This window comes from Ruegeria sp. BH6, from assembly GCF_056538105.1.
The window spans coordinates 908,765-963,955 of the sequence record NZ_JBQFSR010000001.1 but is presented as its reverse complement, the minus strand read 5'-3'; the positions used below and the strand labels follow the sequence as shown (position 1 = coordinate 963,955).

Below are 55,191 nucleotides of genomic sequence, written 5' to 3'. Positions count from 1 at the left end.
CCGAAGGCTGGCACGCGGCAAGTGAATTGGTGCACCATCTGCGCTCGCCCCATTACTGGCGCGAAGGCGGTGATATGACCGAGGCCGAGTTCCTCGACGCGCTGATCGACGATCTGACGCAAAGCATTGAGCGTATTGGTGCCGAGAACATCTGTGCTTTCATCGCCGAACCGATCCAAGGCGCGGGTGGTGTCGTGACCGCGCCAGCTGGTTACCACAAGCGCGCGTGGCAGGTCTGTCAAGCCAACGACATCAAATACGTTGCTGATGAGGTCGTTACCGCCTTTGGGCGCCTTGGGCATTTCTTTGCATCAGAAGACGTGTTTGACATGGTGCCCGACGTCATCACCACGGCCAAAGGTCTGACCTCAGGCTATCAGCCGCTGTCTGCTACGATCGTTTCTGACGATATTCACGAGGTCATCTCAGGCCCCGACGGTATGTTCCTGCACGGCATGACCTATTCGGGCCATCCAGCTGCTGCGGCAGCGGGTCTGACCAATATCGCAATTATGGAGCGTGAAGAAATTCCTAAGCGCGTGCAGACAACCGGGAAGCAGTTTGAAAACAACCTGCGCGGCCTGACCGATATCGAAATGGTCGGCGAAGTGCGTGGCAGCCATTTCATGATGGGGGTCGAATTCGTCAAGGATCGCGACACAAAGGAAGGCCATCCGGCAGAGGCGCAAGTTGGTCTGAAAGTCGCACGCGCTTGTCAGAAACGCGGTCTGATTGCTCGTCAGCTCGGCAACGTTCTCATCTTGTCTCCGACGCTGATCATGGACGAGCCGATGATTGACCGTATCGAAACCATCCTGCGAGACGCCATCACCGAAGTCGCCGCTGGTCTGTAATCCCGCTTTTGGGGCGACACGGCCCCTTCATCATCTTAGCCATCCATAAGGAGCCAGCTATGCGCGATCCACGCTATGACATCCTGTTTGAACCGACGAAAATCGGTCCTCTAACAGCCAAGAACCGGTTCTATCAGGTGCCTCACTGCAACGGTGGTGGATATCGCGACCCATCGGCGGCGGCTGCGATGCGAGGCATCAAGGCTGAGGGTGGCTGGGGCGTGATCTTCACCGAACAGTGCGAAATGCACCATACATCTGAAATCACCCCATTTATCGAGCTGCGCCTTTGGGAAGACAAAGACATCCCCCAATTGCGCAAGATGTCCGAGCGCATGAAAACCCATGGTGCCCTGGCTGGCATTCAGCTTGCCTATTCAGGCATCAACGGTCCCAACCTTTATACCAAAGAGGTGCCACTGGCCCCTTCTGCCATGCCGATCCGGACCTTTACCAATGATCCGGTGCAGGCGCGCGCATTGGACAAGCAGGACATCAAGGATTTGCGCCGGTGGTTCGTGAATGCCGCAAAACGCTCGAAAGAAGCAGGTTTCGACCTGATCTGCCTGTATGGCGCGCATGGGTTTGGTATCTTCCAACACTTCCTCAGCAGGGCAACCAACCAGCGCAGCGACGAATATGGTGGCTCACTGGAAAACCGCGCCCGATTCAGCCAGGAGGTTATTGCCGATATGCGCGACGCCGTGGGCGATACGATGGCGATCACGCTTCGGGTGTCGTTGGACGAGACCATTGGCGATCTGGGTTTCTCGAATGCCGAGGTGCGTGACTACATCGAAATGAACAAAGACCTGCCCGACCTCTGGGATCTTGCGCAGGGTACTTGGGAGGATTGCTCTGGCCCTTCGCGGTTCAAAGAAGAGGCTGCCCAGGAACAACTGGTGCGTGGCATTCATGAATTGACCGAAAAACCGATCGTTGGGGTCGGACGGTTCACTTCGCCCGATGTTATGGCCAAGATGATCAAGTCTGGCACTCTGGATTTCATCGGCTGCGCCCGACCGTCGATCGCAGACCCGTTTCTACCGAAAAAGATCGAAGAGGGCCGGATCGAGGACATCCGAGAGTGTATCGGGTGTAACATCTGCATCACTGGCGATATGACTATGTCAATCAGCCGCTGCACCCAAAACCCGACCTTCATGGAAGAATGGCGCAAAGGCTGGCACCCGGAGAAGATGAACAACAAGGGGGATAGCTCGAACGTGCTTGTCGTAGGTTCTGGCCCCGCCGGGCTTGAGGCTGCATGGGCTCTTTGTCGCCGGGGGTATGACGTCGCCGTGGCCGAGGCACGTGATGTGATCGGCGGTCGCGTGGCCCGCGAACGTCTGCTTCCGGGGCTGGCGGCCTGGGGCCGTGTCGTGGACTATCGCGACTATCAACTTGGCCAACGTCCGAACGTGGAAATCTATCGCGAAAGCGAGTTGGGTGCCGAGAGCATTCTGGAGTTCGGTTTTGAAAATGTCTGCATTGCCACGGGATCCACATGGCGCAAGGACGGGGTCTCGCGTCAGCACGTCGTGCCAATGCCGATTGTCGAAGGCGCCAAGGTCTATACACCGGACGATCTGATGGATGGCACAATCCCATCGGGCCGCGTGGTGGTGTATGACGATGACCACTATTACATGGGCGGCGTTCTAGCCGAACTTCTGGCCAAAAACGGTGCGCAGGTGACACTGATCACTCCGTCGGCTTATGTCAGTGACTGGACGAACAACACGCTTGAGCAAATAGCAATCCACCCGCGGCTGGTGGATGCAGGTGTCGAAATCGTCCTCAACCAGGGTGTCACTGAAATCCACCCGGATCACGTGGTCTCGAACTGCGTCTACACCGACCGAATCTGGAAGATCGAGGCGGATGCGGTTGTGGTGGTGGCGTCACGTCTTGAAAACAACACCGTTTTCAATGACCTGAAAGCCCGCGAGGTCGAATGGGCGGACGCAGGTATCAAGTCGGTCAAGTTGATTGGGGATGCCAACGCACCGGGCCCAATCGCCTGGGCAACCTATGCCGGCCACCGCTATGCGCGTGAGCTTGACGGTAAAGATATTGGTGACGACTTGCCATTCCGCCGCGAAATCACAGAGCTTGCGTTGGACTGAGGTCGTGACCGCGTAACGGGCGGTAGAGTGCTTACTCCGTCGCCCGTCACATTTGAACGCCAACTGCCATCTGCGATGCTTCAACGGATACAACCGTATTCTGTGCGCCCCAATGTTCGCCTTCACCGGTCAGTGGCAAATTACTCGCTGTTTTCTCAAATTCGCAATAGCCTGTTTACCTGCTTTATCTATAAAATTGAGAGCCGTATGCAATGGCCGCGAATGACTGCCCTCAGCGCCGTGCTTGACTATTTTTGCCGTCACAAAGCCCTTGTTGTATTGATCCAAGGACTTCCGTTTGATGTCGAAATCGGAATAGCAAACTGTTGTGAGTGCAAGCCCACCCAGGGTTCGAATTCCTGTCTCTCCGGCATTATGTCCCTTGGCTACGATACTTTCGGACCAATGATGCGAAACGGCCCTCCCTGCGCCCGGCAGAGACTGGTTTTTAACCGGCTGACATCAAATCTCTTTTCCTTTGCGCATCCCTGATAAGAGCTGCAAGCCGATAGAAACCGTGCGCCATCTTGGTATACGGCATCAAAACAAAGAACGTCAGGACCGATCCAAGATGGATGGCAAGCAGCGCTGGCATCATGGCTGTTGAACCGAGGGCGTAAAGACCAAGTCCACTCAACCCAACAAATCCAAGCAAAAGGGTAAAGGCGATATCCCCTCCCCACGCCATAGGGTCACCGAGATCGCGGTCGGATTTTTGTTTGAGATACACCATAGCGCCACACCCCACTGTCAGCAAAACACCACCGGAAATCCCAAACAGTTTAGGCAATGACCAGAACCCATAGGGCGCATGCATGCCAAAGCCGTAGTGCATCACTGTTGCGATTGAAGTTGACGCAAAGCACAACAGGAAGCCGTACATTATAGCTTGGTGAAGGTGTCGCCGCGCTTGGCTGAAGCGGTCTTCGTCCTCAAAATTGCAGCCCTCTGCGTGCCCAGCAGCAAGATCCTGCATCTTTCCTGCGCGCTTGAAAGAAGCTGTCACGTCCGCAATTTGAACAGGTTTGCCGCCGACTTCGACCCAATAGCGCCTTAGGCTTATGGCTAAACTAAAGAGCGGCAGCAGGAAGGCAGGCGCAAAGATCGCGACCATCGCATTATGCGACAGGACGGCATAGAACCCCTCGCCTCCGCTCGATCCAATGGCGCGAATGGCCAAGAACAGCAGGGCAAATCCAATTACAAGCGCCAGGGCTATGGTGCCACCATGGGTGTGGAACCGACGCGCTAGAGGTTGCGGCCAGGCGAAGCATTCCCAGCTGTTCCGCCGCACTTCAGCCAAAGCTTTGGGCAGGTTCAGGTCGAACTCATGCGGAGCTGTGTACTGACAAGCGTAATAGCAACCCCGGCAGTTGTGGCACAGGTTAGCCAACTGCGTGATATCCCCATCGGAAAACGCGCGTTCGGCATGCAAAGAAGGAAAAACCGAGCAATAGCCTTCGCAATACCGGCAGGCGTTGCAAATTTCGGCCTGACGACGGGCCTCATGAATCAGTTCAGTTTGCATAAGCGGCGGCCTCACGTCCTGCGATGCGTCCAAAAACGGTGCCTATGGTCATGCCAAAGCCCGCCAGATAACCCTGTCCAAGGATCGACCCGGCCATGGTTTCTCCGGCGGCCCAAAGGTTTTTGATCTTTCCGTCAGGGGTCGAACACTGAGCGGTATCGTCTACCTTGAACCCCAGATAGGTGAAGGTCACGCCGGTGCGCAGCGAATAACCATAGAACGGTGGCTCGGTGATCGGGCGGGCCCAGTTGGTCTTGGGCGGTGTCAGGCCAGAGGTTGTAACACCGTCCAATTCAGTTGGGTGAAAGCCCGTTGTGTCACCACAAGCTGCGTTGAATTTGCTGACAGTCCCGGTCAGCTTGTCGGCTGGCAGGTCCATCATCCCGGCCAATTCTTCCAACGTATCCGCCTTATACGGCGGGAACACTGACGGCATAAACAAATTCAGCGATTTGGCATCGATAATCACATAGCCCACCTGATCCGGTTGGGCTGCTACAAGTCGTCCCCAGATCGCATAGCGCTTAGGCCAGACGTCCTCACCCTCGTCATAAAACCGTTCGGCATCTTTGTTCACAACGATGGAAAACGGAACGCAATCAAGACGAGTGACAATCCCGCCATCGAATTTCGGCGCGCGTCCGTCGATGGCAACGGCGTGACATTGAGTCGGATCTCCAACGCTCTCGACGCCTTGATCCAGAAGGTCTGCCAACACTACACCCCGGTTATAGGGCGTTCCCCGGATCAAAAAGTTCTTTGCTGGCTCTCCCCAGGCACGCGTAAGCCAATCGGTATCGGCCTGAAACCCGCCCGAGGCGACAATCACTGCTTTGGGTGTGATGCGATGCGACTGGCCTTCAAAGGTGTAATCGACCCACTCGATTTGGTCACCGCTCAGTTCCAGATGCGTAACCGCAGCCTCATAAAGCACATCAACGCCCAGACCAGCCGCCGTGCGGTAATAGGCATTCACCAACGACTTGCCACCCCCCATGAAGAATGCGTTGGTCCGTGCCAAAGACAGCGTTCCTGACAATGATGGCTGAAAGCGAACCCCATGTTCCTTCATCCACGTTAGGCACTCTTCTGAAGAACGGATTGCCAGCCGGGCCAGATGCTCATCGGTCTTTCCGCCGGTGACTTTCATCAAATCCGAGAGATATTCGTCTTCGCTGTATTCTTCTATAAGTGGACCAAGAGGAGATCTGTGCATGCAGCGGAAATTACGCGTGTGGCGAGAGTTTCCTCCTCGATACGGTTTTGGTGCCGTTTCAAGGATCAGAACTCGGGCGCCTGCCTCGGCAGCGGTCATCGCGGCACAGAGGGCAGCATTGCCGCCGCCAATCACAGCGATATCGTAAGCTTCATTTTGGGGAGGCATGTCCTGACTACCTACTGGCTTTCGTTAATTGTGCGGTCTCGTTCCTGCAACGCACGTATCCGCATCCGTTGCGCCGCCTGAATATGCGCACGCATTTCCGTCTCGGCCGCAGCACCATCACGGGCCTTCAACGCGATCATGATGCGTCGATGCTCGGCCACTGCCGCCTCAGCCCTGTCACCATCCAGCAGTTGCGATGGCCCAAGGATCAACAGCGCCTTTTGAAGCGACAGCATGGATTTCGTCAAAAACCGGTTCTTGGCCGCGTCAAGCAAAGTGGCGTGAAAAACTCTGTTAATCCGTGCCGTATCTGTACCGGTGCCCGCTTCGGCCAGCCGGTCTGTCAGCACGTCCAGCTCATCCAGCTCGACTTCTGACGCCGCGCGAGCTGCCAGCCGGGCTGCGGTACCTTCCAACACCGCGCGCATTTCATAAAGCTCCATGATCTCGGCGTAATCCAGACTTCGAACGGTCGCGCCCTGCCGGGGAACATGGGTAACAAGGCCGTCGGCCTCAAGCTGCCGTATCGCCTCACGCACGGGGGTACGGCTGACGCCTAACCGTTCGGACAACTCGACCTCGCGCAGGCGTTCGCCGGGCAAAAGCGTGCCTTCGCGAATTTCTTCCAGCAAACGCTTATACGCGGAATTTCCTTGCGGACCGGGCTGGAAAGGGTCGTCCTGAATTGTCATTGCTGGTTCTCTTGTCATTGTGTGTCCTGATGTATACAAATGGATACATTGTGAGTCAACAACGCCGGAATTCTTCCCTTGTCCGACCAGTTAAAGACATCTTCTCTGTTGTTAAGACGGGCCGTAACACTCGGCCTTGCAGTATTGGGAACGGGAGTATTCTGGGCATTGAGCTTGCCTTTGCCCTTTCTATTCGGCCCAATGAGCGCTTGTCTGATTGCTGCCTTGGCTCATGCCCCCATGGCGGGTTTCGGTCAGGTCTCAGTCGCGGCTCGCACAATATTGGGTGTGGCGGTTGGGGCGTCTATTACACCGGCCCTGTTTGTTGAATTGCCAAAGATGGCAGCATCGATCGCGCTGATCCCGTTCTTCATCCTTTTGATCGCGCTGGTTGGGGTGCCATTCTTTCGAAAAGTCTGGGGCTTTGACACCACAACCGCTTTCTACGCGGCTATGCCCGGTGGATTGCAGGACATGATCATCTTCGGTTCCGAAGCCGGGGCAAACCCGCGTACCCTATCCCTGATCCATGGTACGCGTGTGCTGATCATCGTGACGCTGGCCCCTTTGTTTTTAACCGTGTTTTACGACGCACAACTCACCAACCCAATCGGAGAGCCCGCCCGCGACCTGCCCTTGCGTGAACTGGCGCTTATGGTTCTGGCGGCCTTTGTCGGCTGGAAAGGCGGCGAACGGATCGGCCTGTTCGGCGCGTCCATACTGGGACCAATGATACTGACTGCGGCGCTGTCTCTGGGGGGCTTCATTCATACTCGCCCGCCGCGCGAGGCCATCCTTGCGGCGCAGTTCTTTATCGGCTGCGGGATCGGTGTAAAATTTGTTGGCGTCACATGGGTTGAATTGCGCAGGGTTGTGGCAGCAGGCTTTGCCTATGTCGTCGTGCTAGCCATACTTGCGGCCGCCTTTACTGCTGTCGTCACTACACTGGGCTTCGGTCAGCCGGTCGAGGCATTTCTTGCTTTCGCACCCGGCGGACAGGCTGAAATGACGGTTCTAGCCATCGTTTCCGGGGCAGATCTTGGCTTTGTGATCACCCACCACCTGACGCGGATCGTTCTGGTCATCATCGGCGCGCCCATCGCGGCCAATCTTATCTTGCGTTGGTCCAAATCTCGGGATTGATCATGTGAATCGGAGCTTTCTCGGCATAGGCGTTCACCTGATCGAAGATGTCGGCAAATTGCAGGTCGAACTCATCTTCGGTGACGAAACCGATATGCGGGGTTGCGATCAGGTTGGGATGCGACAGCAACGGATCATTCGGATCTGTAAGGGGCTCTGTATCAAAGACATCAATTGCGGCCTTGCCAGGACGACCCGCGTTTAACGCGTCAAGCAACGCACCGGGAACAATTAGCCCTGCACGGGATGTATTCACAAACAGCGCGTCTGCTTGCATCTGCGCGAAATCTGACGCCGTGACTATCCCATGCGTGTCTGGTTTCAGGCGCACATGGATCGAGACGACGTCACTGTTGGCAAAGAACGCGTCGCGGTCGGGCGCGACCTGTACTCCATCTGCTTGTGCCCGTGCCCGTCCTTCGTCCGAAGACCACCAGACGACGTTCATACCGAACGCCTCGGCATAACCAGCGACGGCGCGGGCAATACGGCCATAGCCATAAAGGCCCAGCTGCCGCCCCCTCAGTGTTTTGCCTACTCCGGCCTGCCAATGCCCCGCCTTGGCCGAGGCTATCTGTGCAGGTAAGTCGCGCATCCCGGCCATGATCAGCGCCCAGGTGAGTTCGGCAGCGGCATATGAGGGCGTCCCGCCATGCATGTTCGAACACAGCAGTACGCCGTGGTCCGAGCATGCCTGCACATCGACATGGGGGTACACGCTGCGCTGGCTGATAAGTTTCAGGTTGGGCAGTTTTTCAATCAAGGCGCGACTGATTTTGGTGCGTTCGCGAAACAGAACCAGCGCCTGAGCCTGATGCAAGCGCGCGGCCAGTTCGTCGGTGTCTTCGACATGATCGGTCCAGACCTTCACGTCATGTTTGGAAAGCTTCCCAAAACAGGGCAGACCCTGCAGCGTATCAAACCAATCATCCAGAATGTGAACCTTCATCGGCTTTCTATACTCTGCCCTGTTGTCAGCTTTCTTGGTGTCGGCACAAAATGCTGCGCGTCGAGTGCGGCAAGCGCATTTCGAACGCGTTCGCTTTGATCAAGTAAATGATTGAACTGCTCATCGCATCCGGCGATCGGTGTTGGGTATTCCGCCATGTCCCGTCTTAGGGCCGCCTGCGCCAACCTGAGTTCCTGACGCGCAATATCAAGGCATTCAGAATAGTCATCCATCGCGGCATCCTTATTATGTATACCGTAGTATACTTAATTAAGACCCCCATTTCAACTGCCGTTCCACACAGATTCCGGCACATAGACATGTCCATCCGCCAACTTCCGCGCGGTCCGCACCAGACCTGCTGAGTTGACTTTGAACTCCTGGTCATTTGAGAAGTCCACCAACACGTCGATCTTGCCCGAGGCATGTTCCAGCACAACATCAGCCGGGCTTGCCTTGGGTCGATCCAACAGACCGTCGGCGACTGTTCCGGGTGTCAAAGCGCAAGACGCCATACATTGCGCGCCGGTAACGGCCATGGTCGGATGCGTCTTCCACGGCATGAAATAACGAATTGCTAGGGTTCCACCTTCCTTGGCAGGCGCGACGAGGCCAAATTTGGGTGTCACTGATTTTGACACGTCCCCCATGCCCATCAATTTTCCGGCTTCGATCCGAACCGCCTCCATCCGGTCAAAGAAACCGCGGTTGGCATCCAACTCATCAGCGCGTTCATACCCTGTCAGGCCGAAATCTGAGGCCCGCGCGATGGCCATCGGCATGGCGACATCCATACAGGTCAACTCGATCCCCTGCACTGTATCGCGCAGGTTTCCGGTGGGCAAAAATGCACCAGTGGCTGATCCTACAACTCCCATGAAACTAAGTTGTATCGGCGCTGATTGCCCGGGTACCCCGGCGATTTCTGCATCGCCTTCATAGACCAGCTTTCCCCCCGGCGTCTGCACTTTGGCTACAACACGGGCACCCGTGTTGACTGCGCGAATGTAAACCTCCGTCACATCACCTTGTGGCTGGAACAAACCCATTTCGATCGCAGCCGGAGCGACGCCGGACAGGATGTTGCCGCAGGTGGGTTTGAAATCGACAAACTTCTCTTCAACCGAAACCTGCGCGAAGAAATAGTCGATATCGGCCCAGTCATCGTCGCTGACAGACAGCATTGCAACCTTTGTGGTCACCGCTGTGCCCCCACCGATCCCGTCGATGTTGATTGATTGCCCTGCCCCAAGGGCCGCGACCAGAACGTCGGCCAACCTGTCCCGATCTTCGGGCAGATCAGAGCGGCGGAAATAAGGCCCCCGCGAAGTGCCGCCACGCATGAAAATATACGGGATTGCTGTCTGGGTCATAGCGAACCGTCCTTTACAAACCGTGTGAGACTTTTTTTGAATTCAGCCCTGTCCGGCCTGCTGTTCATCAGACCGGGCATCATTGGACCGCTTACTTCAGTGGCCAAGGCAAGCTGACCATGTCTTGCAGTAGACCCGGCGGGAAATCCCGGTTCAGAGCACCTGCCATGAAGCACATGAAGCCAATGCCGCAGGCGGTCAGGATCAGAGTTAACCGCCAGTCCGCCCCGGAACGAATGCGAAAGAAGGCGATCAGGAACCCAAGCAAGGCGAGGATGAAACCCACAACCCACGTGGCCGCGATCAGACTGGCGAACCATGCCAACGTAGACCAGAGGCCGTGAGGCGCGCTCGCGTCCTCGCCGGCGATCTCTTTGTCTGCAAAGATTGGATCACCCTCGGGCCGCCGCATCATCTGGATCAGCAATACAACGCAACAGAACAAAGACACGCTGCCGATCACCAGCGGGATGATCTTGTCGGTCATGTTGTAGTCGGGGATCATATTGGCGTTCACCAAAGCGACGATCAGATAGGCCATGATCACCAGCAGGAAGATAAGCGGCGCACGTTTGGTGCCTGCTTGAACCTCACCCTCGGCCATGATCATCTTGGCTTGTCGAATACCTAGAATGATCGAAACAACCGTAACCACGATCAGCACGATGACGATTGGGCTGAACACGTACTCCATCCCCTCACCAAAGCTTTTGCGGAACCGGAAAGAGGCGATCTGGAACGCCTGATTGGTGAACTTCTCAACCGGGTTTGACAGGACAAAACCGATCAGGAAAGCCGGGCGCGACCAGTCGAAACGGCGCAGGAAGATGCCAATCAGACCGATGACAAACAAGGCCAGAAGATCTTCGAAATTCTGACCAGACTGAAAGGCCGCAAAGCTGATCAGCATGAACAGGAACGGCGCCAGATAGGTGAAGCGGATGGTTGTCAGTTTGGCGATACCGCCCGAAGCGGCGATACACAGAATGGTTCCAACGACGTTGGCCAACGCCAACAGCCAGACGATGGAATAGGTAATGTTGAGATTGTCCTTGAGCATGCTCGGGCCAACCTCAATGTCGCCAGACCCCAACAATGCAACTGCACCGATGAAAATCGCCATCGATCCCGAACCGGGAATACCAAACAGCAGAGTAGGAACAAGCCCACCACCCTCTTTCGCGTTGTTCGAGCTTTCCGGGCCAATGACCCCGCGCACTTCGCCCTTGCCAAAGTTGCTCTTGTCCTTGGTGGTTTGCACCGAGTGTCCATAGGCGATCCAGTCGACGACCGAACCTCCGAGGCCGGGGATGACACCGACAACCACACCGATGATCGAACACCGGACCGACAGCCAGATATTCGCAGCCCAATCCTTTACACCATCCAACCATCCAGCCCCCAGCGAGGCCCCCTTGGCGATAGATCGATCCTGTCGCAGTAAGGAGACTATTTCGGGGACGGCAAAAATACCCAAGCCCACGATGACCAGTTTCAGACCGTCTGTCAGATAAGGAATGTCGTAAGTCGCCATCCGCAGCGACCCGCCCGCATCGGCCTCACCGATGGTGCCGACCATCAGGCCCAAACCCGCAGCGGCGACGCCTTTCAGCGGAATGCGCCCCGCCAGAATAGCAACCATCGACAGGCCGAGAATGGTGATCATCAGCATCTCGGGCAGGCCAAAGGCCAGCACGATTGGTCGCGCGATCAGAATGAACATGGTCAGGAAGGTCGCGCCAACGAGCCCGCCAAACAACGAAGACGAAAAGGCTGCTGACAAGGCCCGCGCAGCCTCGCCCTTTTTCGCCATGGGGAACCCGTCCAGCACCGTGGCCTGCGAAGCAGAGCTGCCGGGAATACCCATCAAAACAGATGCGAACGTGTCCGAAGTGGGCACTACCGCGACCATTCCGATCATCAGCGCCAGCCCCAGGATCGGGTCCATGCCGAACATGAATGGCAGCAACAGGGAAAGACCGGCTATTCCACCGAGGCCAGGAAAAACCCCTACGGCCAGCCCCATGACAACACCCAATATTAGGTATCCCAGAACGATGGGTTGCAGGATCAGACCCCACGCCTCTCCAAGCGCAGGAAGAGCGGTGGCGAAAACCTCCATAGCGGCCGCCTTTCATAAATTGTCTTGTGTATGGAAAAGCGCGCGCCCTTCGTTACAGGCGCGCGCTGCGGCTTATCGGCTTAGTTCAGCTCGACGCCATAGGCCTCTTTCAGCCAATTCAGGACATATTCCTTGGCATTGTCGTCGACATTGGTTGCCGTCTGCAGCGCCGACTTAGAACCGTCACCCACGAAAACCGGATATTTCCCAACGCGCTTGGAGGAGATATCAGCAAAATCCCCGCGCTCGGTCACAGCCTGAAATGCGGCGGTATAAGCATCGACCACTTCCTGCGGTGTGTCGCCCGGCAGAAAGGCCAGTTTCTGTACCGGGAAACCAGCAACGAAGAAGGCTTTCCATGCGTCCCAGGCCTCGCCGCTGGTTTCACAACCATCAGTGGCCTCGCAAACCTCTTTAAAGGTCGGAATGTCCGGGAAGGTCGGGTCGCGTACGATGTTACCGTCAGCGTCCAGTGCGCCCCACGTCATCATTGGCACGGCCTGACCGGCCTCGACCAGCGGTGCCGAACCGCCCAGATACCCGGACGACGTCTGGTAGTCGATGTTGGCTTCACCGCGCTCAAACATCAGTCGGCCGTCGCCACGACCCTTGATGCCAAATACCGGCTCAACATTCATACCCAACATTTGCCATGCCAAAAGCGGCACGAGGTCCAGCCGGGTCGCGCCCTGCGAACCGTAAATGAAGTTGGTATCTTTCAGTGCATTTGCGGAACCATCAAACTTGGCGCCGTCCTCGGCGTTCAGATAAGCGACACCGCCGGTGCCGGACGCCATCACCGGAATCCAGTCATTGTATTCATATCGGACGCGCGGATCGCTCAGCAGATACGGGAACTGTGTCGAACCCGATGTGCCGAACAGCAAAGTTCCATCATCGTGCGCCTGTTCCTGGAACCAGTTGGCACCTTTGGTCGAACCTGCGCCTGGCATGAACTTAACAACCACGGTTGGCTGTCCTGGCAGAGCCTCGGACAGAAGTGGTGCAAAGAAATTGGCCCATTTGGCCGAACCGCCCGTTTCCGAGAACGGGATGACCCATTCGATAGTCTTGCCTGAGAAGTCGACCTCGGCTGCGGCGGGTGCCGTGAGACCGGCGGCGGCTATCAGCCCCACGACGGCGCGACGGGTGAATTTGGTAATGGCCATTGGTTCCTCCCTGTTGACCAGACAACCACGCCAGCGACTGTCGCGCCACCATGATCGTAAATAGAACTGTGGGGTTGATTCCCCCTCCCATCTGGCAATCATGGAGTGCCAACCTTGCGCGAAACTTGCAGGAGACCCGATGCGGATCGTCATCGTCGAGGATAATGAACCCCTTGCCAACGCAATTGCCTATCGTCTGCGAGACCGCGGACATGCAGCAGATGTACTGACCGACGGCGACGCAGCGGACCTGTATCTTGAACAGGAAAGCGCGGACTTGATCGTTCTGGACATCAACCTGCCAGGTCGGTCCGGGTTGGAAGTCCTGAAATCGCTGCGCAACCGTGGAGACAGTGCGCCAGTAATTCTGCTGACAGCACGCACTGAGACAAGCGACCGGGTGTCTGGTTTGGACATGGGGGCCGATGATTATCTGGTCAAACCCTTCGAAATGGACGAGTTGGAGGCACGCATCCGGGCGCTTTCACGCCGCAAACAGCTTGATTACGGAGCGCGGGAAAGCATCGGCAGCCTAGAGTTCGACCGCACTGCTCGTCAGGTCAGCGTTAAGGGTGAGGTGATGGATATTCCGCGACGGGAAATAGCGGTGCTGGAATGCCTGTTGGAGCGTCGGGGCAGGATCGTTCCCAAAAGCCAACTAACTGATTACGTCTATGGTGTAGGGGCGGATGTCGAGGTTTCGGCTGTTGAACCTCATGTGTCGCGACTACGAAAGCGCCTTCAAAACCTGGGTATAAAGATTAAGACAGCCCGCGGCCTGGGGTATCTGCTTGAGGTGCAGAAGTGATCAACCACGGCTCGCTCAGGCTAAGGCTGTTCATTCTTATCCTGACACCTTTGGTGCTGCTTGCAGTGCTGCTTGGGTTTTGGCGTTTTATGGTTGCCCAGAAGACCGCTCAGGAGCTTTTTGACGACAGTCTACTCTCAGCTGGCCTGGCAATTTCGCGGGATGTGGCGATTTCGGGCGGTGATGCGTTGTCGCCCACAACACGCAGTCTGATCCGCGACGCATCGGGCGGTGAGATCTTCTATCATGTGACTGGCCCCGGTGGCATTTACGTGACGGGTTATGCCTACCCTCCGGCATCCGCGAATTCGTCGGTGCAAGAGGCATACAAGCCACAGTTTTTCGAAGCGATCTACCGCGATGAACCGGTGCGCGTTTTAAAGATGACAGAACGTGTGACCTTGGAAAATCTTGTAGGTGATGCGACGGTCACGGTTTGGCAACGGATGGCGGATCGCAACGCATTTGCCAACGAACTGTCTATTCGCGCCGGAATTGTCATGGGCATCCTGCTGGCCACCTTGGCTGTTGTGGTATGGTTCGGCGTGGCGCGTGGCCTGAGACCATTGCTGGATTTGCAGGACGCAATCGACCTTCGTTCGCCAGATGACTTAAGTGAGATTAAGCGTCCTGTACCGGACGAAGTGCAAGGTGTTGTAAAGACCTTGAACCGGCTCTTTGGGCAGGTCGAACACAGCATCAACGCCCATCAAGTTTTCATATCCGAAGCAGCTCATCAGTTGCGGAATCCGGCGGCCGCAGTCCAGTCGATGGCCGAGGCGCTTCGGGATGCGAAAACGGATGAAGACCGAGAAAAACGCATCCACGAGCTTGTGTCAGCCGCAAAGAACTCGGCAACGGTGGCCGAACAACTGTTGTCACTTGAAAGGCTCAGGCAACCGACGCACCAGGATCAAATGGATGAGATTGATTTCCGCTTGGTTGTGGAAGAAGCATGTGCCGAGATGGGTGTTCACATCCTGACGAAGGGTATCGAGTTTGACGTTACGATGCCCGAGGCGGCGATCATGGTGTCCGGTGATCGGGTGTTTTTAACTGAGGCCCTGAAGAACCTTTTGGACAACGCTGTAAAGCACGGCGGCACCAAGTTGAGCCGAATTTCTGTTGTGCTGCAGCGTGACGAATGCGCGGTCAGTGTAACCGTAGCTGATGACGGAGCGGGCCTTTCGCCCGATCAAAGCGAAGCGGCCTTCAGCCGGTTTTCGCAGCTGGACTATTCCGAAGGCAGCGGGTTGGGGTTGTCAATCGTTTCAGCCGTGGCTCAACGGCATGGGGGATCGGTGTCGATCGACCAAGTCGAAAAAGGAGCAAGCATCACGCTTGAGCTTCCGATCGCCCTTTAAAACGGACGAATCCGTATGCTGAGCCGTGAAACCGCGCATCTAAATGTATGGCGGCGTGTTATTGCCGCTCGCTCTTCGCGGATAGGCATAGCATGGCTCAATCCACGGATTTGAAAAGAATTTCCGGGATTTCCCCTTTGAACTCGGGTAATTTTGACCCATCTCGGCGACACATTTTCCAAAGGAGAGACACATGTCGCGTACTATCATATTGGCCGTGGTCATCATTGCCGCTGGCGCAGGAATTTATTTTTACACTACCCAACCAGACCCCACACCCGCCGAACAATTGCAATCGGCGGCAGAGGACGCTTCTGAGGCTGTTAGCGAAGCGGCAAGCTCTGTGACCGAGCAAGCCAGTGAGGCCGCGTCTTCCATCTCGGAACAGGCCTCAGATGCGGCTGAACAAGCAGGGCAAACAGCCACGGATCTGGCTGATCAGGCCAGTGATCAAGTTGCCGCCTTGGCAACTCAGGGCCAGGATCTGCTAAATTCATGGATTGAAGACGGCGCACTGACCCTTGATAATTTTGACTATGACACATTGGTCGCCTCGGTTCAGGAAAGCGATCTGGCGCAGAACCTTAAAACAGAAGCCATCCAAATTCTGGACGATATCAAAGCATCGCCTGAAACGATCGCGACAAAAATCCAAGAACTCAGCAATCTGCTGTCAGGACAGTGAAACTCGGCGGGCTGCCATTCGGGGTAGCCCGTCCTCTTTTGGCGTATTCATTATTCCAATCACGTCATCTTGCGTGTCGATTGGTCTTCCACATTGCATTTGATTGGTTGCGATCCAGCGGAACGCACACCAAGTCCATTGCCGCTGTGCCGCTCAATCGGAAAGACCGACTATGACCACCCTGCCCCCGACCATGTTCGGAACCGATCTGACACAAGACGGACCTTCCGGTGAGGCCACCGGCACGAAAATCAGGCGCGGGTTGCGGTCAAGTTCCAAACCCGTTTCACCGATGGACGCCGGCAAACCGACATTCATAAAGGCTTGCTTTGAAAGATGTGGTCTCAAGCCTGACCAGTGCTTCGAAAAAGAGCGATGGAAAGGTGATCATCTCGCCTTAGCAAAAAGACGCTCTGGTTGAGGGGGTATGCTCGGCGCGTTTAGAGTGTTGTTCTCGCTGTGCCAGAGGGTTTGACCGGTCAGCGCGTTGCTGCTGATCGGCGGGCCGAAGCTCGTATTCCAGCTTCGCATACAAATATGTCAAATTACTGAAAATGATTACTTAACAACGTATTATGTAACCTATTTCAACTTCGGAAATTCACCCGATCACCTGTGTTTTTCCGGGGGATGTTCTGAGGCCCGACCTCGGCTTGCACCTTCACGAAACTGTTATAATTTGGCGGCATGGCAACCGCTCGAATCGAAAACTTGGTAAGGCTCAAAAACTCTGAGGTGATAGCTCAGGGTAATCGGCAGTTTGTTTACCAACACCCTGATGCGTCTGACGCGCTTCTAAAAGTCCCGCAACCGGACACGACGGATGGCCAGGACGGTCTTTTGGGTGACACTTGGTTCGATCGAACGTTTCGGCGATCTACTGTATTCAAAGGTTTCCTGCGCGAGTTTCACGAATCCTTTGACCTTATGGTGCGTTACCAGCACAGGGATGAGGCTATTCCTGTTTGTGAGGTCCGGGGTGTTGTGCAAACCGATATCGGCCTTGCCCTCGTCTATGAACGAATTTCCGAACCCGATGGGCAGTTGTCGCCCAGCCTGAAGGAGTTGGCGAAAAGCGGGGGCTTGACGCAAGAACATTTGGCTTCCCTGCACAAACACTTCGATATGTTGATCGAAGAACAGGTCCTTATCAGCAACAAGAATACCGGCAATATTGTCTATCAAACGTTTTCTGACGGGTCTGGCCGCTGGGTGTGGATAGACAGTTTTGGTAGCAAGCAGATCATCCCCGTTCGCCGCTGGTTTCGGTCTTTGAACCGGCGCAAGATCAATCAGATCAGAGAGAAATTTACGACGGTTGCCGAGAACGCTTTGCTCACCAAGTCAGAGCGTTAGTCAACAAACCTCTCTTTGGCCAAAGAAAATACTCACTGGGTATCGGTCAAATATTGATTGCCCAAAAGAAAACGGCCGCAATTTCTTGCGACCGTTTGAAATTTGTATTTTGCAGCGATTAACGCTTGGAGAACTGGAACGAACGACGCGCTTTGCGCTTACCGTATTTCTTACGTTCCACAACGCGGCTATCGCGGGTCAGGAAGCCAGCGGCTTTCAGTGCGCCACGCAGCGACGGATCGTACAGTTGCAGCGCTTTCGAGATGCCGTGCTTGACCGCACCGGCCTGACCTGTCAGGCCACCGCCTTTGACGGTTGCGACAACGTCGAACTCACCTTCTACACCAGCAACCTGGAACGGCTGGCGCAGGATCAGCTGCAGAACGGGACGAGCAAAGTACTTGTCCTGATCCTTGCCGTTTACGGTGACCTTGCCGGAACCCGGCTTGATCCAAACGCGGGCAACAGCGTCTTTACGCTTGCCGGTGGCGTAGGAACGGCCCAGCTCGTCACGCACGGGTTCACGCACGATGACTTCTTCGGCCACGGTTTCAACGCCTGCGACGGCGCTCAGCTCTTCGAGAGTATTGATCTGATCAGCCATCGGTCATTAGCTCCGGGTGTTTTTCTTGTTCATGGACTTAACGTCCAGAACTTCGGGCGCTTGCGCCTCGTGGGGATGCTCGGCACCGGCGTAAACGCGCAGGTTGGTCATAACCTGACGCGACAGGCGGTTGCCCGGCAGCATACGCTTGACCGCTTGGGTCACGACGCGCTCGGGGTGTGCACCCTCGAGGATCTGCTGCTTGGTGCGAGACTTGATGCCGCCCGGGTGGCCAGTGTGCCAGTAGAAGTTTTCTTCGCGCTTCTTGCCGGTCATCTGGATTTTGTCAGCGTTGATCACGATGACGTTGTCGCCCATGTCCATATTCGGGGTGAACGACGCTTTGTGCTTGCCACGCAGGCGCATGGCGACGATCGAGGCAAGACGGCCCAGAACAACGCCCTCGGCGTCGATCAGGATCCATTTCTTGTCGATGTCTGCAGGTGTTGCAGAAAAGGTTTTCATGGCAGGATAGTCCTGTTTGATGTGAAAGACCGCCCCAAATCAGAGCGGCCCGAATTCGATGGAGCGTATTTAGAGGCCCCCGCAGCGCAGGTCAACAACACTAATTTCTTTTAAATATAGTAATATCAATGGGTTATAAAATAGGTATTATTTTACCCCATAATTAAGCCCATTTACCCCCCGCCCCGCCTCGCCCGCTATACTGAATAAGCAAATCGATTCAAGGAGCGTGACTACTATGGAGTGGCAACAAACCATCGCTGACTATGGCGCATCCTGGCAAGAGACGGACCCGGATAAGCGCCTTGTGCTTTTGACAAAGTGCTTTGCTGAAAACGGCCGCTATGTCGACCCGACTGCCGAAGTGAACGGCCGCGTGAACCTGTGCGATCATATCGGGGAAGTTCTACAGAGTTCTGGTGGACGTGTTGAACTGACAAGCGAACCGTCCAACCATCACGATGTTGTCCATTTTACTTGGCACATGATCGGTCCGGATGGCGGTATCGTTGTGTCAGGCCACGATTTTGTTCGTTTGGATGCCGAGGGTAAAATATCCGATTTGGCGGGTTTCTTTGGTGATCCGGCCTCACTGAATTGAACGATCAAACACTGATCTGTTCCGGCGGATTGTCCAGCAGACGCCGCAACCTGTGCATCGCATCTTCAAACCGTTCCAGGGACACATGCCCGTTCATGGCGATACGAACCGCATTCGGGGCTCGTCCGTCCCGCAAAGCGAACTCATCGGCAGACCGGAGCTGTATCCCCTCTCGTTCAGCCGCACGGCTGAAGGCTGCGGCGCGCCAGCCCGAAGGCAGGTTCAGCCATACAAAAGGCACATCCGGCGCCCAGTTCAAATCGAACCCGCCCAAGGCGTTGACCGCAACGCGAACATATTCACCCATTCGAACCCGCACGTCCCTTGCAATCTGCAGCGTACGAGGATCAGACAGCAGCAACCTGGTCAATTCCGCCAACGGCTGCGCCAAACCAAAGTACCCGTATTCCGCCGAACGCCGCAGGTCGACGCTGCGCTCGCGCGGGGCAATGGCAAACCCAACACGCAGCGCAGGTGTCAGAGTTTTCGAGATTGAAGATACATGCCACCCCCGTTCCGGTGCCAAAGCACGAAAGCTGGGTTCACGAGCGTCGCCCATGCGATAACAATCATCCTCGATGATCTGAAGGTCAAAGCGCCGGGCCACATCGACAATTTCTTTCCGACGTTCAAGCGGTGTATGAGCGCCGGTCGGATTCTGTACCTCTGGTGAAACGCAGATGGCTTGTGCTGATGTCTGGCGCAGGACATGTTCCATCGCGGACGGATCGACGCCCCACTTATCCATTTTCACGCCAACCACATCAGCGCGCATCAATTCCCCGGCCCGGCGGAACCCGGCGTAGGAAAGGTCTTCGACCAAAACGACCGGTTTTGGCCCCCGCAGGATTGTTTGAAACACAAGGCACAGCCCATTTTGCCCCCCATGCGTCAGCACAATATCGTCATGCGACAATGCACCCAAAGGTAGGTCAGACAGCCACTCCACCACCGCCTGCCGCATGGGTTGATAGGCGTCGCGGGTCGGGTAGTTCAAAAACAGGCCCGGATCAGCCTGGGCCACTTTTTGCAGGCACTCCCGGATTAGCGAGACCTGTCCAACATCCGCCAATCGTGGGCTGAAAAGACTGACATTGGCATTGTACTTGTTGTCTTGCAAATGCAGCTGACGGGCCCAGACATCATCCAGGATTGGCGATTTGGGCGGGGCGACAAATGTACCACGTCCGACCTCGGCGTGTAACAATCCCTCATCCGTCAGAATCGTATAAGCCCGCGCAACTGTGCCCGGCGTGATTTGTAACCGATACGCCAATTCACGCACTGGGGGCAGCTTTGTCCCGACCTCCAGCAACTTGTTATCAATCGCTTTTCTGATTGTGTCAGCGACCAGAGTATATTTCGGCCCCTTGGATTTTGGCAGCGATTCCGGCCAAATTGTATCCATTACAATTCTTCCTTTGATTTTGGCACAATCCTGAATGTATCAAGCACATATACCGAACACTTTAACTTTGTGTCAATACAATTTGAAAGGATACCCTGATGACACGCTCGATGCACAACCCCGCCCTCTTGCTGCTGAACGACAGCCCCCGGCTGCCGCTGATCGCCGCGCTGGCCGTGCGGTTTGCGGCGACGGTCACGAAATGGGAACGTCAACGCCGTAGCCGGCTCAATCTGTCCAAGCTGGATGACAGGCTTCTTAAGGATGTCGGTCTGACAAGATATCAGGCTCGACAGGAATTCACCCGCCCATTCTGGCAGGGTTGAGTTTTCCCCAGTCCCTTGATGGGACCTCTTCCTGGCCGGGCTTCGCCCGGCCTTTTTTATCCGAAGGCCGCCGCGGCCGATCCTTCGGGAGGTAATGAATAGGTCATCGTGGCGCGCGCGACGGGTTTGTCCGACCCTTCTGAAAACATCAGCACATCCCCAACAGCCAGACTGCGGCCCAGCTTTAGCAGTCGACATCGGGCAATAATATCTTTGCCGCCCTCGGGTTTTCTTAGAAAATCCAAGGAGCTGTTCGTGGTAACGGCCAAAGATTGGCGTCCCTTGCGCGCCAGGATCATCGCATAGACACTAACATCCGCCAGCCCGAACATGGATGGCCCTGAAACTGTACCGCCAGGGCGCAGATGGCGATCTTCGACAACCAAACGCATCTCGATCGAGTCCTCATCCAACTTTTCCACGACGAAATCCCGATGTACCTGTGGGAAGATTTGCCGCAGGTATTCCATCAGGTCTTCCCGGCTCATGGCCAATGACATGCTTCCCCTCCTCGACTTGCCGACCTAGAGTTGGCCCAACATCGCTACGGAGGGCAAGATGGCAATTTTGGAACGTAACGACACAGGCGCAGTCGCCACACTGACAATGAACGCGCCCGATCGTCTGAACGCCCTGAGCGACGAAATGCTGGCTGCCCTGCAATCCGAGTTCGACAGCCTGCGCGACGACAGCGCGATTCGGGCGGTTATCCTGCGCGGTAAAGGCAAAGCGTTCTGTGCAGGTCATGATCTGAAACAGATGACAGCCGGACGTCAGGCCGAGGACGGCGGCAAAGCCTATTTCCAGGGCTTGTTCGCCAGATGCACCCAGATGATGCTGTCAATCCGGGCCCTGCCCCAACCGGTCATCGCACAGGTCCACGGTATCGCCACCGCTGCGGGATGCCAGTTGGTCGCCACCTGCGATCTGGCCGTCGCGGCTGAAGGTACGCGGTTTGGCGTGAACGGTGTGAATATCGGTTTGTTCTGCTCGACACCGATGGTTGCCCTCAGCCGGAACATCTCGCGCAAGCGCGCGTTCGAGATGCTGACGACTGGCGACTTTATCTCGGCCGAAACCGCAGCCGAGCTGGGTCTGATCAATCGCGTCGTGCCCGAAATGCTGTTGGAGCATGAAACCGTGTCGCTTGCCGATCAGCTTGCGGCCAAATTGGGTTCGGCTGTGAAAATCGGCAAACAGGCCTTCTACAAGCAGCTGGAAATGCCTCTGGAGCAGGCCTATGACTATACCGGAGACGTAATGGCGCAGAATATGCTGCATCGCGATACCGAAGAAGGCATATCTGCATTTATCGAAAAAAGGCCGCCGAACTGGCACCAATAAAGCGATTATTGTCAACAATTTTTACGATTGTTCGTAATTTTGCACTTCCCAAAAGGGCGACACTGTGGCAATGCTGGGACAGGGCTATGGCTCTAGATACACTTTTTGGGTCGCCGTGGGCGGAAGGTCCCTCCAAGCTGGTTTCTCTCACCGGCGTCGACATTCCCGCAGCGGCGACCCCAAAATTCCCTTAAATTCTTAAACTAAGCGGCCTGTGTTGCGTTGCACGGTTCACTGTCCTATGTGGCAGCGCATGACACAAAAACTGCATATCGTGGGCGGCGGCATGGCCGGGTCCGAGGCCGCCTGGCAGGCGGCGGAAATGGGCGTAGATGTGGTGATCCACGAAATGCGACCCAAAGTAGGCACCTTTGCGCACCAAACTGGCAATCTGGCCGAGATGGTGTGTTCGAACTCATTCCGCTCAGACGATGATGAACAGAACGCCGTTGGCTTGCTGCATTGGGAAATGCGCGCCGCGAACGGCCTGATCATGACAACAGCGGACGCGCACCGGCTGCCCGCGGGTGGTGCGCTTGCTGTAGACCGCGATCCTTTTGCCGAGGCGGTTACCGCCAAACTGCAGGCCCATCCGCGTATCGAGGTTACAGGGGAAGAAGTCACTGCCCTGCCCGATGACGGCCACTGGATCTTTGCCACTGGTCCTTTGACATCGGCAACATTGGGTGACTCCATCCGAACCGAAACGGGTGCAGAGTCCCTGGCATTTTTCGACGCCATTGCCCCGATTGTCTATGCCGACAGCATCGATATGAGCAAAGCCTGGATGCAATCGCGCTATGACAAAGGCGAGACCGAGGAAGAACGCACCGCCTATCTGAACTGCCCAATGGACCGCGATCAGTATGAGGCATTTATCGACGCTCTGCTGGCCGCTGACAAAACTGAGTTTCACGAAGGCGAAACGGCGGGGTATTTCGACGGCTGCCTTCCGATCGAGGTGATGTCAGAGCGTGGTCGCGAAACGCTGCGCCACGGCCCGATGAAGCCGGTCGGCCTTACTAATCCTCATCAGCCTGACGTCAAACCGCATGCGGTGGTGCAACTGCGCCGCGACAATGCCCTTGGCACGCTGTTCAATATCGTCGGCTTTCAAACCAAGATGAAATATGGCGCGCAGACCGAAGTGTTCCGTATGATCCCCGGTCTGGAAAACGCCAGCTTTGCGCGGTTGGGCGGTATTCACCGCAATACGTTTATCAACTCTCCGACGCTTTTGGATGCGCAGATGCGGTTGAAATCGAAACCAAATATCCGTTTTGCGGGGCAGATCACCGGGGTCGAAGGTTATGTCGAAAGCGCGGCGATGGGCCTGTTGGCCGGTCGTCTGGCCGCGGCCGAGATTCTGGGCCGGACCCTGCCCGAGGTTCCGCAGGACAGCGCCATGGGCGCCCTGATCCACCACATCACCGGCGGGGCCGAGGCCAAGACTTTTCAGCCCATGAACGTCAATTTCGGCTTATTCCGACCAGTCGACGGGCTAAAAGGCGGTCGGCGCGGTCGCAAGGACCGCTACAAAGCTTATACGGATCGCGCCAAGGCCGAGTGGACTAACTGGCTGGAGCAGTGTTGACTGGACGCTGTTGGCTCATGCAGCGTAGTATCCGTGTATGAGCGATAAGTACCTCAAAGACGTCTATAATCTGGACACCCCGCAAGAGACGCATGCGCACTATCAAAAATGGGCGTCCTCCTATGATGCCGAGGTTGGCGCGCATGGCTATGCGACCCCCGGGCGGGTGGCCGAGGCGTTATGGTCAAGACTGCCCGAGCCGCAAACACCGATCCTGGATTATGGCTGTGGCACCGGATTGTCCGGTGTAGCCTTGCGTGCGGCGGGTTTCGAAGTGATTGACGGCGTTGATCCAACTCCGAAGATGCTAGAAGGCGCTCTGGCCAAGGGGGTCTATAGAAGTCTTTCAACCTTTGAGATCACCAATCCCGATCCGTTGGATCAAGGAGCCTACAAGGCGATCACCGCAATCGGTGTCATTGGGGTTGGCGCAGCACCGCCCGAGGTTTTCGATATGCTGATGCGCGCGCTTCCCGAAGGTGGCCTGCTTGGCTTTTCCTTTAATGATCATGCGCTTGAGGACGTCTCTTACACTTCACGCTTGAATGATTGGCTTGATATGGGGGCAGCTCGTTTGCTGTTTCGGGAATACGGTCCTCACCTACCAGGAATGGACCTTAAGTCAGACGTATATATCGTTGAAAAAGCGTGATATTTAAAACCCGATTTGCGCCATCTCCCACAGGGCCGTTGCATCTGGGACATGCGTATTCAGCGATGCTCGCCCATGATCTAGCCGGGTCTGAAGACGGTCAATTCCTGCTGCGGATCGAGGATATCGACCAATCTCGATCGCGCGCCCACTGGGAAGAACAAATTTATGATGACCTGCGGTGGCTTGAGCTGTGTTGGCCTGAACCCATCATGCGTCAGTCCGACCGGTTGGCAGTATATGACAGAGCATTGGATGACTTGTGGTCGCGGGGCCTGCTTTATCCCTGCACCTGCAACCGCAAAGATATCGCCGCTGCGGCCAGTGCCCCACAAGAAGGTGTACCGCTGCACGGGCCTGATGGGATCATTTACCCTGGGACGTGCCATGGCAAACGTCGAGACACACAACGTCCCACGGACATTCCTTTGAGATTGGATATGGCCGCTGCAGGCCGCGTGCTTACGGGTTCGGCCCAACCCGGTGCAAAAGTCGGCGCATTTCACGAATCCGGCGCGGGACCAAATGGAGAGACGGGCACCATCCCGTTTTCTTTAGGCGATCTGACAGACACAATCGGCGACGTTATCCTGTCGCGACGCGATATGGGAACGTCTTATCACTTGTCAGTGGTCTTGGACGACGCCGCACAGGGTATTACCCACGTTGTACGCGGACAGGACCTGTTCGAATCGACCCGTATTCATGTTGTGCTGCAAGCCTTGCTGGGTTTACCGACACCGCAGTACCTTCATCACCGGTTGATCCGCGACGACGTAGGAAAACGTCTAGCCAAGCGTGACGATGCGCGGGCGATCTCGAAATACCGGGCCGAGGGGGCGTCGCCAGCAGATATCCGGGCGATGGTTGGACTGTGAACCGGTCACTCCATGGGTGACATCAGCTCGACCTCGTCGCCGTCTCGTACCGCGGTATAGAAACAGGTACGGCGATTTGTATGGCACGCAGCACCGGTTTGACGCACTAGAACCAGCAAACAATCGCGGTCGCAATCAAAGCGGAAATCCACCAATTCCTGCACATGGCCCGAGGTTTCGCCCTTGATCCAAAACGACTGACGCGACCGCGACCAATATGTGACGCGCCCGGTTTCCAACGTCTTCTCAATGGCTTGAATATTCATCCAAGCCATCATCAACACTTCGCCCGAGCTTGCATCCTGAGCGATGGCAGGGATCAGCCCGGCCTCATTAAACTTCAGCGAGGACGGATCAAACGCGACGGTGGCAGACATGAGAAAAACCTTTTGCATCCCGGTAGATGCTCACTATGTATGGGGAACAGACAACGAGGGAAAGCCATGTCCGGCGAGAACGACCTGATAAAGCTCTATTCCGGCCGCATTCTGGCGCTGGCTGCGGATATTCCGCATCTGGACCGGCTTGAGAATCCTGATGCTACGGTGAAAAAACGCTCACCCCTGTGCGGGTCGACGGTGACCGTGGATGTGAAGATACAGGACGGCAAGATCTCGGAGTTCGGGCAGGACGTCAAAGCCTGTGCCTTGGGCCAGGCTTCGGCCTCAGTCGTGGGCAGTGCCATCATCGGGGCGACTCGGGCGCAGGTGGAAACTGCGTGCGATCAATTGGCCGCCATGTTGAAGAAAGACGGGCCCGTACCTGATGCACCATTTGATGGGCTCGAAGTTCTGATCCCTGCGCGGGACTACAAGAACCGCCACGCATCGATACTGCTGGCCCTTGAGGCCACCGCCGAAGCGATGCGGCAAGCTGAACAGGCAAATTGCGCATAACATTGGAATTTTTGCGGGCAATCCGGTTTAATCACCCCGCATGATGTCGGGGGGATTGGATGGAAAAATTGCTTGAACACTTTGTTACACTCTGGGTCGTAATTGACCCGATTGGCACAATCCCTGTTTTCATAGCCGTCACAGCGGGCCTGACTGCAGCGGCCCGTCGCAAAACCGCCCTGCTCGCCGCGCTGGTCAGCGCTGGTGTCCTTCTGTTCTTTTTGATTTTCGGCCAATTGCTGATCGAGGCGTTGGATATCGGACTGAATTCGTTTCAGGTCGCTGGTGGTATCATCCTGTTCCTTTTTGCGCTGACAATGATCTTTGGCGAAAGCAAACAAGTCGTCGAACAGCATGAAGCTGAAGAGGAAATGGAGATTTCCGCCAACAAACCCAATCCGGCGATTTTCCCGTTGGCAGTACCGTCCTTGGCGTCACCCGGTGCAATGCTGGCGATTGTCATTCTCACCGACAATAACCGTTACAGCGCCGCGGATCAGGGTATTACGGCGCTGGTCATGCTGTCCGTTATTCTGATTTCGTTTATTCTGATGCTGCTGGCGGACCCGATAATCCGTGTAATCCGTTCTTCGGGTGCGGCGATTATCAGCCGGGTCATGGGAATGATCTTGGCTTCGGTCGCAGTGAATTCCGTTCTGTCCGCGCTTCTTGAGATCATGAAAACCGGGCAGTTATAAGAAAAAACCGCCGCACCTTCCGGGCGGAAAGGGCGGCGGCAGGTTGTGCGTGTCTCGCGTGGGGTCCGGATAGCCGCACGGGGCCGAGGCAGGCCCCTCAAGGGAATTGGGACAGGCAGGTCACCCTTGACTGAAATGGGGATGACAGCGCGGTATGATCGGCACGAGATCGCAGGCAGAAAGGCTTAGAACGCTCCGGGCAGGTGCAGGGCAACCATCAACATGACCACCAAAGACACGGCCCCCACAGCATCCTGCAAAATCGTCGATTGCGAGCGGCTCAGGGCAGTCTTGATCTGGGTCAGCATGGTCTCACCTCCGGTCGAGATTTAATCCTTTGTTGACCTTTTGTTCTCATATTTTGATGAGTCGGTAAAGAACTTTTTGAGAACATTTGTGAACTTAGTGGAACAAAGTTTCTAACCTACTGAAATCAAACGGATTGCCTGATCCTGTTTCATAAGCCACAGCAGAACACGTGCCGCCTGCCCACGGTCCGATTTCAAACGGGGATCAGCAGACAGTAACGCACGGGCATCAGTCTGCGCTGTTGCCATCAACCCAGCCTGACGTTCCAGGTCCGCAATCCGGAACTTCGGCAACCCGGATTGCGCTGTCCCGATCAAATCACCCGCACCACGCATCTGCAGATCAGTTTCTGAAATGCGAAACCCGTCTTCGGTTTCGCGCAGCACTTCTAATCGTTTGCGTCCTCCTTCACTGAGCGGAGGCTGATACATCAACAAACAGGTTGAATCCGCCTCGCCCCGCCCAACACGGCCGCGCAACTGGTGCAGTTGCGCAAGCCCAAAAATCTCAGCGCGCTCTATAACCATGATTGAGGCATTTGGCACGTTGACCCCAACCTCGATCACGGTCGTGGCGACCAGTACCTTGGTTTGCCCGTCCTGAAAGGCCTTCATGGCGGCATCTTTGTCGACCGATGGCATCTGGCCATGCACCAACCCGACCACTCCTTCGCCCAGAATGGCGCGCAAGCGCTTGAAACGCTCTTCGGCTGCCGTAAGGTCCGAAACTTCGGATTCGTCGACCAACGGACAGACCCAGTAACACTGTCGTCCTTCATCAATCGCTCGACGTAGGTGCGAAACGACATCGTCCATGCGATCTGTGCTGATGATGGCAGTCTTGATGGGTTTTCGTCCCGGCGGTTTTTCGTCTAGCACCGAAACATCCATATCGCCATATTGCGCCAAGGCCAGACTGCGAGGGATCGGAGTGGCGGTCATCACCAGCACATCCGCGCCCTGCCCTTTTTCCGACAACTCCATTCGTTGCCGAACACCGAACCGGTGCTGTTCATCAACAATCGCAAGCCGGAGCGCCCTGAATTCAACATCGCTTTGAAATACCGCGTGAGTTCCGACCAGGATTTGAATTTCGCCATTCTTCAGCGCCGCCAGCTTTGCACGTCGTTCCGCGCCCTTGTCCCGGCCAGTGAGGATTTCCAGCACGACCCCAGCCTCTTCGGCCAACGGGCGCAATCCCTCCAGATGTTGCCGGGCCAGAATTTCGGTAGGCGCCATCATGACGCCCTGGCCTTTGGCCTCGACCGCGATGAGCAAGGCCATGAAGGCCACCAGCGTCTTGCCCGCACCCACGTCTCCCTGCAATAACCGGTTCATACGCGCGTCCGAGGCCATATCGCCACCTATGTCGTCAAGGGCCCGCAGCTGCGCTTTGGTAGGTTGATATGGCAGGCTGGTAAGAACCTTGGCCTGCAAAGCCCCCGTTCCGACACTGACCAGACCCCGCGCTTTCCGCTCTCGCTGACGGGCCAAGGCCAACGTCAATTGATGCGCAAACAACTCATCATAGGCCAGACGTTCCCGTGCCGGAGCATGAGGCGCCACATCATCTGCCCCCTGCGGGTTATGCGCAGCTGCAATTGCAGTGGCCCAGGCTGACCACCCTTGCTTAGCCACCAGGGCGGGATCGATCCATTCAGCCAATTCCGGGGCCCGCGCCAACGCGCTGCGGGCAGCTTTATAGGCCGTTTTCTGCGTGATCCCCTGAGTCAGATGATACACCGGTTCAAAATCCGGAATTTCCTGCGCCTCTTCCACAGGCACCATATGATCCGGGTGGACCATCTGCGCCATGCCATCGAACAGTTCGAGCTTGCCCGAAATCACCCGCCGTGAACCTTCCGGCAAAATACGCTTCAGGTAGTCACCACGCGCGTGAAAGAACACCAACTGGAAATCTGCCTGGCTATCCTCGACATGCACCCGGTAAGCGCCGCCCTTACTGCGGGCGGGCCGGTGCGTACCAACAGTCACTTCAACTGTCAGAGTGGTCGGCAGGTCAACACCCTGAATCGTATCGCGCCGACGGCGGTCAATGACGGCATATGGCAGGCTGAACAGCACATCGCGCGGCGACTCCGTCCCCGCTTGGGTCAAGACCTGAGCTGTCTTCGGCCCAACTCCATCCAATGTTTCCAACCCCGCGAACAGCGGAAACAGGCTTTCTGGGCGCCCGCTCATGCGGTTCCGATCAGCTGCAACCAGCCATCCTCATCCAATGTTTCAATACCCAGTTCGGCGGCTTTTCTGGCTTTGGAGCCAGCACCAGGGCCGGCAACCAGAATGTCGGTTTTCTTGCTGACCGAACCCGAGACTTTAGCCCCTAATGCCTCGGCGCGGGCCTTGGCCTCGGCGCGAGTCATCTTTTCCAGCGTGCCCGTGAAGACGACCGTTTTGCCTGCGACCGGACTGCCGGCTGTGTCGGGGCGTTTCGCCTCTTGTATGTCCAGCTGGGCGACCAGCGCATCAATGCTGGCGCGCTCGGCCTTTTGCGCGAAGGCTGATATGAGAGCGCGGGCCATAACCTCGCCGACGCCATCCACGTCCAACAAGTCGTCCCATTCGGGGCCTTCGAACCCCGCCGCAGAGGTAATGGCCCGTTCAAAGTCACCCCAGTTTCCATAATGTGTCGCGATCAGGTTCGACGCGGCCTCACCCAAATGGCGGATGCCAAGTGCAAACAGTAGCCGACCAAAGGGAATTTTGCGTTTCTCGTCGATGGCCTCCCACAGGTTACCCGCACTTTGCGCCCCCCAGCCTTTGCGATTGGCCAGTTTGTTCAGGTTTGCCGCGTCGCGTGTCTGCAGGGTGAAAATATCGACCGGCGTTCTGACTGGCAGATCCGGGTCATCGTAAAACATCTCGATCTGCTTGGCGCCCAAACCTTCGATGTCGAAGGCCTTGCGAGAAACGAAGTGCTTCAGCTTTTCAACCGCCTGTGCCGGACAAATTACACCCCCGGTACAGCGGCGCACTGCGTCGCCCTCTTCGCGGACCGCGTCGCTGTTGCATTGGGGGCAGGTCTTGGGGAACTGAAACGGCTCTGCCCCTTCAGGTCGTTTCGAGATATCGACATCGGCAAGTTTCGGGATCACATCACCGGCTCGGTATACCTGCACCCAATCACCGACCCGAATATCCTTGCCGTCGCGGATAGTACCACCTTTGGCGTCACGACCCGCAATATAATCTTCGTTGTGCAAGGTGGCATTCGACACGACCACACCACCCACCGTGACCGGGTGCAAGCGGGCAACCGGGCTGAGCGCCCCAGTGCGGCCAACCTGAATGTCGATCGCTTCAAGTCGGGTCCAGGCCAGTTCTGCAGGAAACTTGTGCGCAATCGCCCAGCGGGGGGTTGTGGAGCGGAATCCCAGACGACCCTGCAAGGACAGATCGTTCACTTTGTAGACGACGCCGTCAATATCATAACCCAAGGTGGATCGTTGGGCCTCGATTTCGCGGTAATGCGCCAGCATCTGATCCGTCGTTTCACACAGCTGGGTCAGGGAATTGGTGGCGAAACCAAGACCGCGCAACCGGTCGATTGCCTTCATTTGGGTTTCTGCCAACGGTTCGGACAGCTCACCCCAGGCATAGGCAAAGAACCGCAATGGACGGGATCGCGTGACGGACGAATCCAATTGCCGCAAGGAACCCGCTGCTGCGTTTCGTGGATTGGCGAAAGGCTTTTCACCTGCCTCTTCCTGCCGCGCATTTAGCTTTTCGAAGTCTTCATGAGACATGTAGACCTCGCCCCGAACTTCCAAAATGTCCGGCGCATTTTCCAAGGTTTGGGGAATATCTGAAATCGTCCGGGCATTTGCCGTGACATTTTCACCAACTTCGCCGTCTCCGCGGGTGGCCGCCTGAACCAATTTGCCCTTCTCATACCGCAAGGAAAGCGACAGACCGTCAATTTTAGGTTCAGCCGTGTAAGACAAAGGTTTAGATGCTTCTAACCCGAGGTACTTTCGGATTGAGCGGTCAAAATCCTGCACGTCTTCGTCGTCGAACGCATTGCCCAGCGACATCATGCGAACAGCATGGGTAACTTTCGAAAAACCATCAGACGGGCGAGCGCCGACTTGATCCGAGGGGCTGTCGGCGCGCTTTAGTTGCGGAAACCGCGTTTCGATTTCAGCATTTCGACGCTTGAGCGCATCATATTCGGCGTCCGAAATCTCGGGGGCGTCTTCGCCGTAATACAGCGTGTTTGCCCGCGCCAACTGTTCGGCCAATTGCGCCAACTCAGCGCGCGCGGACTGTTCAGTCAGGTCAGATACCGGAATCAATTTGCTCATGGCCTCGCCCTGTCACTTAGTCTTGGACCTCAGTGATAGGGCGAGGTCATGTTCAGGTCCAGACGTGCTGTTCAGTGAGTGAAAGCGGTCGCCCCGGACCACGGGCGACCATGTTCAAATCAGGCCCCAACCGCCATCCGCGTTTCGTCAACACTGTTGCTTTGCGGATCACGCAGGACATAGCCCCTGCCCCAAACTGTCTCGATGTAATTTTCACCACTGGTGGCGTTGCTGAGTTTCTTACGCAGCTTGCAGATGAAAACGTCGATGATTTTCAACTCGGGCTCGTCCATGCCGCCATAAAGGTGGTTCAGGAACATCTCTTTAGTCAACGTGGTGCCCTTGCGTAGGCTGAGCAGCTCAAGCATCTGATATTCCTTACCGGTCAGATGAACCGCCTTGCCTTCCACTTCGACCGTTTTGGCATCGAGGTTAACCGCAACGCGACCGGTCTGGATGATGGATTGCGAATGCCCTTTTGAGCGGCGGATGATGGCATGGATTCGGGCCACCAACTCCTCTCGATGGAAGGGCTTGGTCATATAATCGTCGGCACCGAACCCAAAACCTTTGATTTTGCTTTCCGTGTCGTCTGCGCCTGACAGGATCAGGATCGGTGTTTCCACCCGAGCGATGCGCAGTTGCCGCAGGACTTCATGCCCATTCATGTCCGGCAAATTCAAGTCCAGCAGGATCAGATCGTAGTCATAAAGCTTTGCAAGATCGATACCTTCCTCACCCAAATCCGTTGCATAGACGTTGAGGTTTGCGTGTGTCAGCATCAATTCAATGCTTTTGGACGTAGTCGGATCATCCTCGACAAGAAGTATACGCATTTACTGCTCCAATTCGGGTCAATTTACCAATTCAAATTGAGCCTGCTCAAAAATGGTTAATCTGACGTTACCGTTGAATCATTTATTCCCTTTCACCCTTAGGTTGTCGATATTTTTTTATCGCGGTCACCTTTAAAGCGTCTGTGCCGTGTTCTGCGACGGCCGCAACCCACGCGTTAAATTCCTCATCACTGAGGTCGTATCGCTTTTTGGCGTCTGACAGTGTGATCAGCCCATAAACCACTCCCCGCACGACGATTGCCTTGCGCGATGCGACCCAGCGTGTCGTATCCTTTGGCGGCAGATCGGCGCGCGATAAAACTGTTCCATCCGGTAAGGTTATGGATCTTGGCCCCTCAACTTTGTGCAAAAACATTTTATGACCCTCTTCGTGCTGCGACAAAGCTGACACCACCCTACTTAATGCTGAGTGAAACCGCCCCTTGAGAGTGTGTAGAATTTTCCTATATTCTGCCGGTCTTTCTTAACCCGCACTGGAATCACCATGGCCCTCGCTGCCGAGACCCAACTCAATTCGCTTGGCTTTGCCAAACCGCCCTCGGAAACGCGGGTGGTTGTTGCCATGTCCGGTGGCGTAGACAGCTCTGTCGTGGCGGCCCACCTGGCCGACCAGGGCTATGACGTGGTTGGTGTAACGCTACAGCTTTACGATCATGGTGCAGCGCTGGCCAAGAAAGGTGCTTGCTGTGCGGGGATCGATATCCATGACGCACGCCGTGTGGCCGAGGAACGCGGCTTTCCCCACTATGTTTTGGATTACGAGAACATCTTCAAAGACGCGGTGATCGACGAGTTTGCTGACAGCTATCTGGCAGGTGCTACTCCGGTGCCCTGCATCCGCTGCAACGAACGGGTCAAATTCAAGGATTTGCTGGAGACCGCCAAGGATCTTGAGGCCGACTGCATGGCCACCGGTCACTATATCCAACGCAAAATGGGTTCCAATGGGCCAGAGTTGCATAGCGCCGAGGACGCGAACCGCGATCAGTCCTATTTCCTGTTCTCGACCACGCCCGAGCAGTTGGATTTCCTGCGTTTCCCTCTGGGCCACCTGCCCTCGAAGGACGCCACCCGCGAGATGGCCGCGCAATACGGGCTGGCCGTGGCGGACAAGCCGGACAGTCAGGACATCTGCTTCGTGCCCAACGGCAATTATGCCAGCGTCATCGAAAAACTGCGCCCCGGTGCGGCAGAACCCGGTGAGATCGTGCATGCGGACGGTCGCGTTCTGGCGCAACATAACGGCGTGATCCACTATACCATCGGACAACGCCGCGGTCTGGGCATCGGTGGCCTTAGCGAGCCATTATATGTCGTAAAATTGGATGTGGATGCGAAACAAGTCGTTGTTGGCCCCAAAGAGATGCTGGCCACCCGAACCATTCCTGTGCGTGAAATCAACTGGCTTGGGGATGAACCCTTCACCTCACGAGATGAATGGCATGTTCTGGTCAAGGTCCGCTCGACCCGCCCCCCGCGCGAGGCGATCGTAAGACCTTTGTCCAATACCACGGCAGAGGTTGAGCTGTTGACGCCCGAAGAAGGTGTCTCACCCGGTCAGGCCTGTGTGTTTTACGCGTCGGAAGGCAGCCGTATCTTTGGCGGCGGCTGGATCTGGCGCGGGTACTAAATCGCGTCCGTCCACGAGTTGCTAAGGATATAGAGCCCGGCGCAAATCATCACATAGGGAACCAACCGTTCCAACCGCCGGGCCAGCGTGCCGCTCATGAACGGCGCTTTGGCCCCTAACAGCGCAACGGTTGCCAGACCAAGTGCCGCCAACACGGCCCCGATAACACCAGCCGTTCTGAACGTGGGGGCCGAGTCGGCCAGCAGAGGCGCAAGGACGGCAAACGTATCCATCGACAGGCTGATGAACAGCAGCGTGACCATGATCACCGACGCCCCGGTATCCAGATTTGCGTGCGTTTCAGTCTCGGTTCCCCGCCTTTGCCGAATCAAGGCTAAGATGCCCAAACTCAGAGGTATCAGACCCAGATACCCGGCCCAGTGCGGCACGACATCCTCAACCCCCAACGCCAGCAAGAGCGCAGCGCTGATCACGATCCCCTGCGCAAGCAGAAAGCCAAAGACCGCGCGTTTGGCCCCCGACACCAGCGATAGCGCCAGCAGCGCCGCCAGATTGTCCAGATTGGTCAGAATCTGAGCCATAAAGGCGGAAAGTCCGAACAGCACGAAATCCAGCATTACGGAGTCATCCGATCAAGAACGGCTTGGGCGGCCCTCAAACCGGGGGCCTCACCTCCGCGCCCCAGACGTTCCATCGTGAGGGTCATGGCATCGCGCTGCGCATCGGGGGCAGCTGCGACCTGTTTCAACGCCTCTGCTATCTGTTCAGGCTGGCAATCATCCAGCAAACACTCGGGGACCGTTCGGGTCTCGGACACCAGATTGACGAGCGTTACAGTATCCAGCTTGACCATCCGCTTGGCAATCAGAGTGGTCAGCCAGTTCAGATTATACGCTATCACCATAGGCGTCGATTGCGCGGCCAGTTCCAACGAAACCGTCCCCGAAGCGGCGAGTGACAACTCTGCCGCCGCAAACGCGACCTGCTTTTGTGCTTGTGCCTGATCCGAAGGCATCTCGCGCGGATCGACGACAACAGGGTTTCCGGGCCAGCTTTGCATATACTCGGTGACGGTATCCACCATATGCGCAACCGCGGGCACCACAATACGTGCGCACGGCCGTTCATTCAGATAAAGGCGCAGCGCCTCACCAAAGATCGGAGCCAGACGCTCAATCTCGCCTCCACGCGAACCAGGAAGCGCCAGTATGATCGGTGCGTCGCCCAGATCGTAGGTCGCGCGAAAATCCTGGATATCCTGATCCGAAGCTATCGGTTCGCTGGCCACCGGATGACCAACGAAATCACACTCCATCCCCGCACGTTCCATATAGGGCGGTTCAAATGGTAACAACGCCAGAACTTGGTCGATCACCTTGGCCATCTTGTCCGCGCGCCCGGGGCGCCATGCCCAGACACTGGGGGCGACGTAATGCACCGTTCTGATATCACTCTGCGCTTTTACCTGCTTGGCGACGCGCAGTGAAAAATCCGGGCTGTCGATGGTAATCAATACATCGGGCTGCGTATCCAGAACGGCCTGAGCGGTCTCAGAAATCCGGCGTTTCAGGTGGAAGAACTTGGGCAAAACCTCAACCAGCCCCATCACCGACAGTTCGGCCATTGGAAAGCGGCTGTCCAAACCCTGTGCCTGCATCAGCGGTCCGCCAACGCCATCGAACTGGATATCGGGTACGAGACTGCGCAACCCTTCCATCAAGGCGCCGCCCAAACGGTCGCCCGAAGGTTCACCGGCGACCAGGAAGACTCGCATCAGATCGCCCGCTCACGCACATACAGAAACAGGCCCAGACGGTTGCATTCGTCGATCACACGATCCTGTTGCAACACGATCACGCCACCTTTTTCGATGACAATACCCGCTAGCCCAGCTGCCACCGCACCAGAAACGGTCCCAGGGCCAATGGTCGGCAAGTCAGCACGTCGGTCCTGATCGGGTTTCGGCGCTTTGAACAAAACGCCACCCCCCGCATCCGGTCGTTGGGTCAAGGATTGCAGCATCCAATCTGTGCCGTAGATGCTTTCGACCGCAAGCGCCTGCCCTTTGTTCACCGCACAAGCCTGACCGATATCCGCAGCTCCCATGGCCCGCAGAATACCCGCTGCCCTGTCTGCATCGGACAGTTCAGCCTCGGATGGCTGCGTTTCGGTAAGGCACCCTAGTTCCGGCAGTAACGCCGGGGCAATTTCGTGAGCGGCACGAACGGTCAGTCCAGAGTTTTCGAATATGCCGATCACGGCGCGCAATGCCCCGTCATCCCCGGACATCATCGCCTGTTGCAGTACTGGAACCAGAGGCATCGTGGCCGCATCAATCCGCGATGGATCAATCGCGGGACGGCGCACCGCGCCAGCCATGCAAATCTCGGTCACGCCGCGCGCTTTCAAATCCGCAAGGAAGCTTCCCAACTGTTCCAATGGAAAGACGATATCCGCAGTCAAAGTGTCCGGTGTGAACCCTTCCATCGCACAAATCAGAGGGCGATCGGAAAGTTGGTCAACCACTTCGCCCGGTAATGCGCCTGTTCCAGCAATCAATGCCAGCATCGACCTATTTCCTCGGCGTCAGGAACGAGCGATCGGATTGCCCGGTCACGAAATCCACGATCCGCTGCACATATTCGCTTTCGTTGTCCACACCTACACGGTGCGCGCGTTCCATAAACGTGCCATCGCCAGTCGACAATTCGCGGAATGCAGCACGCAGGGCCGAGATATCCTCGCGCGAGACACCGCGCCGTTTCAAGCCAACCAGGTTCAGTCCGTCCAACTCACCCCGAGGCGCCTGAACCAGGCCATATGGGATCACGTCATTGGGCACCATAGTCAGTGCGCCGATGATCGCGCCACGGCCCACGCGCACCCATTGATGCAGGCCGGAAATTCCGCCCACGATCACATCATCCTCGATGACACAGTGACCCGCCGCGCCGGAATGGTTCACCATGATCACACGATCCCCGATCTGAACGTCATGCGCCACGTGCACACCTGCCATCAAAAGACAATCGTCGCCGATCCGGGTCACACCGCCGCCGCCCTCGGTTCCGGTATTCACCGTCACATGTTCACGAATGCGGTTACGCTTGCCGATCTCAAGCCGCGTATTCTCACCCCCGAATTTCAGGTCCTGCGGAATTTCTCCGATTACCGAGAAATTGAAGATCACGGTCTCATCACCGATCTGGGTGTCGCCGGTCACGACGACATGGGACTTCAATTCTACCCGGTCGCCCAGCTTAACCTGACTGCCGACAAAGCAGAATGGTCCGATGGAGCAGCCTTCACCGATCTGCGCACCGTCTTCGATGATTGCGCTTGGGTGGATGCCGCTCATGTTGTCTTTTCCATGTCCCAGTCGACATAGGCCGAAAATTCGGCTTCGGCTGCGACTTCGCCATCAACCGTCGCCCGGCCGCTGAACTTGAAGATCTTACCACCCTTCTTACCGCGCACGGTATCCACGTGCATTTCAAGCACATCGCCAGGGATCACTTTGCGGCGGAATTTGCACTTGTCGATGTTCATGAAATAGATCAGCAATTCGCTGTCGATCACGTCCATACCGACGCCCAGCATCACACCTGCAGTTTGCGCCATCGCTTCAACAATGGTCACGCCGGGCATGATCGGCGTTCCGGGAAAATGGCCCTGAAAATGTGGTTCGTTCATTGTGACATTCTTGATGCCAACGGCCGATTGATAACCCGAGATATCAACCACCTTGTCGACCAGCAGAAACGGATAGCGGTGCGGCAAAATCCGTTGGATCAACTGGATGTCGGCGCTTTTGGTTTCCGTGCTCATGGTGTTGTAGTCCCATTCTGGATTTCTGTTTGCGGCGTGGTTAGCAATACCGCGCCCTAAGGGCAAGCAAACCTATTCACTGGCCCCATTTTCAACGGCACTGCCGTCGCCGATCGCCGCATTGATCCGCGCAATGGCGGCATCGGTGATATCGGTTCGATCCGAACTGAGGAAAACGCTGGATCGTTCAATAATGATCGAAGCGCCGGATTCGCGTAGCAGGTCAATCAAAACCGGCCGTGCAAGTTCCAGAAACATCTGCCGAGCCTCTTCACTGCGTCGTGCCAACACGTCCAGTTTTGCGCGCTGCCCCTCCCGATGCGACTGAACCTTTTCGTCAAAGGCATCGGCCAGGGGGCGAAATTCTTCGGCCGTCATGGTCGCACGCTGTTCCGTCAGAACCTTTTCCTCTCGGCTCAGCTCGGCCACGATCCGTTCGTTTTCTTCCCCTAAAAGAACGCCTTCGGCCTCGATCTCTCGAAGGACACGTTGACCAAAGGCAGATTCAGCAAACAAACGCTCGCTGGACAACGTCACCACGCTGCTTTGCGGAACCCCCAATTGTTGGGCCGCTACTGGCTCCGAAAAGACAAGGGTCAGAAATACACACAGGGCCCATAAAGGGCCCTGCAGTTTCATGAACACAGTTTTCAACATTCAGGATCAGAACCGAGCCTGAACCGTCAGGTCGAAGTTCTGCTCTTTGTCAAAGTCTTCCTTTTTCAACGCTTTCGAGAAGTTGAAGCGCAGCGGACCAAACGGCGTTTCCCACAGAACCGACACACCAATTACGTGGCGGATCGAGCCGTCTTCGCCGACGATATTGGCACCGGCCGTATTGACGTCGTTAAGATTGTACAAGTTACCAAAGTCGTAGAACACGCCGCCACGCAGACCGAATTCTTCGGGCAGACCCAGCGGGAAATCCGACTCCAAACGCGCAACCCAATAGTAATTGCCCCCGATCGCGTCATCCTGTCCGTTGGACAAGTCGCGCGGACCAAGACCCGCGGGCTCGAACCCGCGGAAGATGCTGGGCCCCAAAACAAAGCGGTCGATAGTGCGGCTGAAATCATCACCTCTCCAGTGCAGCGCACCGACTTCCATCGACGCACGCAGAACAACTTCTTCGTTCCAGACACGTGTCTGGGCGACACCACGGGCCGTCGTCTTGAAGTATTCGTTGTCGCCGCCCAGTCCTGCAGCATCAATACCGGCCTCAAAAAGGACGCCTGCATTCGGGTTCAGACCTCCGATCCGGCTGTCATAAACGTACGAGAGACCCAGAGAACTGGTGGTACGCTCACCCTGATCGATTTCCGACGAAATGACTGCACCGTTAGTTTCGTCACCTTGCTGGGTCATTTCGCTGTTTTGCCAACCATAGCGCAGACGCAGGGATGACAACTCGCCAATCGCATAGCTCAACTGAGGCCGGAAGAATAGCGTCTCAGTGTCATAACTGGCAAAGCTTGAATTGGTCGTCGACAGACCCAATCCCAGATCAAACCGAAGTTTGCGCCCCAGCAGGTAAGGTTCCGAGAAGTTCAACGTGTACTGTTCGGCATCCTGGGCAGTCGACAAATTGACGCCAATTGTTTGCCCGCGTCCCAGGAAGTTAGATTCCTGAAGGCCAATCGCAACCCCGAAACCATCAGAAACCGAGTAGCTACCACCCAGGCTCAGCGAACCCGTCGGCTGTTCCTCTACATCCACATCCACAATCACCTGGCTGGGCGAAGACCCTTCGCGCGGTTCGACATCGGCCGCAGCAAAGAAACCCAAGGCCCGGATACGTTCGGCGGCCTGACGGATCTCACGCGGGTTAAAGGGGTCACCTTCCACCGTATCGAATTGACGACGGATCACGCGGTCAAGCGTGGTTGTGTTGCCTTCGATATCGATCCGCTCGACAAAAATCCTTGGGCCTTTGGTCAGAACAAACTGCACATCCAGAGTCAGGTCACGTGCGTTGCGCGTCACGCGCGGCTCCACACGCAGGAAATCGACGCCCTGCTTGATGCCGAGACGTTCCATCCGCGCAATCGAGTTTTCGATCAGCATCGGAGTGTAAGTCACTCCCGGTCGAATTTTCAGTGCATCCTGATACGGAGCAGGATCCACACCCGGAATTTCGCTGACAGTGCTGATCTGCCCAAATGAGAATTTTTGACCTTCGGTGATGTTCATCACCAAGAAGAAAGCGTCGCGCTCGCGAGTGAATTCCACATTTGCGCTGTTCACGCGGAAATCGACATAACCACGCGACAAGTAGAAATCCCGAATGACCTGTTTGTCGAATTCGATCCGGTCAGCAATGAAAGTATCGCTGCTTACAAACGTCCGCAGGATATTCGCCTGTTTCGATTCCAGAACCCTGCGCAGGCGCCGGTCAGAATAAGCTCGGTTGCCGACAAAACTCACACGCTCGACTTCGATCGTGGTCCCTTCTGCGACCTCGAATACCAGATCGACACGGTTGTCACTGCGGCGAATGATGCGGGGAATGACCGTTGCAGACACCCGTCCCTGAGACGAGTAGATCTCGGCGATCAGGTCGGCGTCAGCCTCCGCGACTTGCGGTGTAAAGACGCGGCGTGGCTCTGATGAGATCGCTTCAAGCAGCACGTCGTCTTTTACGCGGCTGTTACCTTCAACGCTGATCTGATTGATTGTCGGATATTCTTCAACTTCGATAACCAGCGTACTGCCACGCGGCGTCAATTCGACTGTCTCAAAAACACCACTGTCAAGCAAACGCTGATACGCATCGTTCAATTCGCCCGCTGTGACCGACTGGCCCGGCTCGATTCCTGTACGTTCAATAATGGTCGAGGTTTCGATACGTCGGTTGCCTTCGACATCGAACGAATTAAAGACGAAATTTTGCGCCCACGCGGCCTGCGGAAACGGTACAAAACCTACCAATGTAAGAAGGAATATTAACGTTAGTGACCGCCACAAAATCTTGTTTTTCGGCTTCTGCCCACCGCAGGATGTGCCCGCGCCTCGCCTATCAGTCATATTTTTCACTACCCAATATTTTTGGACTTTAAAGCTGATTAGCGAGAATATTTAGCCTTGTCAAAAGACCAAAACAGAAAGCGGCCCGTAGGCCGCCTTGTGTAGTTTCAATAACAGGTCTTAAGAATCACATAGTGATCAAATAGGCCCAACCGCCCATTGCCACGGCAGTCACACCGAAGAACAGCAATGTATCCCAGTTCAACACGAACAAGCACCCAAAGCTTTTGGCGGATTTACGCAGGGCCTTTGTCATAACTACCTCTGACACGGTTCAATTACCGGCTATTAACCTAAGCTGGAATTGGGGCGGAATTGGGGCATTTTCTTGTGAACGATGCCACAATCAGCAGAACAGATCGTTCGTAACCGAAAAGACCATAAGTCCAAGGATCAACGATACGCCAACCCCCATAAGTACGCGCAGTACACCGTCGCTGGGTGGTTTGCCTGCAATAGCCTCATACGCATAGAATACCAGATGGCCCCCATCCAATGCCGGAATGGGAAACAGGTTCAGCAAGCCTACGGCGGTTGACAGAACGGCAATAAAGAAAATGAAATTCTGAGCACCCTGACTGGCCATAGCGCCCGAAGTTTCCGCAATGCCGATGGGACCGGAAATGTTGCAGGTGCTGATCGCCCCCGTCACCATATGCCAGACGCCCGACAAAGAGCCGTCAACGATACGAATGGTCTGCTGCACACCGCCGGAAAGAGATGCCAGAAGGCCCGCGGGTTCCGTCGCTGGTTCCAAAGCCATTCCACCCACAATCCCGATGCGCCAATGGGTCACAAAGCCACCTTCCGGCTGCGGCTCATCCGTGCGACGCGGGGCCAGGGCAAATTCAAGCTCGGCCCCGTCGCGCCAAACGTTCAGCAACAGAACCTTGCCGTCCGATCCCTCTACATGTTCTTTGAGCTGCTCAAAGGCAAAGATAGGATCGCCGTTGACGGCCGTGATAACGTCGCCCGACTTTAGATCGATATCCATGGCTGCACTGCGTGGAACGACCTGTTGGATCAGCGCCGGGAACAACCAGGGGCCGGATACATCCAGTGTCTGCCCATCGCGGATCACCGTGTAATCCAACTCCGGTTCAACAGGCAGTGCATCCGTAAAATCAGACCAGGCCCCCTGCTGATCAAAATCAGGAACGGGAAGACCCGCAATTGCGACGATTTCATCCCCGTCCTGCAATTCCTGCACCGAACCGGGCAACGAGCGCAATTCGCCGACTGTAAAAGGATCGCGCGTAACGCCCTGAGACATAAAAATCAGGCCAAACACCACAATGGACATCACAAAGTTGAACACCGGCCCTGCGGCAACGGTAGCTGCCCGCGCCCACAAGGGCGCGCCGTGCATGGTGCGGCGCAGCTCTTCGGGGGTTTGCTCGGTGATTTCCTGCATTGCGCCTTCGTCCTTGCCGGATGCGGCGTTGGCATCCCCAAGGAATTTGACATACCCGCCGAAAGGCAAGGCTGCGATCTGCCAACGTGTTCCGCGTTTGTCGATACGGCTCCACAATACCGGGCCAAACCCGACCGAGAACACCTCGGCATGGATACCGGACCAACGCCCGACGATATAATGGCCGTATTCATGTACCGCGACGATGACGGACAGGGCGATCACAAAGGCAACGATGGTATAAAGCAAGTTGCCGAATTGAGGGATCAGAGAGAGTACGTCCAAGTTTCTATCCTGCTTTCTGCATCACGGCTTCTTCTGCCCACTTACGTGCCAGATGGTCCGTTTGCAGTACGTTATCAAGGGTTAAAGAGGCATCAAGAAGGCCGTCTGACGTCTCAAATCTGTCCAATACACTTTCAACGATCTGGGCCATCTCTGGAAAACTGACCCCGCGTGCGATGAACAGGTCCAGCGCCCGCTCTTTCGCGGCGTTGAACACCGCACCTGACAGACCGCCGCGCTGCATCACGTTACGGGCGAGGCGCAGCGCTGGATAGCGGGTCTCGTCCGGGTCCTGAAAGCGCAACTGACCCAGTTTCGCCAGGTTCAGACGTTCGACCGGTAGCTTGCGCCGATCCGGCCAGTGCAGCGCATAGCCAATTGCATGGCGCATATCCGGTGCGCCCATATGAGCCATGACCGCGCCGTCATTGAACCCAACCAGCGAATGCACGATGGATTCGGGATGCACCAACACTTCGATCTGATCAGGGGAAACACCAAAGAATTCCCGCGTTTCAATCACTTCTAGCGCTTTATTGAACATCGAAGCGCTGTCTATGGTGATCCGCTGACCCATATCCCAGTTCGGATGGCTCGAGGCTTGCTCGACCGTGGCATTGACCAGATCGCTCAACGGCCAATCGCGGAACGCGCCACCGCTGGCGGTGATAATGATCCGTTCAACTGCATCCATATCCTCGCCCACCAGCGCCTGGAACACGGCAGAGTGTTCGCTGTCCACCGGCAAAAGTCGGGCATTGTGTTTTCGCGCCGTTTCCAACACCAACGGTCCGGCACAAACGAGCGTTTCCTTGTTTGCCAGGGCTAGGGTCGCACCTTGTTTCAATGCCTCAAGACCCGGTGGCAATCCGGCCGCACCGACGATGGCCGACATGACCCAATCCGCTGGCCTCGCTGCCGCTTCGGTCAGCGCAGCCTGTCCGGCCGCAGCCTCGACACCGCTGCCGGATAGTGCAGCACGCAGGTCCTCGAGCTGATCCTCATGCGCGGTCACGGCCAAATCAGCCTGCAGTCGGCGTGCATCGTCGGCGAGCTTTTCGATATTTGCACCGCCGGTCAATGCCACCACGTCATAGGCCGACGGATTCCGGTCAATCAGGTCGATTGTGTTCTGTCCGACCGATCCGGTCGCGCCGAAAATGGAAACTCTGCGCATTACATGCCCCCGGGGGAGTAAATCAAACCCGCAATCAGAACGAACAAGGCCGCCCCCATCATCCCGTCAAACCGGTCGAGAAATCCGCCATGTCCCGGGATCAGGTTCGAACTGTCCTTGACCCCGAATTTCCGTTTGGTCGCACTTTCGACGATATCTCCGGCTTGACTGGCCATCGAGGCCAAAACCGAGATCACAACAAACATGAACCCAAATCCGGCATAGATCGCAAAAACAGCCCCCACAATGGCTGCTGCGGCCCAGCCTCCGGCAGTGCCCGACCATGTTTTCTTGGGGCTGACCTTGGGCCAAAACTTTGGGCCCCCAAAGGTTTTGCCAACAAAATACCCGGCGACATCCGTCGCCACGACCACCGAAATCAGCCAAACCATCCAGCCAAAGCCCATCGTCTCGCGGATAGAGATGAAGCCCAGACCAGCTGCCGCAATCCAGACGGCAAATAGCGCATAAGTCGTTTTCGAACGACCGACCTGCCCCGCCCCAACCAAAGCCGGAGCCACCAGAACCGGAAGCTTAAAAAGCGGCGGCACGTGGTAGCTGATCAAGACGGCCACTCCGGTCAGAATGCCAAGCTGAACGCGCACGCCGACCTTGTCCGGGTCGATCATCCGCACCAGCTCCCAGGTCATCAAACCGCAGGCAATTGCGATGAATGCTTCGAACCAAAGGCCGCCCAGCCAAACCTCGACCGAACCGATGGCAATTAAAACGGCTGCGGACAGAATCCGGGCGCTTAGGTCAGACCATCGGCCGTCGCTCATACCCGCACTGCCCCAAACCGGCGCTCGCGAGAGCCAAAGTTGCGACACAGCCGTTCCAGCTCGGCCGCTGTGAAATCCGGCCAGAGCGTGTCGATGAATTCATATTCGGAATAGGCCGATTGCCACAGCAGAAAGTTGGATATCCGCGCCTCACCACTGGTCCGGATAACCAGATCGGGATCAGGAAGAACATGCGTGTCCAAATACTTGGGCAGAGTTTCTTCATCAACATCTTCGGGGCGCAACCGTCCTTCGGCCACGTCCAGCGCAAGACGTTTGGTGGCACGCGCAACCTCATCCCGACCGCCGTAATTCAGGGCGACTGTCAAGTGAACCAGATCGTTATTCTTGGTCTCTTCCTCCAGCGCGTCCATCAAGGCAATCAGCTTGGCGTCCAATCGAACGCGATCCCCAATGAACCGAACCCGGATACCATTTTCCTTCAGAGTCCGGGTTTCTTTGATGATGTAGCGCCGAAATAGGCTCATCAGCCCGGCAACCTCGGCCTGCGTGCGTTTCCAGTTCTCGGTCGAAAAGGCAAAAACCGTAAGGTATTTGATTCCAAGTTCCGGGCAGGCCTCAACCACCTCGCGCACGCGCCGCGCCCCGGCGTGGTGTCCGAACAGTCTTGGCCGACCACGCGCCTGCGCCCAGCGACCATTTCCGTCCATGATAATAGCGACATGGCGCGGCCCAAGCGCGGGCGAAGTATGAGGGGTGTTGAGCATTCCCTGTCTCAGACCTGCATGATCTCGGCCTGCTTGGTCTCAAGCGCGGCGTCTACAGATTTGATCATCTCATCGGTCAGGTCCTGAACCTCGGATTCCCAGAATTTCTGATCATCCTCGGACATACCGTCCGCTTTGGCTTTTTTGACCTGATCCATCCCGTCGCGGCGCACATTCCGGATCGAGACACGGGCGTGTTCAGCGTATTGCCCGGCAACTTTGCCCAATTCGCGGCGGCGTTCTTCGTTCAGTTCCGGGATCGGCAGCATGATGATCGTACCGTTCAGCTGCGGATTGATCCCCAGCCCGCTTTCGCGGATCGCCTTTTCAACCTTGCCTACCAGACCCTTGTCCCAGACGTTGACGGTCACCATGCGCGGTTCGGGTACATTCACCGTCCCAACCTGATTGATCGGAGTCATCGAGCCATAGGCATCCACCATCACCGGCTCAAGCATCGAGGCCGACGCCCGCCCGGTCCGAAGCGAGGCGAATTCGGTTCTGAGGTTGGCCATGGCGCCTTCCATGCGCCGTTTCAGATCATCGGTATCCAGTTCGAAATCGTCAGACATGCTGCTCACTCCCCGTATTCAGGTGCTGTTTGCATGGCTTCTAAGCCATCGCAATTGGGATGTATAGCAATGATGATGTGGAAATGCGCCATTGACCAGAGGTGTCTTCAGCATTTTTTCGGTTGATTAAATACCAAACAGACCAGCCGACATCCTAGTCGGCGGGTCTGAAGGAAGCTTTTCCGATCAGGCGTTTACGTCAACGACGACGCGGCCTTTGACCTGACCTTTCAGAATATCGGCGCCCAGTTGCGGCAGATCGTTAAGGGTTGCAGGCTGAACCATTGCCTCAAGCTTATCCATCGGCAGATCGGTGGCGATACGTTGCCACGCCCGGACACGATTTTCATAAGGCTGCATCACGCTGTCGATGCCCAGCAGATTTACGCCGCGCAGAAGGAATGGAATGACCGTCGCAGGCAAAGCAGCACCACCCGCCAACCCCACAGCCGCGACCGAGGCGCCGTATTTCATCTGCCCCAGGACGCGCGCCAGCATCTCTCCTCCGACCGCATCAACGCAGCCAGCCCAGCTTTCGCTTTCCAGAGGCCGCTTGGTGGTTTCGTTCAGCTCTTCCCGCGGGACGATTGTGCTGGCCCCCAGAGATTTCAAGTAATCCCCCGCCTCGGGTCGACCGGTAACAGCTGCCACTTCGTAGCCAAGATTGGACAGAATGGCCGTGGCCACAGATCCGACCCCACCTGCGGCCCCGGTTACCAAAACCGGCCCGTGATCGGGTGTCATTCCGTGATCCTCAAGCGCCATCACAGCCAGCATCGCAGTAAATCCGGCCGTGCCTACAGCCATTGCCTGGCGAGCATCCAAGCCATCGGGCAAGGGCACCAACCAATCGGCCAGTGCATTGGCTTTCTGCGAATACCCGCCCCAATGCGCCTCACCCACGCGCCAGCCGGTTAAAACTACCTTGTCACCGGGCTTATAGCGGTCATCTGATGACGCTTCGACGGTCCCGGCATAGTCAATGCCCGGTACATGTGGGTAGTTGCGCACCAGCCCGCCACCCTTTGGCGACGTACACAAACCATCCTTGTAATTCACCGTCGAATACTCGACCGCCACGGTCACGTCACCATTTGGCAAATCATCCAGAGACAACTGCTTGACCGAGGGGCTGGCCAAGCCGCTCTCTTCATCCTTTTCCATCACCAATGCGTTGAACATCCGATTTCCTTTCGTTTTCCTAGCGCCAGGCCGTTCTACGCCTGGCTGAATGAGTTCGGGTGCGCCGTGTAGCGACGAGGGCGACGCCCAAACCCTCCCTTAGATCCAGAAACGCTCCTGCACTGTGGCGCGGCGCATGCCGTCTGGTGTTTCAACCTCGACAATCGTTCCTGCTTCCCAGTGGCTTAATCGCAGCATGCCGATTGAGACATTCGTCCCGAAATCCGGGGACCACGCGGCTGAGGTCACCTGCCCCACACGCCTTCCACCTGCGAACACAGACCACGGTCGGTCGCAGGGCGGTACTGCGTTGCCCTCAATCGCAATTGGACGAATCTGCTGTACCGGGCCTTCCTTAGCCACACGCAACAATGCATCCCGACCGATACACCCAATCGCGGTGTGAGTATTACAGAACTTGCCCAAACCACATTCGTGCGGCGTGTTGTCGTCGGTCATGTCATTGCCATAAGACAGCAAACCACCTTCGATCCGCTCGATCAGGTTGGGACAGCCCGCCCGCACCTGTAGGTCCTCACCCGCCGCAAAAAGGGCGTTCCACAACGGCATGCCTATTTCAGTGCCTTCGACATAGATCTCGAACCCACCCTGTTTTGAATAACCCGACCGAGCCACGGCCAGGTCACGCCCTTCGAATTCGAACATATCGAATTTGAAAAACCGGATATCCCGCACGCGATCCCCGAATACGCGCACCATCAGGTCATCCGCCTTGGGCCCCTGAACCGCCAAGGGCGACACGTCGGGTTCATCCACCAGAACATCCAGCCGATACCCGTTGGCGACCCCTTTGACCCAAAAAAGCAGGTCACTGTCAGCAATGGAAATCCACCAACGATCATCGGACAACTTCACCGCCACAGGATCGTTCAGCATCCCACCGGTTTCATCGACGATGGGCACGTAAAAGCACTGCCCCGGCAGCATCCCCCGCAGATCACGCGGCGTCAGCATTTGCATCAATCTGCCCGCGTCCGGGCCGCGCAGCTCAACCTGCCGTTCACAGGAAACATCCCAGACCTGAACGTGGGATTTCAGATGCCTGTAATCTGCCTCGACGCTTTCGAAAACTGTGGGCAATAACATGCGGTTATAGACCGTGTATGCTTTAACTCCCGCAGCCTCGACACCGTCTGAGAAGGGCGTACGCCGCAACCGGCGGGATAAGGAAATTTGCGGCATTCAAACCTCCTTTGGCATAAACACCAAATCGCTAACAGGTGCGGCTGATCCGGTCTCGGTCAGCATTTGGTGCAATTGCCCGCGATGATGGGTCTGATGGTTGAACATATGGATGACGCATTGCGCGTAGGGCAATGTAACGTCAGCTTCTTTTGCCGCCGAGAACCACGTGAATTCACCAGTCAGAAGGTCCTCTTCAAGCGATCCAGCCCAATTGGAGATGCGGGCGTCGACTGTTTTGCACAGCGGCAACCACTCGGCCAGATCAGGGCACAAAGACACACTTTCCGGGATGCCGCCACCTGGACCATCGCTTTGATCAAAACGCGAAATCCAAATCCAGTTACCCCACAAAAGATGGTTAGCAGTCCCCATGATCGAGCCAAAAAAAGCGCCGCGATCTTTCGCTAACTCCTCGGGTGTCAGGTCTTGAAGAAAAGCGGACAACTGGCTGTTCTGCCATTGATTATACCGCGCCATTTCCTGTGCATAGGCCCCGGTGATCATTATTTTGGTCCATGCCAGTCAATCGGGCAAATCTCGGCCGATTTACCGCCGAAATCCCAGACGCGGCCGTAATCACGCACCTTGGATTTGGTTCCACGCGCTACGATGATATCCGGTCCCATCCAGTATTTCGAGTTCGAAACCATCACCGGATGCTCGGGGTCTTTACCCGCCAACATCTCAATCTCGCCCTGAATCTTGCGACCGATTACGATGCGGCGCTTGTTGCCATCGCGTTCGATCTGGACAGGGGCCCGCTCGGCCCCGATGATCTCGCTGACCAGCATGGTGAACAGACCAGTTGTACCGCCCGCCTGCCCGCTGAAGATTTGCAGCAGACCGTTATAGGCCTTGCCGCTAGCGCGTTCATCGACATAGGCCGCGACTTTCCACTGGCCCTCGCCCATGCGACCGGGAATATCGACCAGCAGACCAACGTTCAAACCCGACAGGTCCTCGCCCTCGTAATGGCCTTCATCGATGATGACCCCCATCCACGCGTGGCAATGCCCTTCGGTCGGAGGATGCGCCCCCAGTGATACAACGCAGGGGCAAAACACATCGCACGAGCAGTTGAGGATCAACTCTCCCTTGATGACCCAATCAGTAGGACTCATCTCGCGCCGCTTGGGATTTGGCATACGACTGTCGATACGTTGGCTGATCGGCAACCTGTCGGCTTCAGGTTTTCTGTTCTTAGCCATATACTTATCCTCCGAAAATAAAGGGATAGATCAACAGGAGAATTCCCCCTGCAACTAGAGCAAACCCCATTGGTCGCGTCACTGCGTGACCGATCTGAGGCAATTTTTCCAAAACCATGAACAGAGTCGCCAACCCCATCCAAAGCAAGCTCATGACGCCTCCAACGAAACCCAGCGCCATAAAGCCCCAACAACATCCGACGCAGAAAGCGCCCAGCCCCAGGCCCATGCGCAACCCGCCTGTGAAACCGGTTTTCCAATGAACTAGAAAATAGGTCATGGGCGCGTGGCAAACTCCGTGGCAGACCTCTTTCGCGCGGGTGAACTGAAAAGCGCCAACTGCGATCATCAAACCACCGGCCACAAAGCTGGATTTGGCGATGCCCAGCATGTCGACAACGCCACCGAACAGTAAAACCAGCTGAACCCCCGTGATCAGCGCCGCGAACCCGACCCAGACGATGAAATACCCCGCCAGAACGCCCAGCCAACCAGCTCGTGTGCCATTGGCGCTGTGGATCAGGTCATCATAGCTGCGCAAGGTCGGCACAAGGGTCGGCAACATCATTGCGGCCATCATGATGGCCCACATCCAGAACAGCGGGCTAAATTCGGCCATCGGCATGTACATATCCATGCGCGGATCCATGGCGGCCATCGCTTGCCCCATTGGGCCGGGGCGCCCGATCCAATCCAGATCCATTCCGCGGCTCATGGTGAACATCATCCACCAGGCCCACAGAATCAGGCTGTAAAACCCAAGCCACAAACCGCTGCGTAGAACTGCGCGACTCATGCGTCCCTCCCGACTCAGTCCTTGCAATTCAAATGTCAGACTTTTAAATGTCAGACAAATAAAATCTTACCAACGGTCCCCGGAATATGAAAATCGACCCACGAAAACCCGCCGATTTGTCTGCGCAAATCGCGCAGGCCATCCGTGATGCCATCATCTCGGGTGAATTGATCGTGGATGAGCGTTTGCCGTCCGAGGCAGAACTGTCCGATCAGTTTCAGGTCTCACGCCCCACGGTGCGCGAGGCATTGAAACGTCTAGCCGCGCAATCCTTGATCCGAACGCAGCGGGGTGCCAGCGGGGGGGCTTTTGTTAATCGGATCAGCTTTGAGGATGCGCATTCGCAGCAAATCACAACCTCAACACTGTTATTGTCGATGAATGAGGTCAGCTTTGATACTGCCTGCGAGGCCCGATTTTCGTTGGAACGCGCCTGCGCGCCTTTGTCTGCGCAACGCCGTACTTCGGATCAACTGGCCACCATGCGGGCCGAGATTTTCCGTCAGGCACAGCCTGGGCTTTCGGATGAGGCCTTTTGCGCTTCAGACGTCACATTCCATCGGGCCTTGGTAGATGGTGCCGACAACCCGGTGCTCTCTTACCAGTTGGCCGGCGCTGTCGAGGCCATGCAGCCCTTGATGAACATGATCACCTTCACCGCCCGATCGCGTGAACAAATCATCTCCTTGCACAATCAGATTGCCGATGCGCTGGAAGAAAGGGATGCGGCAAAGGTAGATGCAAAACTAGTTGAGCTAGAAGAATACACCCGTAAGCTGGCCCAGGATGTCGCCCAGCAACATCGTAAACCTGCTTGATGAGGGACAGATGACAACAGCGCTGAACGTAATTGCCGCCCTCTTGACCATAGGTTTTGGCCTCTTCGGATTTCTGGCGCCCGCGTTCACTGCGGCCTCGTTGGATTTGACACCAACCGACAGCAACATGGGTCTCAGCGAGATGCGCGCATCAGTCGGTGGGCTATTTGTCGTAACCGGCGCGGTGGTGCTGTGGCTGAACAATCCTATGGCTTATGCCATGTTGGGCGTTGTTTATGCGGGCGCGGCGCTTGGGAGGTTTGTCTCGGTCATTTTTGATAATCCGCCACTCATCAAAGCCATGACATTTGGAGGAATCGAATTGGCCCTGTCGCTGTGGTTGATCTTGGCGAACATCAACAGGGCTGCGTAAGCATCTGTTTTTAAAGCAAGCGTAGATTGGAATTCCTAGTTTGCATCCACGCGCGCGCTCACCTATATAGGATATGTCTTTCGGGACTATGGACATAAACGCGCTCGTAATAAGCGGATCGGACCCGGGGGCGGTACCCGGCGGCTCCACCAACCATCCTTCGTTTGAGGATTTTGGGGCCGAAATAGGATCGACGAACGTCTAAAGGGGTTAGCTTTGTCTCGGCTGTCTGCCACCGTTACCGGCGAAAATAGTACAATTGCAAACGACAATCGTGCTCCGGTTGCAGTTGCTGCGTAAGCAGTAACAAGACCGAAACTTAAGTCCTTGCGCCTAGCCGCGTAAGGCGGGGTTCGCAGGTACCTGGCAACAGAAACCTGCATTTTCTCCCTAATGTCTGCTGTTTAACCCTGATCTTGTTCACGTTCAGAGTTTATTCACCCTTTGGTCTCATGCTGACCCCGACAGAAAAAGGAGAGTCGGGATGTCCCATACAGATGTCGTCAAAGGATGGTATTCCGAGGTTTGGGAAAACGGGAACCTTGATGCGATAGATCAGTATTTTAGCGCTGATACGATGGCCGAAGGGTTGATCCCCGAAATGCAGGTCGGCGCGGATGATTTCCGCGATCTGGTCATGGCGTTTCGTCACGTTCTTGGGGACATCAAGGTCGAAATTCCAAAGATCGTCGAAGATGGGGACTGGGTTTCTGCCATTTTGCATGTCAGCACGACGCGGGCCGACAATGGCGCCCCGCTAATGGCCACTGGCAGCGTGTTCGCGCGGGTCAAGGACGGTCGCATGGTCGAGGCTTATAACCAATTCGACTTCATCTCTTTGTTCGAACAACTCGGGCAGTTTCCGCAAGACACCTTGCCTGTCTGCATGACAGGTCAAAGGCTCGATTGGGTGTAACACGGTTCAGGCAATCTTGACCCCTTTGGCGCTTAGCCGTAAGCAAAGATCATGGGGTAAGATTGCGAACGCCCCGTGAGGCGCCAGCCCAAGTTTCGCATGTATCCGCCCAAAACAGGAGACATGCTATGCCTGCGCCCAATTCAATTACACCTAAACAGCTGATGCGCCTACTCGGAACGCCACAGGCTCCGGTTTTGGTCGACATTTGTCTGGATGAGGATTTCACAGCCGATCCCTTTCTGATCCCCGGCTCATTGCGTCATCCCGGCAAAGATATCGACGGGATCGCCGAAAGGATTGGCGACCGTGCGGCTGTCATCATTTGCCAAAAGGGCAAAAAGCTCAGCCAAGGGGTTGTCTCTTGGCTGAGAAGCAAAGGTTGTGTGGCGGAATACCTGGAAGGTGGTATGTTTGGCTGGCGGGAAATGCCCGACGCGCCGCGGGTTCCAGCCTCGGCCGTACCATGGCACGAGGGTGGTCGATCCGTCTGGGTCACGCGTCACCGGCCCAAAATCGATCGGATCGCATGCCCCTGGCTGATCCGCCGCTTTGTCGACCCGGACGCGCAGTTTCTATTCGTGGCACCGTCCGAGGTGCAAGCCACCGCCGAGGCCTTTGACGCAACGCCGTTCGATATAGAGGATACGTTTTGGTCCCACAGACAGGATCGCTGCACATTTGACACCATGCTGGACGAATTTCAGCTGCGCATGCCGGCGCTTGACCGATTAGCCACGGTCGTTCGGGCCGCCGACACCAATCGCCATGATCTCGCCCCCGAAGCCGCCGGGCTATTGGCAATCTCTGTCGGCTTGTCACGCCAGTACCGCGACGATCACCAAAACCTCGAGGCAGGGCTGCACTTGTATGACGCACTGTACCGCTGGGCGCGGGACGGGTTTGACGAGGGGCACGACTGGCCAACGGATCGCAAATCATGACGCCATCCCTTTCAGACCTTGTCCGGGTGTTTGGCCGCATCGGGTTGCTGTCGTTCGGAGGGCCGGCCGCGCAAATCTCACTGATGCACCAGGAACTGGTCGAGAGACGCCCGTGGCTGGACGAACAGGCTTATCTGCGCGCCTTGTCCCTGTGCATGCTTCTGCCCGGCCCCGAGGCCATGCAACTGGCCACTTATGCCGGTTGGCGTCTGCGTGGTGTGACCGGCGGGTTGATCGCAGGTGCCCTTTTCGTACTACCGGGTGCATTTGTCATCGCCATTCTCGTGGGGCTTTATGCTGCGTTTGGCGACCTGCCAGTGGTGCAGGCTGGTTTTTTGGGTGTGAAAGCGACTGTGATTGTCATCGTTCTTCAGGCCCTTAGGAGCCTGTCGCGCAAAGCGCTGACCGATACGCAACACCGTGCGATCGCTGGGTTGGGTTTTCTTGCGATTTTCGCGCTGAACCTTCCCTTTCCGCTGATCATTCTGGCGGCAGCTATCTGGGGCTATGTCACGTTTAACGGCGAGGTCACCACCGCAGATGCACCCCCTGCCCCAAAGGTCAAAGGAATGCTCGGCACCGCCGCAATTTGGCTGGTTCTGTGGCTGGGGCCACTGTTGGCATTGACCTTGGCGGGACAAAAACTGTTGAGCGATCTGGGCTGGTTTTTTGCTCGCCTTGCCGTTGTCACGTTTGGCGGGGCCTATGCCGTTCTGGCCTATATGACCCAGACCGTGGTTGAAAAATATCAATGGGTCAGCACAGATCAGATGATCGACGCGCTGGGTCTGGCCGAAACGACTCCGGGGCCGTTGATTCTGGTGACACAGTTTGTCGCCATGTTGACCGGTCAAATCAACGGCGGGGCGCCGCTTGCGATTGCGGCTGGAGCGGTTGCCCTTTGGGCCACATTTGTACCGTGTTTTCTTTGGATTTTTTTGGCCGCCCCCTATCTGGACCAATTGGCGACCCGTCCAAGGTTGTCCGCCGCGCTGCACGGGATTACTGCCGCTGTGGTAGGTGTGATTCTTAACCTGTCAGTGTGGTTCAGCCTGAACGTTCTGTTTCAGACTATTCCCCAACAGTCCTGGGGTCCGGTGACCATCCCCAGGCCCGATCCAGCCACCCTGGATCCTGCCGCTCTGATCCTGACACTATTGGCTGGGCTATTGATTTTTAAGTTTAAATTTGGGATGGCAACAACTCTGGTCATCATGGCCATGATTGGAACGGGAATTCACTTCCTTTGAACAATCCTCGCATACCTGGTCTTTCGTTTCCGTCGAAATCCCCTATGCTGAGGGTAACCACTTTTGAGGATGACACATGTCGCAAGACATCGATTATGGAAACCTGATGCACACCGCGATGCGCGGGCTCATCAAATCCGTTCTGGACAGCGTTGCCGATAATGGCCTGCCTGGGGCGCATCATTTCTTTATCACCTTTGATACGCGTCAGGATGGCGTTGAGCTGGCGGATTGGCTGCGCGAGCGGTACCCTGAAGAGATGACAATTGTCATGCAGCACTGGTTCGAAAATCTAGAGGTCGGCGACGAAGGCTTTGCCATCACGCTGAACTTTGGAGACGCACCGGAACCGCTATACATCCCATATGCGGCGATCAAAACCTTCGTCGACCCATCCGTCGAATTCGGCTTGCGGTTTGAAAGCCCCGATGATGAGGAAGAAGCCGACCCCATCATCGAGGAATCAATCGAGGTTGAGGAAGGGGCAGATCAACAAGACGCCGAGGTCGTCTCGCTGGACAGTTTCCGCAAATAATTGCTCAATAGACTATTGTTTTTTAAGAAAAGTCTCGACCGAACGGGACT

59 protein-coding genes and 1 other RNA gene (2 of these 60 only partly in view) are annotated in these 55,191 nt (G+C 56.2%); 23 read left to right on the top strand and 37 right to left on the bottom strand.

Going from position 1 to position 55,191, the window contains the following annotated elements:
- Positions 1-854: the 3' portion of an aminotransferase class III-fold pyridoxal phosphate-dependent enzyme gene (locus tag ACR0B8_RS04770; RefSeq protein ID WP_226688459.1), read on the top strand. The gene continues 499 nt to the left of window position 1, outside the view; only the last 854 of its 1,353 coding nucleotides appear in the window; its start codon lies beyond the left edge, outside the window; it ends in the stop codon at positions 852-854.
- Positions 855-913: 59 nt separating this feature from the next.
- Positions 914-2,983 (top strand): oxidoreductase, encoded by a 2,070-nt coding sequence (locus tag ACR0B8_RS04765; RefSeq protein WP_480657634.1) that lies wholly within the window; start codon positions 914-916, stop codon positions 2,981-2,983.
- Between the two features lie 448 nt (positions 2,984-3,431).
- On the opposite strand, the gene tcuB is transcribed toward ACR0B8_RS04765, so the two are convergent.
- From tcuB to ACR0B8_RS04750, 3 genes are read right to left on the bottom strand one after another with little or no spacing between them, the layout of a single operon-like run.
- Positions 3,432-4,511 carry a tricarballylate utilization 4Fe-4S protein TcuB gene (gene tcuB, locus ACR0B8_RS04760; protein ID WP_226688461.1) on the bottom strand — a complete coding sequence of 360 codons (1,080 nt, stop codon included), beginning with the start codon at positions 4,509-4,511 and terminating at the stop codon, positions 3,432-3,434.
- The gene (gene tcuA, locus ACR0B8_RS04755) at positions 4,501-5,895 is read right to left on the bottom strand and encodes an FAD-dependent tricarballylate dehydrogenase TcuA (protein WP_226688462.1); all 1,395 of its coding nucleotides are present in this window, start codon (positions 5,893-5,895) and stop codon (positions 4,501-4,503) included. Before tcuA ends, tcuB begins: the two co-directional genes overlap by 11 nt.
- A gap of 11 nt (positions 5,896-5,906) precedes the next feature.
- A complete protein-coding gene (locus ACR0B8_RS04750; RefSeq protein WP_226688463.1) occupies positions 5,907-6,587 on the bottom strand; it encodes a GntR family transcriptional regulator in 681 nt (226 codons plus the stop codon).
- A gap of 168 nt (positions 6,588-6,755) precedes the next feature.
- On the opposite strand from ACR0B8_RS04750, the gene ACR0B8_RS04745 reads away from it, so the two are divergent.
- Positions 6,756-7,730: an AbrB family transcriptional regulator gene (locus ACR0B8_RS04745; RefSeq protein WP_226688464.1), complete on the top strand. Its 975-nt coding sequence runs from the start codon at positions 6,756-6,758 to the stop codon at positions 7,728-7,730.
- On the opposite strand, the gene ACR0B8_RS04740 is transcribed toward ACR0B8_RS04745, so the two are convergent.
- From ACR0B8_RS04740 to ACR0B8_RS04720, 5 genes are all read right to left on the bottom strand, one after another.
- A complete protein-coding gene (locus ACR0B8_RS04740) occupies positions 7,699-8,679 on the bottom strand; it encodes a D-2-hydroxyacid dehydrogenase family protein (RefSeq protein WP_170358427.1) in 981 nt (326 codons plus the stop codon). The genes ACR0B8_RS04745 and ACR0B8_RS04740 overlap by 32 nt on opposite strands.
- Positions 8,676-8,912, bottom strand: coding sequence for a hypothetical protein (locus ACR0B8_RS04735; RefSeq protein WP_226688465.1), 237 nt, complete (start codon positions 8,910-8,912; stop codon positions 8,676-8,678). Before ACR0B8_RS04735 ends, ACR0B8_RS04740 begins: the two co-directional genes overlap by 4 nt.
- Positions 8,913-8,963: 51 nt before the next feature.
- Positions 8,964-10,052 carry a 4-oxalomesaconate tautomerase gene (locus ACR0B8_RS04730; protein ID WP_226688466.1) on the bottom strand — a complete coding sequence of 363 codons (1,089 nt, stop codon included), beginning with the start codon at positions 10,050-10,052 and terminating at the stop codon, positions 8,964-8,966.
- 91 nt (positions 10,053-10,143) lie between these two features.
- A complete protein-coding gene (locus ACR0B8_RS04725; protein ID WP_480657638.1) occupies positions 10,144-12,174 on the bottom strand; it encodes a tripartite tricarboxylate transporter permease in 2,031 nt (676 codons plus the stop codon).
- Between the two features lie 80 nt (positions 12,175-12,254).
- Positions 12,255-13,343 carry a type 2 periplasmic-binding domain-containing protein gene (locus tag ACR0B8_RS04720; RefSeq protein WP_170358419.1) on the bottom strand — a complete coding sequence of 363 codons (1,089 nt, stop codon included), beginning with the start codon at positions 13,341-13,343 and terminating at the stop codon, positions 12,255-12,257.
- A 139-nt stretch (positions 13,344-13,482) separates the two neighbouring features.
- On the opposite strand from ACR0B8_RS04720, the gene ACR0B8_RS04715 reads away from it, so the two are divergent.
- The 4 genes from ACR0B8_RS04715 (at position 13,483) to ACR0B8_RS04700 (ending at position 17,556) form a co-directional block, all read left to right on the top strand.
- On the top strand, positions 13,483-14,151 hold the full coding sequence (locus tag ACR0B8_RS04715; protein ID WP_170358417.1) for a response regulator transcription factor: 669 nt from the start codon (positions 13,483-13,485) through the stop codon (positions 14,149-14,151).
- Positions 14,148-15,515, top strand: a complete 1,368-nt coding sequence (locus ACR0B8_RS04710; RefSeq protein ID WP_226688468.1) for a sensor histidine kinase — start codon at positions 14,148-14,150, stop codon at positions 15,513-15,515. The genes ACR0B8_RS04715 and ACR0B8_RS04710 overlap by 4 nt, the downstream gene beginning before the upstream one ends.
- Before the next feature lie 193 nt (positions 15,516-15,708).
- The gene (locus ACR0B8_RS04705) at positions 15,709-16,200 is read left to right on the top strand and encodes a hypothetical protein (protein ID WP_170358415.1); all 492 of its coding nucleotides are present in this window, start codon (positions 15,709-15,711) and stop codon (positions 16,198-16,200) included.
- Positions 16,201-16,887: 687 nt separating this feature from the next.
- Positions 16,888-17,556, top strand: coding sequence for a YrbL family protein (locus ACR0B8_RS04700; protein WP_170358413.1), 669 nt, complete (start codon positions 16,888-16,890; stop codon positions 17,554-17,556).
- Between the two features lie 118 nt (positions 17,557-17,674).
- Here ACR0B8_RS04700 and rpsI read toward each other — a convergent pair whose 3' ends face one another.
- Both rpsI and rplM read right to left on the bottom strand, forming a co-directional pair.
- Complete coding sequence (gene rpsI, locus ACR0B8_RS04695; RefSeq protein ID WP_039535473.1) at positions 17,675-18,160, bottom strand: 30S ribosomal protein S9; 486 nt, start codon at positions 18,158-18,160, stop codon at positions 17,675-17,677.
- 6 nt (positions 18,161-18,166) lie between these two features.
- Positions 18,167-18,625 (bottom strand): 50S ribosomal protein L13, encoded by a 459-nt coding sequence (rplM, locus tag ACR0B8_RS04690; protein WP_170348665.1) that lies wholly within the window; start codon positions 18,623-18,625, stop codon positions 18,167-18,169.
- A gap of 238 nt (positions 18,626-18,863) precedes the next feature.
- Here rplM and ACR0B8_RS04685 point away from each other — a divergent pair, with 238 nt between their 5' ends.
- Positions 18,864-19,226: a nuclear transport factor 2 family protein gene (locus ACR0B8_RS04685; protein ID WP_170548813.1), complete on the top strand. Its 363-nt coding sequence runs from the start codon at positions 18,864-18,866 to the stop codon at positions 19,224-19,226.
- Between the two features lie 4 nt (positions 19,227-19,230).
- On the opposite strand, the gene ACR0B8_RS04680 is transcribed toward ACR0B8_RS04685, so the two are convergent.
- On the bottom strand, positions 19,231-20,634 hold the full coding sequence (locus tag ACR0B8_RS04680; protein WP_170358409.1) for an aminotransferase-like domain-containing protein: 1,404 nt from the start codon (positions 20,632-20,634) through the stop codon (positions 19,231-19,233).
- A 98-nt stretch (positions 20,635-20,732) separates the two neighbouring features.
- On the opposite strand from ACR0B8_RS04680, the gene ACR0B8_RS04675 reads away from it, so the two are divergent.
- On the top strand, positions 20,733-20,960 hold the full coding sequence (locus tag ACR0B8_RS04675; RefSeq protein WP_170348662.1) for a DUF1127 domain-containing protein: 228 nt from the start codon (positions 20,733-20,735) through the stop codon (positions 20,958-20,960).
- A gap of 56 nt (positions 20,961-21,016) precedes the next feature.
- Here ACR0B8_RS04675 and ACR0B8_RS04670 read toward each other — a convergent pair whose 3' ends face one another.
- Positions 21,017-21,460: a PaaI family thioesterase gene (locus ACR0B8_RS04670; protein WP_170358407.1), complete on the bottom strand. Its 444-nt coding sequence runs from the start codon at positions 21,458-21,460 to the stop codon at positions 21,017-21,019.
- Positions 21,461-21,518: 58 nt separating this feature from the next.
- Between ACR0B8_RS04670 and ACR0B8_RS04665 the strand changes: the two genes are divergently transcribed.
- The 4 genes from ACR0B8_RS04665 to gluQRS all read left to right on the top strand — a co-directional run bounded on the left by ACR0B8_RS04665 (position 21,519) and on the right by gluQRS (position 25,428).
- Positions 21,519-22,304 (top strand): enoyl-CoA hydratase, encoded by a 786-nt coding sequence (locus ACR0B8_RS04665; protein ID WP_170548809.1) that lies wholly within the window; start codon positions 21,519-21,521, stop codon positions 22,302-22,304.
- Between the two features lie 253 nt (positions 22,305-22,557).
- Complete coding sequence (trmFO, locus tag ACR0B8_RS04660) at positions 22,558-23,898, top strand: methylenetetrahydrofolate--tRNA-(uracil(54)-C(5))-methyltransferase (FADH(2)-oxidizing) TrmFO (RefSeq protein WP_170348659.1); 1,341 nt, start codon at positions 22,558-22,560, stop codon at positions 23,896-23,898.
- Between the two features lie 37 nt (positions 23,899-23,935).
- The gene (locus ACR0B8_RS04655; protein ID WP_170348658.1) at positions 23,936-24,550 is read left to right on the top strand and encodes a class I SAM-dependent DNA methyltransferase; all 615 of its coding nucleotides are present in this window, start codon (positions 23,936-23,938) and stop codon (positions 24,548-24,550) included.
- A complete protein-coding gene (gene gluQRS, locus ACR0B8_RS04650) occupies positions 24,547-25,428 on the top strand; it encodes a tRNA glutamyl-Q(34) synthetase GluQRS (RefSeq protein ID WP_480657641.1) in 882 nt (293 codons plus the stop codon). The genes ACR0B8_RS04655 and gluQRS overlap by 4 nt, the downstream gene beginning before the upstream one ends.
- Positions 25,429-25,433: 5 nt before the next feature.
- Here gluQRS and hisI read toward each other — a convergent pair whose 3' ends face one another.
- Positions 25,434-25,823: a phosphoribosyl-AMP cyclohydrolase gene (hisI, locus tag ACR0B8_RS04645; protein WP_170358401.1), complete on the bottom strand. Its 390-nt coding sequence runs from the start codon at positions 25,821-25,823 to the stop codon at positions 25,434-25,436.
- 48 nt (positions 25,824-25,871) lie between these two features.
- Between hisI and ACR0B8_RS04640 the strand changes: the two genes are divergently transcribed.
- Together ACR0B8_RS04640 and ACR0B8_RS04635 are read left to right on the top strand one after the other, a co-directional pair.
- A complete protein-coding gene (locus tag ACR0B8_RS04640) occupies positions 25,872-26,324 on the top strand; it encodes an iron-sulfur cluster assembly scaffold protein (protein WP_170358399.1) in 453 nt (150 codons plus the stop codon).
- A 59-nt stretch (positions 26,325-26,383) separates the two neighbouring features.
- Positions 26,384-27,022, top strand: coding sequence for a MarC family protein (locus tag ACR0B8_RS04635; RefSeq protein WP_170393995.1), 639 nt, complete (start codon positions 26,384-26,386; stop codon positions 27,020-27,022).
- Between the two features lie 185 nt (positions 27,023-27,207).
- Here ACR0B8_RS04635 and ACR0B8_RS04630 read toward each other — a convergent pair whose 3' ends face one another.
- The 5 genes from ACR0B8_RS04630 to sciP all read right to left on the bottom strand — a co-directional run bounded on the left by ACR0B8_RS04630 (position 27,208) and on the right by sciP (position 32,867).
- Positions 27,208-27,330, bottom strand: coding sequence for a hypothetical protein (locus tag ACR0B8_RS04630; RefSeq protein ID WP_264187059.1), 123 nt, complete (start codon positions 27,328-27,330; stop codon positions 27,208-27,210).
- Between the two features lie 111 nt (positions 27,331-27,441).
- Positions 27,442-29,532, bottom strand: a complete 2,091-nt coding sequence (gene recG / locus ACR0B8_RS04625; RefSeq protein WP_480657644.1) for an ATP-dependent DNA helicase RecG — start codon at positions 29,530-29,532, stop codon at positions 27,442-27,444.
- Positions 29,529-31,655 (bottom strand): NAD-dependent DNA ligase LigA, encoded by a 2,127-nt coding sequence (ligA, locus tag ACR0B8_RS04620; RefSeq protein ID WP_480657646.1) that lies wholly within the window; start codon positions 31,653-31,655, stop codon positions 29,529-29,531. Before ligA ends, recG begins: the two co-directional genes overlap by 4 nt.
- Before the next feature lie 119 nt (positions 31,656-31,774).
- Positions 31,775-32,491: a response regulator transcription factor CtrA gene (gene ctrA / locus ACR0B8_RS04615; RefSeq protein WP_170348651.1), complete on the bottom strand. Its 717-nt coding sequence runs from the start codon at positions 32,489-32,491 to the stop codon at positions 31,775-31,777.
- An 82-nt stretch (positions 32,492-32,573) separates the two neighbouring features.
- On the bottom strand, positions 32,574-32,867 hold the full coding sequence (gene sciP / locus ACR0B8_RS04610; RefSeq protein ID WP_226688473.1) for a CtrA inhibitor SciP: 294 nt from the start codon (positions 32,865-32,867) through the stop codon (positions 32,574-32,576).
- A gap of 129 nt (positions 32,868-32,996) precedes the next feature.
- Between sciP and mnmA the strand changes: the two genes are divergently transcribed.
- Positions 32,997-34,142, top strand: coding sequence for a tRNA 2-thiouridine(34) synthase MnmA (mnmA, locus tag ACR0B8_RS04605; RefSeq protein WP_226688474.1), 1,146 nt, complete (start codon positions 32,997-32,999; stop codon positions 34,140-34,142).
- Here the strand turns inward: mnmA and ACR0B8_RS04600 are convergent.
- The 18 genes from ACR0B8_RS04600 to ACR0B8_RS04515 form a co-directional block, all read right to left on the bottom strand.
- Positions 34,139-34,720: a cadmium resistance transporter gene (locus ACR0B8_RS04600; protein WP_226688475.1), complete on the bottom strand. Its 582-nt coding sequence runs from the start codon at positions 34,718-34,720 to the stop codon at positions 34,139-34,141. The genes mnmA and ACR0B8_RS04600 overlap by 4 nt on opposite strands.
- Positions 34,720-35,877 (bottom strand): lipid-A-disaccharide synthase, encoded by a 1,158-nt coding sequence (gene lpxB, locus ACR0B8_RS04595; protein ID WP_480657649.1) that lies wholly within the window; start codon positions 35,875-35,877, stop codon positions 34,720-34,722. Before lpxB ends, ACR0B8_RS04600 begins: the two co-directional genes overlap by 1 nt.
- Positions 35,877-36,671, bottom strand: coding sequence for an LpxI family protein (locus ACR0B8_RS04590; RefSeq protein WP_480636583.1), 795 nt, complete (start codon positions 36,669-36,671; stop codon positions 35,877-35,879). The genes lpxB and ACR0B8_RS04590 overlap by 1 nt, the downstream gene beginning before the upstream one ends.
- 4 nt (positions 36,672-36,675) lie before the next feature.
- Positions 36,676-37,461 (bottom strand): acyl-ACP--UDP-N-acetylglucosamine O-acyltransferase, encoded by a 786-nt coding sequence (lpxA, locus tag ACR0B8_RS04585; RefSeq protein WP_480636581.1) that lies wholly within the window; start codon positions 37,459-37,461, stop codon positions 36,676-36,678.
- A complete protein-coding gene (fabZ, locus tag ACR0B8_RS04580) occupies positions 37,458-37,931 on the bottom strand; it encodes a 3-hydroxyacyl-ACP dehydratase FabZ (RefSeq protein ID WP_170513986.1) in 474 nt (157 codons plus the stop codon). Before fabZ ends, lpxA begins: the two co-directional genes overlap by 4 nt.
- 72 nt (positions 37,932-38,003) lie before the next feature.
- Complete coding sequence (locus ACR0B8_RS04575; protein WP_170349401.1) at positions 38,004-38,570, bottom strand: OmpH/Skp family outer membrane protein; 567 nt, start codon at positions 38,568-38,570, stop codon at positions 38,004-38,006.
- Between the two features lie 24 nt (positions 38,571-38,594).
- Positions 38,595-40,955, bottom strand: coding sequence for an outer membrane protein assembly factor BamA (gene bamA, locus ACR0B8_RS04570; RefSeq protein ID WP_170375233.1), 2,361 nt, complete (start codon positions 40,953-40,955; stop codon positions 38,595-38,597).
- A gap of 127 nt (positions 40,956-41,082) precedes the next feature.
- A complete protein-coding gene (locus ACR0B8_RS04565) occupies positions 41,083-41,211 on the bottom strand; it encodes a hypothetical protein (RefSeq protein WP_264187062.1) in 129 nt (42 codons plus the stop codon).
- Positions 41,212-41,301: 90 nt separating this feature from the next.
- Positions 41,302-42,654, bottom strand: a complete 1,353-nt coding sequence (rseP, locus tag ACR0B8_RS04560; RefSeq protein ID WP_226688478.1) for an RIP metalloprotease RseP — start codon at positions 42,652-42,654, stop codon at positions 41,302-41,304.
- 4 nt (positions 42,655-42,658) lie between these two features.
- The gene (gene dxr / locus ACR0B8_RS04555) at positions 42,659-43,831 is read right to left on the bottom strand and encodes a 1-deoxy-D-xylulose-5-phosphate reductoisomerase (protein ID WP_226688479.1); all 1,173 of its coding nucleotides are present in this window, start codon (positions 43,829-43,831) and stop codon (positions 42,659-42,661) included.
- Positions 43,831-44,613, bottom strand: a complete 783-nt coding sequence (locus ACR0B8_RS04550) for a phosphatidate cytidylyltransferase (RefSeq protein WP_226688480.1) — start codon at positions 44,611-44,613, stop codon at positions 43,831-43,833. Before ACR0B8_RS04550 ends, dxr begins: the two co-directional genes overlap by 1 nt.
- Entirely contained in the window at positions 44,610-45,341 is a 732-nt protein-coding gene (locus ACR0B8_RS04545) for an isoprenyl transferase (protein ID WP_170358372.1), read from the bottom strand. Before ACR0B8_RS04545 ends, ACR0B8_RS04550 begins: the two co-directional genes overlap by 4 nt.
- Before the next feature lie 8 nt (positions 45,342-45,349).
- Positions 45,350-45,913, bottom strand: a complete 564-nt coding sequence (gene frr, locus ACR0B8_RS04540; RefSeq protein WP_170348638.1) for a ribosome recycling factor — start codon at positions 45,911-45,913, stop codon at positions 45,350-45,352.
- A gap of 186 nt (positions 45,914-46,099) precedes the next feature.
- Positions 46,100-47,095: an acryloyl-CoA reductase gene (gene acuI, locus ACR0B8_RS04535; protein WP_170348637.1), complete on the bottom strand. Its 996-nt coding sequence runs from the start codon at positions 47,093-47,095 to the stop codon at positions 46,100-46,102.
- A 99-nt stretch (positions 47,096-47,194) separates the two neighbouring features.
- Positions 47,195-48,298 (bottom strand): dimethylsulfoniopropionate demethylase, encoded by a 1,104-nt coding sequence (locus ACR0B8_RS04530; protein ID WP_226688481.1) that lies wholly within the window; start codon positions 48,296-48,298, stop codon positions 47,195-47,197.
- Positions 48,299-48,805 (bottom strand): DinB family protein, encoded by a 507-nt coding sequence (locus tag ACR0B8_RS04525; protein ID WP_226688482.1) that lies wholly within the window; start codon positions 48,803-48,805, stop codon positions 48,299-48,301.
- Positions 48,805-49,509, bottom strand: a complete 705-nt coding sequence (locus ACR0B8_RS04520; RefSeq protein ID WP_170348634.1) for a DUF1326 domain-containing protein — start codon at positions 49,507-49,509, stop codon at positions 48,805-48,807. The genes ACR0B8_RS04525 and ACR0B8_RS04520 overlap by 1 nt, the downstream gene beginning before the upstream one ends.
- 4 nt (positions 49,510-49,513) lie before the next feature.
- Positions 49,514-50,305, bottom strand: coding sequence for a DUF2182 domain-containing protein (locus tag ACR0B8_RS04515; protein ID WP_170358364.1), 792 nt, complete (start codon positions 50,303-50,305; stop codon positions 49,514-49,516).
- A gap of 86 nt (positions 50,306-50,391) precedes the next feature.
- Here ACR0B8_RS04515 and ACR0B8_RS04510 point away from each other — a divergent pair, with 86 nt between their 5' ends.
- The 7 genes from ACR0B8_RS04510 (at position 50,392) to ACR0B8_RS04480 (ending at position 55,141) form a co-directional block, all read left to right on the top strand.
- Entirely contained in the window at positions 50,392-51,123 is a 732-nt protein-coding gene (locus ACR0B8_RS04510) for a FadR/GntR family transcriptional regulator (RefSeq protein ID WP_226688483.1), read from the top strand.
- 10 nt (positions 51,124-51,133) lie between these two features.
- Positions 51,134-51,496, top strand: a complete 363-nt coding sequence (locus tag ACR0B8_RS04505) for a DUF4345 family protein (RefSeq protein WP_226688484.1) — start codon at positions 51,134-51,136, stop codon at positions 51,494-51,496.
- A gap of 36 nt (positions 51,497-51,532) precedes the next feature.
- Positions 51,533-51,880, top strand: a transfer-messenger RNA (tmRNA) gene (gene ssrA, locus ACR0B8_RS04500).
- A gap of 100 nt (positions 51,881-51,980) precedes the next feature.
- Positions 51,981-52,412 (top strand): ester cyclase, encoded by a 432-nt coding sequence (locus tag ACR0B8_RS04495; protein ID WP_170358360.1) that lies wholly within the window; start codon positions 51,981-51,983, stop codon positions 52,410-52,412.
- 128 nt (positions 52,413-52,540) lie between these two features.
- Complete coding sequence (locus ACR0B8_RS04490; protein ID WP_170358359.1) at positions 52,541-53,356, top strand: chromate resistance protein ChrB domain-containing protein; 816 nt, start codon at positions 52,541-52,543, stop codon at positions 53,354-53,356.
- Complete coding sequence (gene chrA / locus ACR0B8_RS04485) at positions 53,353-54,606, top strand: chromate efflux transporter (RefSeq protein WP_170358357.1); 1,254 nt, start codon at positions 53,353-53,355, stop codon at positions 54,604-54,606. The genes ACR0B8_RS04490 and chrA overlap by 4 nt, the downstream gene beginning before the upstream one ends.
- Positions 54,607-54,682: 76 nt before the next feature.
- Positions 54,683-55,141 (top strand): SspB family protein, encoded by a 459-nt coding sequence (locus ACR0B8_RS04480; protein WP_226688485.1) that lies wholly within the window; start codon positions 54,683-54,685, stop codon positions 55,139-55,141.
- A gap of 12 nt (positions 55,142-55,153) precedes the next feature.
- Here ACR0B8_RS04480 and ACR0B8_RS04475 read toward each other — a convergent pair whose 3' ends face one another.
- Positions 55,154-55,191, bottom strand: partial view of a PH domain-containing protein gene (locus ACR0B8_RS04475; RefSeq protein WP_226688805.1) — the 3' portion only. It continues 490 nt past the right edge of the window; 38 of the gene's 528 nt are visible here — the last part of the coding sequence; the start codon falls outside the window, past its right edge; it ends in the stop codon at positions 55,154-55,156.

What these genes read in the sequence shown, in the direction of transcription:
- ACR0B8_RS04700 (WP_170358413.1), top strand. Translation starts at nt 16,888, where the DNA reads ATGGCAACCGCTCGAATCGAAAACTTGGTAAGGCTCAAAAACTCTGAG.
- ACR0B8_RS04670 (WP_170358407.1), bottom strand. Translation starts at nt 21,460, where the DNA reads ATGTCATTGGCCATGAGCCGGGAAGACCTGATGGAATACCTGCGGCAA.
- rplM (WP_170348665.1), bottom strand. Translation starts at nt 18,625, where the DNA reads ATGAAAACCTTTTCTGCAACACCTGCAGACATCGACAAGAAATGGATC.
- tcuA (WP_226688462.1), bottom strand. Translation starts at nt 5,895, where the DNA reads ATGCCTCCCCAAAATGAAGCTTACGATATCGCTGTGATTGGCGGCGGC.
- ACR0B8_RS04590 (WP_480636583.1), bottom strand. Translation starts at nt 36,671, where the DNA reads ATGCTGGCATTGATTGCTGGAACAGGCGCATTACCGGGCGAAGTGGTT.
- fabZ (WP_170513986.1), bottom strand. Translation starts at nt 37,931, where the DNA reads ATGAGCACGGAAACCAAAAGCGCCGACATCCAGTTGATCCAACGGATT.
- ACR0B8_RS04565 (WP_264187062.1), bottom strand. Translation starts at nt 41,211, where the DNA reads ATGACAAAGGCCCTGCGTAAATCCGCCAAAAGCTTTGGGTGCTTGTTC.
- frr (WP_170348638.1), bottom strand. Translation starts at nt 45,913, where the DNA reads ATGTCTGACGATTTCGAACTGGATACCGATGATCTGAAACGGCGCATG.
- tcuB (WP_226688461.1), bottom strand. Translation starts at nt 4,511, where the DNA reads ATGCAAACTGAACTGATTCATGAGGCCCGTCGTCAGGCCGAAATTTGC.
- ACR0B8_RS04640 (WP_170358399.1), top strand. Translation starts at nt 25,872, where the DNA reads ATGTCCGGCGAGAACGACCTGATAAAGCTCTATTCCGGCCGCATTCTG.
- ACR0B8_RS04720 (WP_170358419.1), bottom strand. Translation starts at nt 13,343, where the DNA reads ATGGCCATTACCAAATTCACCCGTCGCGCCGTCGTGGGGCTGATAGCC.
- ACR0B8_RS04600 (WP_226688475.1), bottom strand. Translation starts at nt 34,720, where the DNA reads ATGCTGGATTTCGTGCTGTTCGGACTTTCCGCCTTTATGGCTCAGATT.
- ACR0B8_RS04730 (WP_226688466.1), bottom strand. Translation starts at nt 10,052, where the DNA reads ATGACCCAGACAGCAATCCCGTATATTTTCATGCGTGGCGGCACTTCG.
- recG (WP_480657644.1), bottom strand. Translation starts at nt 29,532, where the DNA reads ATGAGCGGGCGCCCAGAAAGCCTGTTTCCGCTGTTCGCGGGGTTGGAA.
- ACR0B8_RS04655 (WP_170348658.1), top strand. Translation starts at nt 23,936, where the DNA reads ATGAGCGATAAGTACCTCAAAGACGTCTATAATCTGGACACCCCGCAA.
- ACR0B8_RS04495 (WP_170358360.1), top strand. Translation starts at nt 51,981, where the DNA reads ATGTCCCATACAGATGTCGTCAAAGGATGGTATTCCGAGGTTTGGGAA.
- ACR0B8_RS04530 (WP_226688481.1), bottom strand. Translation starts at nt 48,298, where the DNA reads ATGCCGCAAATTTCCTTATCCCGCCGGTTGCGGCGTACGCCCTTCTCA.
- rpsI (WP_039535473.1), bottom strand. Translation starts at nt 18,160, where the DNA reads ATGGCTGATCAGATCAATACTCTCGAAGAGCTGAGCGCCGTCGCAGGC.
- chrA (WP_170358357.1), top strand. Translation starts at nt 53,353, where the DNA reads ATGACGCCATCCCTTTCAGACCTTGTCCGGGTGTTTGGCCGCATCGGG.
- ACR0B8_RS04675 (WP_170348662.1), top strand. Translation starts at nt 20,733, where the DNA reads ATGACACGCTCGATGCACAACCCCGCCCTCTTGCTGCTGAACGACAGC.
- bamA (WP_170375233.1), bottom strand. Translation starts at nt 40,955, where the DNA reads ATGACTGATAGGCGAGGCGCGGGCACATCCTGCGGTGGGCAGAAGCCG.
- ACR0B8_RS04765 (WP_480657634.1), top strand. Translation starts at nt 914, where the DNA reads ATGCGCGATCCACGCTATGACATCCTGTTTGAACCGACGAAAATCGGT.
- ACR0B8_RS04715 (WP_170358417.1), top strand. Translation starts at nt 13,483, where the DNA reads ATGCGGATCGTCATCGTCGAGGATAATGAACCCCTTGCCAACGCAATT.
- ACR0B8_RS04550 (WP_226688480.1), bottom strand. Translation starts at nt 44,613, where the DNA reads ATGAGCGACGGCCGATGGTCTGACCTAAGCGCCCGGATTCTGTCCGCA.
- ACR0B8_RS04480 (WP_226688485.1), top strand. Translation starts at nt 54,683, where the DNA reads ATGTCGCAAGACATCGATTATGGAAACCTGATGCACACCGCGATGCGC.
- ligA (WP_480657646.1), bottom strand. Translation starts at nt 31,655, where the DNA reads ATGAGCAAATTGATTCCGGTATCTGACCTGACTGAACAGTCCGCGCGC.
- ACR0B8_RS04740 (WP_170358427.1), bottom strand. Translation starts at nt 8,679, where the DNA reads ATGAAGGTTCACATTCTGGATGATTGGTTTGATACGCTGCAGGGTCTG.
- lpxA (WP_480636581.1), bottom strand. Translation starts at nt 37,461, where the DNA reads ATGAGCGGCATCCACCCAAGCGCAATCATCGAAGACGGTGCGCAGATC.
- ACR0B8_RS04545 (WP_170358372.1), bottom strand. Translation starts at nt 45,341, where the DNA reads ATGCTCAACACCCCTCATACTTCGCCCGCGCTTGGGCCGCGCCATGTC.
- trmFO (WP_170348659.1), top strand. Translation starts at nt 22,558, where the DNA reads ATGACACAAAAACTGCATATCGTGGGCGGCGGCATGGCCGGGTCCGAG.
- mnmA (WP_226688474.1), top strand. Translation starts at nt 32,997, where the DNA reads ATGGCCCTCGCTGCCGAGACCCAACTCAATTCGCTTGGCTTTGCCAAA.
- ACR0B8_RS04735 (WP_226688465.1), bottom strand. Translation starts at nt 8,912, where the DNA reads ATGGATGACTATTCTGAATGCCTTGATATTGCGCGTCAGGAACTCAGG.
- ACR0B8_RS04525 (WP_226688482.1), bottom strand. Translation starts at nt 48,805, where the DNA reads ATGATCACCGGGGCCTATGCACAGGAAATGGCGCGGTATAATCAATGG.
- ACR0B8_RS04575 (WP_170349401.1), bottom strand. Translation starts at nt 38,570, where the DNA reads ATGAAACTGCAGGGCCCTTTATGGGCCCTGTGTGTATTTCTGACCCTT.
- ACR0B8_RS04685 (WP_170548813.1), top strand. Translation starts at nt 18,864, where the DNA reads ATGGAGTGGCAACAAACCATCGCTGACTATGGCGCATCCTGGCAAGAG.
- ACR0B8_RS04725 (WP_480657638.1), bottom strand. Translation starts at nt 12,174, where the DNA reads ATGGAGGTTTTCGCCACCGCTCTTCCTGCGCTTGGAGAGGCGTGGGGT.
- ACR0B8_RS04680 (WP_170358409.1), bottom strand. Translation starts at nt 20,634, where the DNA reads ATGGATACAATTTGGCCGGAATCGCTGCCAAAATCCAAGGGGCCGAAA.
- ACR0B8_RS04635 (WP_170393995.1), top strand. Translation starts at nt 26,384, where the DNA reads ATGGAAAAATTGCTTGAACACTTTGTTACACTCTGGGTCGTAATTGAC.
- ACR0B8_RS04750 (WP_226688463.1), bottom strand. Translation starts at nt 6,587, where the DNA reads ATGACAATTCAGGACGACCCTTTCCAGCCCGGTCCGCAAGGAAATTCC.
- ACR0B8_RS04510 (WP_226688483.1), top strand. Translation starts at nt 50,392, where the DNA reads ATGAAAATCGACCCACGAAAACCCGCCGATTTGTCTGCGCAAATCGCG.
- ACR0B8_RS04505 (WP_226688484.1), top strand. Translation starts at nt 51,134, where the DNA reads ATGACAACAGCGCTGAACGTAATTGCCGCCCTCTTGACCATAGGTTTT.
- lpxB (WP_480657649.1), bottom strand. Translation starts at nt 35,877, where the DNA reads ATGCGAGTCTTCCTGGTCGCCGGTGAACCTTCGGGCGACCGTTTGGGC.
- sciP (WP_226688473.1), bottom strand. Translation starts at nt 32,867, where the DNA reads ATGTTTTTGCACAAAGTTGAGGGGCCAAGATCCATAACCTTACCGGAT.
- hisI (WP_170358401.1), bottom strand. Translation starts at nt 25,823, where the DNA reads ATGCAAAAGGTTTTTCTCATGTCTGCCACCGTCGCGTTTGATCCGTCC.
- ACR0B8_RS04630 (WP_264187059.1), bottom strand. Translation starts at nt 27,330, where the DNA reads ATGCTGACCCAGATCAAGACTGCCCTGAGCCGCTCGCAATCGACGATT.
- ACR0B8_RS04705 (WP_170358415.1), top strand. Translation starts at nt 15,709, where the DNA reads ATGTCGCGTACTATCATATTGGCCGTGGTCATCATTGCCGCTGGCGCA.
- ACR0B8_RS04515 (WP_170358364.1), bottom strand. Translation starts at nt 50,305, where the DNA reads ATGAGTCGCGCAGTTCTACGCAGCGGTTTGTGGCTTGGGTTTTACAGC.
- acuI (WP_170348637.1), bottom strand. Translation starts at nt 47,095, where the DNA reads ATGTTCAACGCATTGGTGATGGAAAAGGATGAAGAGAGCGGCTTGGCC.
- dxr (WP_226688479.1), bottom strand. Translation starts at nt 43,831, where the DNA reads ATGCGCAGAGTTTCCATTTTCGGCGCGACCGGATCGGTCGGACAGAAC.
- ACR0B8_RS04520 (WP_170348634.1), bottom strand. Translation starts at nt 49,509, where the DNA reads ATGGCTAAGAACAGAAAACCTGAAGCCGACAGGTTGCCGATCAGCCAA.
- ACR0B8_RS04490 (WP_170358359.1), top strand. Translation starts at nt 52,541, where the DNA reads ATGCCTGCGCCCAATTCAATTACACCTAAACAGCTGATGCGCCTACTC.
- ACR0B8_RS04665 (WP_170548809.1), top strand. Translation starts at nt 21,519, where the DNA reads ATGGCAATTTTGGAACGTAACGACACAGGCGCAGTCGCCACACTGACA.
- ctrA (WP_170348651.1), bottom strand. Translation starts at nt 32,491, where the DNA reads ATGCGTATACTTCTTGTCGAGGATGATCCGACTACGTCCAAAAGCATT.